Source organism: Streptomyces sp. NPDC058195, from assembly GCF_042883525.1.
Lineage (GTDB): Bacteria > Actinomycetota > Actinomycetes > Streptomycetales > Streptomycetaceae > Streptomyces.
In genome coordinates, this window is sequence record NZ_JBHVVM010000022.1 from 69,286 (window position 1) to 126,956 (window position 57,671).

The 57,671-nt window shown below is 71.4% G+C and carries 47 protein-coding genes and 4 pseudogenes; 26 read left to right on the forward strand and 25 right to left on the reverse strand.

Features of this window, described 5'->3' with window-relative positions:
- Positions 1–53 precede the first annotated feature (53 nt).
- The 4 genes and pseudogenes from ACFVWY_RS25200 to ACFVWY_RS25215 form a co-directional block, all read left to right on the forward strand.
- Positions 54–863 (forward strand): annotated as a pseudogene (locus ACFVWY_RS25200) (transposase family protein); the annotation flags it as partial.
- A gap of 149 nt (positions 864–1,012) precedes the next feature.
- Positions 1,013–1,174 (forward strand): hypothetical protein, encoded by a 162-nt coding sequence (locus tag ACFVWY_RS25205; RefSeq protein WP_389876485.1) that lies wholly within the window; start codon positions 1,013–1,015, stop codon positions 1,172–1,174.
- 106 nt (positions 1,175–1,280) lie between these two features.
- Positions 1,281–1,601, forward strand: a complete 321-nt coding sequence (locus ACFVWY_RS25210; RefSeq protein WP_389876487.1) for a hypothetical protein — start codon at positions 1,281–1,283, stop codon at positions 1,599–1,601.
- Between the two features lie 728 nt (positions 1,602–2,329).
- Positions 2,330–2,638: a hypothetical protein gene (locus ACFVWY_RS25215; RefSeq protein ID WP_389876488.1), complete on the forward strand. Its 309-nt coding sequence runs from the start codon at positions 2,330–2,332 to the stop codon at positions 2,636–2,638.
- A gap of 362 nt (positions 2,639–3,000) precedes the next feature.
- On the opposite strand, the gene ACFVWY_RS25220 is transcribed toward ACFVWY_RS25215, so the two are convergent.
- From ACFVWY_RS25220 to ACFVWY_RS25230, 3 genes are all read right to left on the reverse strand, one after another.
- Positions 3,001–3,513, reverse strand: coding sequence for a hypothetical protein (locus ACFVWY_RS25220; protein ID WP_389876490.1), 513 nt, complete (start codon positions 3,511–3,513; stop codon positions 3,001–3,003).
- Positions 3,514–3,531: 18 nt separating this feature from the next.
- Positions 3,532–4,746: a cupin domain-containing protein gene (locus ACFVWY_RS25225; RefSeq protein WP_389876491.1), complete on the reverse strand. Its 1,215-nt coding sequence runs from the start codon at positions 4,744–4,746 to the stop codon at positions 3,532–3,534.
- A gap of 1,363 nt (positions 4,747–6,109) precedes the next feature.
- Positions 6,110–6,433 (reverse strand): putative quinol monooxygenase, encoded by a 324-nt coding sequence (locus ACFVWY_RS25230; RefSeq protein WP_389876492.1) that lies wholly within the window; start codon positions 6,431–6,433, stop codon positions 6,110–6,112.
- Between the two features lie 1,955 nt (positions 6,434–8,388).
- Between ACFVWY_RS25230 and ACFVWY_RS25235 the strand changes: the two genes are divergently transcribed.
- The 3 genes and pseudogenes from ACFVWY_RS25235 to ACFVWY_RS25245 form a co-directional block, all read left to right on the forward strand.
- Entirely contained in the window at positions 8,389–9,699 is a 1,311-nt protein-coding gene (locus tag ACFVWY_RS25235) for a serine hydrolase domain-containing protein (protein ID WP_389876493.1), read from the forward strand.
- A gap of 108 nt (positions 9,700–9,807) precedes the next feature.
- On the forward strand, positions 9,808–10,128 hold the full coding sequence (locus ACFVWY_RS25240) for a hypothetical protein (protein WP_389876495.1): 321 nt from the start codon (positions 9,808–9,810) through the stop codon (positions 10,126–10,128).
- A gap of 103 nt (positions 10,129–10,231) precedes the next feature.
- Positions 10,232–10,363, forward strand: a pseudogene (locus ACFVWY_RS25245) (Imm21 family immunity protein); the annotation flags it as partial.
- A gap of 165 nt (positions 10,364–10,528) precedes the next feature.
- On the opposite strand, the pseudogene ACFVWY_RS25250 reads toward ACFVWY_RS25245, so the two are convergent.
- Positions 10,529–10,835, reverse strand: a pseudogene (locus tag ACFVWY_RS25250) (transposase family protein); the annotation flags it as partial.
- Positions 10,836–11,297: 462 nt separating this feature from the next.
- Between ACFVWY_RS25250 and ACFVWY_RS25255 the strand changes: the two are divergent.
- The 3 genes from ACFVWY_RS25255 to ACFVWY_RS25265 all read left to right on the forward strand — a co-directional run bounded on the left by ACFVWY_RS25255 (position 11,298) and on the right by ACFVWY_RS25265 (position 13,204).
- The gene (locus ACFVWY_RS25255) at positions 11,298–11,840 is read left to right on the forward strand and encodes a hypothetical protein (protein WP_389876497.1); all 543 of its coding nucleotides are present in this window, start codon (positions 11,298–11,300) and stop codon (positions 11,838–11,840) included.
- Entirely contained in the window at positions 11,827–12,435 is a 609-nt protein-coding gene (locus tag ACFVWY_RS25260; RefSeq protein ID WP_389876498.1) for a Fic family protein, read from the forward strand. Before ACFVWY_RS25255 ends, ACFVWY_RS25260 begins: the two co-directional genes overlap by 14 nt.
- Positions 12,436–12,568: 133 nt before the next feature.
- Entirely contained in the window at positions 12,569–13,204 is a 636-nt protein-coding gene (locus ACFVWY_RS25265; protein WP_389876499.1) for a Uma2 family endonuclease, read from the forward strand.
- Between the two features lie 2,252 nt (positions 13,205–15,456).
- Here ACFVWY_RS25265 and ACFVWY_RS25270 read toward each other — a convergent pair.
- Entirely contained in the window at positions 15,457–16,101 is a 645-nt protein-coding gene (locus tag ACFVWY_RS25270; protein WP_389876501.1) for a hypothetical protein, read from the reverse strand.
- Positions 16,102–16,415: 314 nt separating this feature from the next.
- Between ACFVWY_RS25270 and ACFVWY_RS25275 the strand changes: the two are divergent.
- Both ACFVWY_RS25275 and ACFVWY_RS25280 read left to right on the forward strand, forming a co-directional pair.
- Positions 16,416–16,574 (forward strand): annotated as a pseudogene (locus ACFVWY_RS25275) (TetR/AcrR family transcriptional regulator); the annotation flags it as partial.
- A 721-nt stretch (positions 16,575–17,295) separates the two neighbouring features.
- Entirely contained in the window at positions 17,296–17,466 is a 171-nt protein-coding gene (locus tag ACFVWY_RS25280) for a hypothetical protein (protein WP_389876503.1), read from the forward strand.
- Positions 17,467–18,029: 563 nt separating this feature from the next.
- On the opposite strand, the gene ACFVWY_RS25285 is transcribed toward ACFVWY_RS25280, so the two are convergent.
- The 3 genes from ACFVWY_RS25285 to ACFVWY_RS25295 all read right to left on the reverse strand — a co-directional run bounded on the left by ACFVWY_RS25285 (position 18,030) and on the right by ACFVWY_RS25295 (position 20,510).
- On the reverse strand, positions 18,030–18,611 hold the full coding sequence (locus ACFVWY_RS25285) for a rhodanese-like domain-containing protein (RefSeq protein WP_389876504.1): 582 nt from the start codon (positions 18,609–18,611) through the stop codon (positions 18,030–18,032).
- An 82-nt stretch (positions 18,612–18,693) separates the two neighbouring features.
- On the reverse strand, positions 18,694–20,082 hold the full coding sequence (locus ACFVWY_RS25290) for a rhodanese-like domain-containing protein (protein ID WP_389876505.1): 1,389 nt from the start codon (positions 20,080–20,082) through the stop codon (positions 18,694–18,696).
- Positions 20,083–20,195: 113 nt separating this feature from the next.
- The gene (locus ACFVWY_RS25295; protein WP_389876506.1) at positions 20,196–20,510 is read right to left on the reverse strand and encodes a rhodanese-like domain-containing protein; all 315 of its coding nucleotides are present in this window, start codon (positions 20,508–20,510) and stop codon (positions 20,196–20,198) included.
- A 303-nt stretch (positions 20,511–20,813) separates the two neighbouring features.
- On the opposite strand from ACFVWY_RS25295, the gene ACFVWY_RS25300 reads away from it, so the two are divergent.
- On the forward strand, positions 20,814–22,100 hold the full coding sequence (locus ACFVWY_RS25300) for an MFS transporter (RefSeq protein ID WP_389876508.1): 1,287 nt from the start codon (positions 20,814–20,816) through the stop codon (positions 22,098–22,100).
- A 39-nt stretch (positions 22,101–22,139) separates the two neighbouring features.
- On the opposite strand, the gene ACFVWY_RS25305 is transcribed toward ACFVWY_RS25300, so the two are convergent.
- From ACFVWY_RS25305 to ACFVWY_RS25315, 3 genes are all read right to left on the reverse strand, one after another.
- On the reverse strand, positions 22,140–23,219 hold the full coding sequence (locus ACFVWY_RS25305) for a response regulator (protein ID WP_389876510.1): 1,080 nt from the start codon (positions 23,217–23,219) through the stop codon (positions 22,140–22,142).
- Entirely contained in the window at positions 23,212–23,457 is a 246-nt protein-coding gene (locus ACFVWY_RS25310; RefSeq protein WP_389876511.1) for a hypothetical protein, read from the reverse strand. The genes ACFVWY_RS25305 and ACFVWY_RS25310 overlap by 8 nt, the downstream gene beginning before the upstream one ends.
- A 334-nt stretch (positions 23,458–23,791) precedes the next feature.
- Positions 23,792–24,805 carry a zinc-binding dehydrogenase gene (locus ACFVWY_RS25315; protein WP_389876512.1) on the reverse strand — a complete coding sequence of 338 codons (1,014 nt, stop codon included), beginning with the start codon at positions 24,803–24,805 and terminating at the stop codon, positions 23,792–23,794.
- Positions 24,806–24,927: 122 nt separating this feature from the next.
- Here ACFVWY_RS25315 and ACFVWY_RS25320 point away from each other — a divergent pair, with 122 nt between their 5' ends.
- On the forward strand, positions 24,928–25,527 hold the full coding sequence (locus ACFVWY_RS25320; RefSeq protein ID WP_389876514.1) for a TetR/AcrR family transcriptional regulator: 600 nt from the start codon (positions 24,928–24,930) through the stop codon (positions 25,525–25,527).
- A 143-nt stretch (positions 25,528–25,670) separates the two neighbouring features.
- A complete protein-coding gene (locus ACFVWY_RS25325; protein ID WP_389876515.1) occupies positions 25,671–26,369 on the forward strand; it encodes a DUF1326 domain-containing protein in 699 nt (232 codons plus the stop codon).
- A gap of 95 nt (positions 26,370–26,464) precedes the next feature.
- On the opposite strand, the gene ACFVWY_RS25330 is transcribed toward ACFVWY_RS25325, so the two are convergent.
- Positions 26,465–27,193, reverse strand: coding sequence for a response regulator (locus ACFVWY_RS25330; RefSeq protein WP_389876517.1), 729 nt, complete (start codon positions 27,191–27,193; stop codon positions 26,465–26,467).
- The gene (locus ACFVWY_RS25335) at positions 27,190–28,500 is read right to left on the reverse strand and encodes a sensor histidine kinase (RefSeq protein ID WP_389876569.1); all 1,311 of its coding nucleotides are present in this window, start codon (positions 28,498–28,500) and stop codon (positions 27,190–27,192) included. Before ACFVWY_RS25335 ends, ACFVWY_RS25330 begins: the two co-directional genes overlap by 4 nt.
- 217 nt (positions 28,501–28,717) lie before the next feature.
- On the opposite strand from ACFVWY_RS25335, the gene ACFVWY_RS25340 reads away from it, so the two are divergent.
- A complete protein-coding gene (locus tag ACFVWY_RS25340; RefSeq protein WP_389876518.1) occupies positions 28,718–29,425 on the forward strand; it encodes an ABC transporter ATP-binding protein in 708 nt (235 codons plus the stop codon).
- Complete coding sequence (locus ACFVWY_RS25345) at positions 29,422–31,755, forward strand: ABC transporter permease (RefSeq protein WP_389876520.1); 2,334 nt, start codon at positions 29,422–29,424, stop codon at positions 31,753–31,755. The genes ACFVWY_RS25340 and ACFVWY_RS25345 overlap by 4 nt, the downstream gene beginning before the upstream one ends.
- 642 nt (positions 31,756–32,397) lie before the next feature.
- Here the strand turns inward: ACFVWY_RS25345 and ACFVWY_RS25350 are convergent.
- Positions 32,398–33,231: a ribonuclease activity regulator RraA gene (locus tag ACFVWY_RS25350; protein WP_389876521.1), complete on the reverse strand. Its 834-nt coding sequence runs from the start codon at positions 33,229–33,231 to the stop codon at positions 32,398–32,400.
- 91 nt (positions 33,232–33,322) lie between these two features.
- Between ACFVWY_RS25350 and ACFVWY_RS25355 the strand changes: the two genes are divergently transcribed.
- The 6 genes from ACFVWY_RS25355 (at position 33,323) to ACFVWY_RS25380 (ending at position 41,984) form a co-directional block, all read left to right on the forward strand.
- Complete coding sequence (locus tag ACFVWY_RS25355; RefSeq protein WP_389876523.1) at positions 33,323–34,609, forward strand: alpha-L-fucosidase; 1,287 nt, start codon at positions 33,323–33,325, stop codon at positions 34,607–34,609.
- A complete protein-coding gene (locus tag ACFVWY_RS25360; protein WP_389876525.1) occupies positions 34,606–36,666 on the forward strand; it encodes a heparinase in 2,061 nt (686 codons plus the stop codon). Before ACFVWY_RS25355 ends, ACFVWY_RS25360 begins: the two co-directional genes overlap by 4 nt.
- 189 nt (positions 36,667–36,855) lie before the next feature.
- Positions 36,856–38,100 carry an ABC transporter substrate-binding protein gene (locus ACFVWY_RS25365; protein ID WP_389876526.1) on the forward strand — a complete coding sequence of 415 codons (1,245 nt, stop codon included), beginning with the start codon at positions 36,856–36,858 and terminating at the stop codon, positions 38,098–38,100.
- Positions 38,079–39,002 (forward strand): carbohydrate ABC transporter permease, encoded by a 924-nt coding sequence (locus ACFVWY_RS25370; protein WP_389876528.1) that lies wholly within the window; start codon positions 38,079–38,081, stop codon positions 39,000–39,002. Before ACFVWY_RS25365 ends, ACFVWY_RS25370 begins: the two co-directional genes overlap by 22 nt.
- Positions 39,003–39,012: 10 nt before the next feature.
- Positions 39,013–39,921 (forward strand): carbohydrate ABC transporter permease, encoded by a 909-nt coding sequence (locus tag ACFVWY_RS25375; RefSeq protein WP_389876530.1) that lies wholly within the window; start codon positions 39,013–39,015, stop codon positions 39,919–39,921.
- Positions 39,922–39,995: 74 nt separating this feature from the next.
- Complete coding sequence (locus tag ACFVWY_RS25380) at positions 39,996–41,984, forward strand: right-handed parallel beta-helix repeat-containing protein (protein WP_389876531.1); 1,989 nt, start codon at positions 39,996–39,998, stop codon at positions 41,982–41,984.
- 64 nt (positions 41,985–42,048) lie between these two features.
- On the opposite strand, the gene ACFVWY_RS25385 is transcribed toward ACFVWY_RS25380, so the two are convergent.
- Together ACFVWY_RS25385 and ACFVWY_RS25390 are read right to left on the reverse strand one after the other, a co-directional pair.
- The gene (locus ACFVWY_RS25385; RefSeq protein WP_389876533.1) at positions 42,049–42,924 is read right to left on the reverse strand and encodes an FCD domain-containing protein; all 876 of its coding nucleotides are present in this window, start codon (positions 42,922–42,924) and stop codon (positions 42,049–42,051) included.
- Between the two features lie 272 nt (positions 42,925–43,196).
- Positions 43,197–44,021, reverse strand: a complete 825-nt coding sequence (locus ACFVWY_RS25390; protein ID WP_389876535.1) for an amidohydrolase family protein — start codon at positions 44,019–44,021, stop codon at positions 43,197–43,199.
- Between the two features lie 134 nt (positions 44,022–44,155).
- Between ACFVWY_RS25390 and ACFVWY_RS25395 the strand changes: the two genes are divergently transcribed.
- A complete protein-coding gene (locus ACFVWY_RS25395; RefSeq protein WP_389876537.1) occupies positions 44,156–46,078 on the forward strand; it encodes a hypothetical protein in 1,923 nt (640 codons plus the stop codon).
- A complete protein-coding gene (locus tag ACFVWY_RS25400; protein WP_389876539.1) occupies positions 46,075–47,019 on the forward strand; it encodes an aldo/keto reductase in 945 nt (314 codons plus the stop codon). The genes ACFVWY_RS25395 and ACFVWY_RS25400 overlap by 4 nt, the downstream gene beginning before the upstream one ends.
- 77 nt (positions 47,020–47,096) lie before the next feature.
- Here the strand turns inward: ACFVWY_RS25400 and ACFVWY_RS25405 are convergent, their stop codons facing one another.
- The 9 genes from ACFVWY_RS25405 to ACFVWY_RS25445 form a co-directional block, all read right to left on the reverse strand.
- Positions 47,097–48,371, reverse strand: a complete 1,275-nt coding sequence (locus ACFVWY_RS25405; RefSeq protein ID WP_389876541.1) for an NADase-type glycan-binding domain-containing protein — start codon at positions 48,369–48,371, stop codon at positions 47,097–47,099.
- 4 nt (positions 48,372–48,375) lie between these two features.
- A complete protein-coding gene (locus ACFVWY_RS25410) occupies positions 48,376–48,939 on the reverse strand; it encodes a phage tail protein I (protein ID WP_389876543.1) in 564 nt (187 codons plus the stop codon).
- Positions 48,936–50,897: a putative baseplate assembly protein gene (locus ACFVWY_RS25415; RefSeq protein WP_389876545.1), complete on the reverse strand. Its 1,962-nt coding sequence runs from the start codon at positions 50,895–50,897 to the stop codon at positions 48,936–48,938. The genes ACFVWY_RS25410 and ACFVWY_RS25415 overlap by 4 nt, the downstream gene beginning before the upstream one ends.
- A complete protein-coding gene (locus tag ACFVWY_RS25420; RefSeq protein ID WP_389876546.1) occupies positions 50,897–51,322 on the reverse strand; it encodes a GPW/gp25 family protein in 426 nt (141 codons plus the stop codon). The genes ACFVWY_RS25415 and ACFVWY_RS25420 overlap by 1 nt, the downstream gene beginning before the upstream one ends.
- Entirely contained in the window at positions 51,319–51,636 is a 318-nt protein-coding gene (locus ACFVWY_RS25425; RefSeq protein WP_389876547.1) for a PAAR domain-containing protein, read from the reverse strand. Before ACFVWY_RS25425 ends, ACFVWY_RS25420 begins: the two co-directional genes overlap by 4 nt.
- 58 nt (positions 51,637–51,694) lie before the next feature.
- Positions 51,695–53,461 (reverse strand): VgrG-related protein, encoded by a 1,767-nt coding sequence (locus ACFVWY_RS25430; protein ID WP_389876548.1) that lies wholly within the window; start codon positions 53,459–53,461, stop codon positions 51,695–51,697.
- Positions 53,458–54,180, reverse strand: a complete 723-nt coding sequence (locus ACFVWY_RS25435; RefSeq protein ID WP_389876550.1) for a LysM peptidoglycan-binding domain-containing protein — start codon at positions 54,178–54,180, stop codon at positions 53,458–53,460. Before ACFVWY_RS25435 ends, ACFVWY_RS25430 begins: the two co-directional genes overlap by 4 nt.
- Positions 54,181–54,244: 64 nt before the next feature.
- On the reverse strand, positions 54,245–54,670 hold the full coding sequence (locus ACFVWY_RS25440; protein WP_072486909.1) for a phage tail protein: 426 nt from the start codon (positions 54,668–54,670) through the stop codon (positions 54,245–54,247).
- A gap of 62 nt (positions 54,671–54,732) precedes the next feature.
- Entirely contained in the window at positions 54,733–55,197 is a 465-nt protein-coding gene (locus ACFVWY_RS25445) for a hypothetical protein (RefSeq protein ID WP_389876552.1), read from the reverse strand.
- A gap of 562 nt (positions 55,198–55,759) precedes the next feature.
- On the opposite strand from ACFVWY_RS25445, the gene ACFVWY_RS25450 reads away from it, so the two are divergent.
- On the forward strand, positions 55,760–57,265 hold the full coding sequence (locus ACFVWY_RS25450) for a hypothetical protein (protein WP_389876553.1): 1,506 nt from the start codon (positions 55,760–55,762) through the stop codon (positions 57,263–57,265).
- The last annotated feature ends 406 nt before the right edge of the window (positions 57,266–57,671 follow it).

Here is a 57,671-nt window from a genome sequence, read left to right on the forward strand (position 1 = left end):
TGGTGCGTGATAGCAGGTGAGGTGTTCTTGCTGATGGGTGGCGTGACTCAGATGTGGCGATCACGCTCAGTGGGACGGCTCTCGCGCATCAGCTGTTCACGGGAGTTTCCCGCGGTCATCTTGCCTTCCTGGTTCGAGAGTTGGCTGATCCGTGACAGGCCGTGGTCGAGGGGCGTCGTCACGAAGCTCGCGGCGGGGCCAGGAAGTGCGAGGCCGGAGCCGGTGCCCGGCATCGGCTGGTGTTCATCGACCGGCTCGTGGCCACGCTGATCCACCTGCGGCACGATCTGCCGCATGCAGCGCTGGCGCTGCTGTTCGGCATCGACCGCTCCACCATCACCCGTGCGACCGGCGAGATACGAGGGCTGCTGGCCGAACGGGGATGCGTGGTCCCCGACCGGCCCGGTCTGCGGCTGCGGACCCTGGCGGATGTGTTCGCCTACGCGCAGGCCGAGGGCATTGAGCTGCGGCTGGACGCCACCAGGGTCCAGGTCCGTCGGCCCCCGGCCAGCCGCGGCAGGCGCCGTGCGTTCGTCTCGGGCAAGAAGAAACAGAACACGATGAAGACCACCGCCGTCACCGACCATCAGGGCCGCACACTCTGCACCGACGCCCTGCGACCAGGGCGGACGCACAACGCAACCGCCGCCCGCAACGAAGCCATCAGTACCCGTTCCCAGCACTTTCGCGACGTAGAGGTCCTCCTGGACGACGGCTGCCTCGGGCTCCGCCGCGATCATCCCGGCCAAGCAACGACTCCGCCCAGGAAGGGAAACAAGATCAGCCCGCCCGAGGACCTCGAAACCCGCCTACGCGCCCGACACCAGCACTCCTCAAAGCACATCACCGCGGAACGTGCCGTACGGGTTGATGTTCGACCAGAACAGCGTGGTCAGCCCACGCCGGTCCTCATCGCTCAGCTTCTTCGCCCAGGGCGGCTCGGCGAGTAGCGGCCTGTCCGGCTTCCTGGAACGTGGTCACGACGGGCCAGGATCCGCTGCTGCAAGAGGGTATGGGAATCTGGACCGACTCCTTCATCGCGCCCCCAGAGCCGAATCTCGCGCGTCCGGAGGCGTTCGGCCGACTCACGGTCGAGCTGGCACGCGACCCTGCGGTCCGGACCCCGTGGGCGCTCCTCTCCGGGCAGCTCTGCGTCAACGCGAGCCTCACCTGAGGCAGCGTCAGCGGGCAGGCCAACGGGGACCGGCCCCCGTGGGTTCGGTGCTGCGGCCCGAGGAGTACCTGTGGGACGAAGAGGCCGCGGACGACGATCCCCCGCCGTGGGGCCCTCACACGAGGAGGCTCGACTGCTCGCCTCCGGCGAGAAGGTGATCGACATACTTCCGGCGCTGCGGGCCGCCCCGTACGGCGACGAGGACATCGCGGTCGTCTTCGCCCACGTGGACTTCGGCAACCGGTCGATCACCGACTACTTCCCGTACGAAGACACACGCACGGCACTGGCCTGCTTCGCCCTGGCACGCCCGCAGAACCGGCCGCTGTCCGCCAACCACCGCGAGAACATGAACGGGGGCCGGCGCTCACGGTGCGGACCTGCGTGGTCCACACCTTCAAGCACGCGCTGGGCCACCTCAGCCTGAACGGCGGCCCGGTCCCGGCGCTCGCCTCTGTCACCTCCCGCTACGTCGGACCGGACCAGGTCGGCGGCAAGACCTGGGGCTGAACCCGCCCCGGGTCCAACGCCCCTCGGCCTGACGTCGAGATCCGCTGCCAGCACCGGCGCTTCCCAGGGAAGCAGGCCGTCGAGAGTTCCGCAGCTTCCTGCGCGGGCGGGCGTGGACACACGCTGAGGGGCGGATGGCGCTGTTCAACCACGCGATGACGCGGCTGCTGAAGAACCGGGTCGGCGAGGACCCGAATGTGAACAGTTCCCTGCTGCCGCCCCTGGGGGACGGGGCCGCCCACGCCGAGTCCCCTGCCCGCCGCGCCGAGACGAAACAGCTCCATGACCGGGCAGAGGCACTCCGCGTGGAGGCTGACGACGCGTACGGCGAGGTGCTGGGAACATCCGGCGCCGAAACGGCCGAGGAGAAGCGCGCACTGGGGCCGCCAAGCACTTCGCCCGCGCCGACACCCACGACCAACTGGCCACCGTCGAGAAGCCCATCGCCGAGCAGCACCGTCACCGAGCCGCCGCCGACCACAGGCTGCCGAGCACGTCCGCTCGCGTGGGACGCCTGCGCGGGGCGGACCATCCGCCGTCGCCCGACGCGTGCCACGGCTGCCAACGGCCGTCCTGGAGGTGCGCCAGCTGCGGCAAACCGTCAACTCCGTGGCGTGGAGCCGGTGTCAGGAGTGCGACAACACGATGCCGGCCGAGGCGCCCGGCGACCGGGAGGAGGGCTGCGAGGTGAATCGGGAGGAGTTCGTCGCCCTCCCGGTCGGCCCACGCAAGGGCGGAGGGCGCTACGACCACGGACACGCCGACAGCGAGTACGAGGTGGTCAACATCGACCGCGGCCCGCGTGAGCCGTCGCCGTCGCTGTTGCCGTCGCTGTCGCTGTCGCGGCAGATCACCATGCGCGGCAGCAACGGGCAGGTCCGCGAGCACTGCACCGGCCGGGACTCCCGACGGGACCGCTTCGGCGCCCGGCCGTCGGCGGACGTCGCACGCTGACGGGCCCCGGCCGATGGCTGGCGCCAGGCGCGTTCTTCGTCATCACCGGACGAGAGCCTGCTGCGCCGATGCCAGCCTCGCGCCAGGCCTGCTCGCCCAACACCTCACTGAGACGGGCTTCGGGGCTGCGGACTTGGGTGGCAAGCCGGGCGGCGCGGATATCGGCCACCAGGAGGCCGACGTCCGCGGAGGCCCTGCCGCCCACCATCCCGGCCTCCGGGGACGGTGGGCGGCTCGGCGGCTCGGCGGCTTGGGCATGCCCCGGCCGAGCAGGTCGCGGTGGCGGTGACGGTGGCAGCAGAGGAAGGTCGGTCGACGCATCCGGACGACACCGAGCAGGCCAGAGACCGGATCACGATCCTCTACGTATCGTAATAATCTTGCCCCTTGTCCCCAGTATTAAAAGCATCTCCGCAATCACCGAAGTTGTACCAGTCGTCCCTGCCGTGCGATTCACGAGCCAGTGAGGTGCGTGAGCGCAGCGTATCTTGCAAGCGTTCGGGAAGCATGCTCGCGTACCCAGCCTTTGGGGGCAGGACGACATGCAGAGTATCCGGGGTGTTCTCCCAGAATCTCACGGTCACGCTTTCGAGAGGATCTGCCCATGAAGTCTTCGATCGGTCATAATGCGATCTGACTTCTTGAACCAGGCTTTCTGGTTCATTGATGAGGCGCTGTCGCATCTCGTCGTTGTGCATCGCCAGTGCGGCCAGCTTGAGAAACACTTTGTCATTGTATCGAGGGTCCTGCCAAAGCAGACCATCGAACCAGCTCCGCAAAGCCAGCATGTCGCTTTCATCATCTTCAGTGTTCGCCGTGGGGTGCGGCTCTGACTTCGGCTCGGACGGTTCGCCCTCTTCGCGATGAGCATTCATGAACTGCCTCCTTGGTTCTCACGGTTGGATCTGGAGCAGGCCCTCACTGACAAGCCTACTGACAAGGTCGATCTTTTCCTGGGCACTCAGCACCTCAGGAATGTCACGTACTGTGAATTGGTGGTATTCGGCGATGAAGTTGAGTGCCGACTCCAAATGAGGCGGCCCGGAAACAAAGTTGGTCGAAAAGTCAATTCGAGCCTCACTGGAATTCGACCGCACCTTGCAGAAGAAACTTGGAGTACGGAAGACGAGTGAGTCCAAATTCAGGCCGCCAATGGAGTCCAGTGAGCGGAAATGCCTCGACCCGACTGCTTTTACGTCCCTGAAGAGCTTGTCACCGAGACGCGCCTTCGCTCGTTCCGCAAGCGGCCCATTCTGTATGGCGGCAACGAAGCTTTCGAGAACATCCGAAATGCGTCCTGCTTCGAATGGCTCATCCAGAAAACCAGGCGGAAGCGCCTCTCTGAACGTCACGCTGTCGTCGGCTGCCACAGCGATGGCTTCGGTCATGAAGTCAGCCCAACGATAGGCGTGAATGCCAACCGTCAAGTGAAGGGAGGAGGAGCGGGACGTCACTGCTTCATGAGGGAATCCGCGCGGCAAGTAGAGTGCATCGCCGGGGTTCAACGTGAACTCGGAGTAATCAAGGAACTCGAACGACTCCCGCTCCGCACCGGCAAGAGGAAGGCCCTTCGATGGCTTTCCTACATGCCAATGCTTTACGCCATGCAACTGCAGAATGAAGACATCATGAGTGTCGACGTGAGGGGCAAATCCCTGACCACGCTGCGGCGTGAGATACATGTTTACGCCGACTCGATGATGAAGGTTACCTTCGAGGTTACGGCTGAGATTCGCAACGGCGGCAGACCTCAGATGAATTCCATTGACAACAATGGAATACCCCTCTTGGTAGGCGCGATAAATATCCTGAATGTCAGGAGTTCCGTTACCGTGAAGGCGGGGTGCCAGCTCGGAGGAATTCCCCTTCTGGTCGTTGCGAATGATGCGCACATCACCCGAGGTTCGGGGGTCACCACCACACGTTGAGGTGATCAAGTCATCAACTGAATCCAGCCCCGGAATACCAGCGAAATAATCTACATTTCCCCTTTCAATCAGAAGGGGCCGCTTCTCCCAGTGGGCGCCGAAAAACTCCGGAGAGGCGATCGGATGCAAAATCCAATCAAGGTCGAACTGTTGCGATACGGAGACGTCGGTGACTGTCACGTAAAGACTTATATCGACTGAGTGCACAGATCGCAAAGACCTGCCAATTCAGCGGTTTGAAGCCCACTCGACTGGGCGTCCGTCCAGGGGGCGGAGTCCTTCGGTGTTGCACGGCCGCCAACCGCAGGCCAAGGTCGGACCTCGGCACTGGCGTAGAGCTGCTGTGACGGAAGGCTCCCTTGGCGTGTCCCGGCCCTGCCCGATCGGAAGGGGAGCTCCCGGGGAGAAACGGGCGTCAGTCTCGGCAGCAAGGCGCCGGAGATCGGTGGCTCAACAACCTCGCAGGTCTGGGCTGTTACCCGACACCCTTCCTCGAACAACAGGTTGTCGGTCTGAGGCTCAGGTTCCACGAGCAGGGCGACGAACCGCATACCGCCCGCACGATCATCGGGGGCTCATGGTCTACCTCAACAGCTATCCGGCCGACCACACTGAAAGTACAGTCAGGCGCTTTCCCGGGACTCTTGACGAGTGGATGGAGGCGTTGCGGGAGCGGGCCAACAGCACCGGGATGGAGGTGCCCCTCCGCGTCGTGCGTCAGGGCACTGCGCCATAGCCGGTGAGGCGTCCAGCCGTCCAGGTCCTTGATGTCGTCGGGTGAGGCGAGGAAGTTGGCCAGCAGCCGGGTGTTCTCCTCGGAGATCTCCTCAGCGCGGCGGCAGGAGAGCCGGACCCGGCCGGTCTCCGGTCCGGGCACACGTCGAGCGTCGGTATTCCGTCGGGTGTCCTGCGGCCGGTGAGGATCAGTGGGCCACAGGTACGGCGGGCGATGAGCCGGGGCAGCAGCTGGGCGGTGCCGGACCGCCAGTGAGTACCCATCCCCGCGCGGTAAGGGAGATCCGGTAGCTACGCCTGGAGGACTTCGCCCCGCCCGCGCCGTACGCAGCAGCGGTCGAGCGATGCGGCATACGGCGCGGGCGGGGCGGGGCAGGGGCGGGCAAGGGACGGTAGTCCGATAAGCCAACCTCGAAACGGGGCCATCGCTACCGCCAACCGCCGTACTGCTGGCCTTCACCGTGGCCCCGGCCCCGAGCACCACTCAGTGCTACACGTGCGTTTCGCCGTAGCTGCGCGCGAACAGGGCCGTCGCCTCGCCCGCGATCCCGGCATCCGGGGAAGCCGCGGCGAACAGGAACACAGCGGCGCCGAGCAGCGCGGAGGTGGCAGCCCGAGAGCGGCCGGAGTGGAGTCAGACCGCCCAGACCCAGCTGGATCGGGTCGGGCGTGCGGCTGACGCCGATCGCGCTCGCCGGTTCCGTCGCCCCACTCGCCGCCCCGCCGCCTCATCGGCTCTGACCCGATGGTCTTCGCCGAAGTCGTACGCACGGCACCCCGGACCCCTCTTATGGCCAGGCACCGCGGCTCAGTCGATGCCGAGCTCTCCCATCTTCTCCCAGCCGCTGGCGCCCTCGATCACGGTGCTGACGATCTGCGGCGCCCTCTGGACCAGTGGACGCATGGTTTCCATCGCGGCACGGAAGTGATCCGAGTTCACGTGGGCCTCGGCTGAGCCGTCCTGGAACGCCTCGACGAGCACATAGGTGTCGGGCTCCTCGACGCTGCGCGACCACTCGAACCACAGGTTCCCGGGCTCGGCGCGGGTCGCCTGGGTGAACGCGTCGACATGGGAGAGCCAGGAGTCGGTGAACTCGGGCCGGACCGGAAATTTGACGACAATAAAGATCATCCGGTCAGTTTAGTCCGACCGCACGGGTAGATCGGGACGGACACAAGCCCTGTACGCGATGCGCCACGCGGGACATCGGCGGTGCGGACGGTGTCACTGTGCTGGCTCAAGCGATTCCTGCGGGGCCACGCCGGAGCCCGGCGCAGGTGACGTGGCGGATTTCGCCGACGGTGTCCCCGGTCTTCGGGGTGCTGACGATGCGGGACCTCGACGTGTCGATCGCTGCGGTGCCCGGCGGTGCGGCGGCGGGCAGCCGTTCAGGCTGCGAGGGGCATCAGGAGCAGAGTCGGTGGTGGACTGGGGCGGTCCTCCGGCGGGTTTGGGAGTGAGTCCGACGGTGCTGGCGTCGGTGGGCGTAGTGGTGAGGATCACGGTGCCGTCGTGGTCGATGAGTCCGTCCGGGCGCATGGTGCCGTCGTGGTCAAGCCGCAGCTGACGTGTTTCTCGTCCATGCGGTCCGCAGCGAAGCGTTCCGGCACGGCACTGAGGCGGAGGTACATCGGAACTGAGGCGGAGGTGCATCGGGGGCTGGGGGCCACAAGTGGCGCCATCAGCGCTGCCGGACTCATCCTGACCGCCGCCTTCGCCGCCTTCGCCGCATTCGCCGTGACTCCCCTGATATGCCTCGCCCGGATCGGCCGGGCTGGCCGCCGGGCTGGTGCGTCCCGCTGCCGGGCTGGTGACGGTGGTGGGCGGTGCGGTGACCGACCGAGCTCCGGCCGTGGGCAAGGACGTCGCGATCCGCACGTTCGGCGAGAACGACAAGACCATCCCGCAGGCAGGGATCTTCGCGATTCCCGCCCTCATCGCCGTCGCCCCGGGCATGCTCTCCCGGTCTGATCGGCGTGCTGGCGCCGCAGGGGTGCTGCTGTCCGGGATCATCGGCGCCCCGCGGCCCTCAGCCGCCCCGGCCCCACCAGCACGGGTGACGCACTGCCCTCGATCGTCGGATCTGTCGTGGGAGCCCTCGCCGCATACATCCTGGTATCCACAGCCGTGCCCTTCCCGGCCGCGGCTGGTACGGGGAACGACGGCGGAAGCGGGGGTGGAGCAGGCAGGGCTTCCTCACCATGGCCAGCTTGTCCACCGCGGCGGCGACCTCAGCCGGTAGAGCCACCAGTCGGCCTGCCTGCGAGGCTGCCGGAGTTGTCGGCGAGCGTGTCGGCGTGAACAGCTTTGATCAGCTGGTTGAACGCGTCGCGGTCAAGGCGGCTGAGAGCCAGCGGATGCGGCCCCGGTCTCGGCGGAGGCGCTGGGCGAGGCCGAGCGGAACGGTTCTTCCCTTCGGTCCGAACGCGACCAGCGGACGGGACCTGTCCCGGGCGCGGTTCCTGGATGTGAGCAGCCTCGCGGAGTGACTTGGTATCTGGCTGGCGGGCCAGGGATGGCACGAGGAGGACGTCCCGGACGCAGGCTTCGGCGTGGCCCGCTGGCCTGAGGTGTCCACGCGGTGGCAGCCGTTCGCCGGTCGGGTCTTCAAAGGTGACGGATCTCCGCCCTCCGGGCGGACGCCACGACACGTGGTGCTTGCGCGTGCTCCCCCGCGTCTTCATGGCGTTTCATGCCGTCGCGATGGTCGCACCGGATCGTTCCCGCAATGCCGTACGGGCTCTCGCCGGTGCTCTCTGCCTCACCCGTCTCCTCCACGGGCTCCGCGGCGGACCCTGGACGGCGTACCCCGCCGGTCCGCGAATGCGGCGCCGGACGGCTCCTCCGCCGTGCCGCACGAGCGGAGCCTGTAAGCCGACGTGAACCGCTTCAGGTGCCGCGCCCTGACGTACCACCACCGGGCCGCCACCGGCCCGCGCCCGGCCGCGTCTCCCGATACGGCCGGAACGCACTTCTGAGAGCACGGAGGAGATCCGGCGACGACTCGTCCCCAGGAAGGACGCCATCACGGACATGATCGATCAGGCTGATCTGAATACATTCGGACACGAAGGAAGGGGCTTCCCTTGCGTATCCTCCGGACAGCCGGAACCGTCATCGCCGCCAGCCTGTTACTGACCGCCGCGCCTGTGACCTCAGCCGGTGCCGCCCCCCGTGCGGCGGCCACTTCCGCGCCGACGTCCTCATCCGGGGCGGCTCTGGACCCGACAGCGCTCAGCGACTCCCTGCTCGCCGTCCATGAGGCGGGCATGTACGGCGTCTATTCCACCGTGAGTGACGGCGCCCGGAGCTGGGCAGGTGCCTCAGGGCTCGCCGACGTGAAGACGGGCCGCCCGGTGACGTCGGGGATGCGGCACCGGGCGGGCAGCATCAGCAAGACCTTCGCCGCGGTTGCCGTACTCCAGCAGGTCGAACGCGGCCGGATCCATCTCGACACACCCATCGGCGACTACCTGCCGGACCTGATACCCGGGGAGCGCGGCCGCCAGATCACCGTCCGGATGCTGCTGAACCACACCAGCGGCATCGGCGACTACATCACCGGCGCCTTCCCGTCCCTGGCGCACGGCTCACCGGCCAGCCTCGATGAGGAGCGCTACCGTTCCATCAGCCCGCGGGAGCTGGTCCGTCTGGGACTGACGGCCCCGGCCACCGGAGCGCCCGGGGCCGAGCCCGGCCACTACTCCAACACCAACTACGTCATCATCGGCCTGCTCCTCGCCAAGGTCACCGGCCAGGCCCCGGAGACGTACATCACCCAGCACGTCATCGACCGCGCCGGACTGCACCGCACCTCCTACCCGGACAGCACCGGCATCCAGGGCCCGCACGCCCGGATGTACGAGAACTTCTACGGCCTGATCGACCCGCCCCGCGACTACAGCGTCTACGACATGTCCTGGGCCTACACAGCGGGCACAGTCGTCTCCACCACCGACGACCTGAACCGCTTCTACCGCGCTCTGCTGACCGGCCGGCTGATCGGCCCGGCGGCACTCAAGGAGATGCAGCGCACGGTGTCAGTGAACGGCACGGACTACGGCCTCGGCCTGTTCGCCGTCGACGTCCCCGGCTGCGGCCGCTTCTGGGGCCACGACGGCGCGGTGTTCGGTGCCGGCACCATCGCTCTGTCCAGTCCCGACGGCAGGCGCCAGGTAGCCACGGGCTGGAACCTGACGAAGTACGAACGAATCAACGCGGACGGCACCGGTTTCGAGCCAAGCCCGATCAACGACGCCCTCAATCGCTACGTCATAGGCGCCCTGTGCCCGGCGTACGCCACAGGCCCGTCGCCCACGAACTCGGCCACACCCGCCCCCACGGTGCTCACCGGCCCTGATCTCTCCCTCGAGTCCTGGGCAGTGGGTCCGCACTGAAGCGAGCAGCCAGGTGAGACTCAGACGGCCGGGCTGGACCGGAAGCGTGCCAGGTAGGCTCCGTGGACGAGCGGTGGGTGGTGGTCGCTCCACCGGGCGCGCGGAGTGATGGCCTGGTCCGGGGCTTCGGCTCTGCCGCTCGCGGCGGCCTTCCGGTCCGGGCCGGGTCGGCCACGCGTCCGCCCCGACCGGGTGCGGGCGGACACGGCGTACGCCTCCCGCGAGCACCGCGCCCGCCTGCGCCGCCGACGCGGAATCCGCTGCACCGTCCCGGACAAGGCCGACCAGGCACACAGCCGCCAGGAACTCGGCTCCCGCGGCGGCCGACCGCCGCGCTTCGACCTGGCCGGACACCGCGAGCGTCACGCGGCCGAGCGCGGAACCAACCGGCTCAAGAGACACCGCGCGGTCGCCACGCGCTACGGCTAACTCGCCGTCTGCTTCGAGCCGGCCTTCCTCGTCGCCGCCGTCACGCGGTGGGGTCCATGTTCCACGCCGCGGGCAGATCGCTGCCGCAGAAAGCAAGGCCGGACTGAGAGCCGCGGCAGATGCTGTCCTCGCAGACCCGGCCACAGTATGGGAGGAGTGCGGCACTTGGGTCTCGGACGGTCCGGCGGTGCTCATGGACTCCGCCGAAACGGGTTCCGACTTGGGCATCGAGTATCCCGACGGCGGGATGCCTGCCGAGGCAGCGGTCCCGCCGGCCGCTGGCCGCTGGCCGCTGGCGGGTCCGCGCCACGCAGACCTGGGTGGATGGGGGGAACTGGGTCGGCATGGTCCAGCTCCTGCCAGCCGAATCCTGATCGGGCAGTACTTCGGTCGGGAGCGGTCAGCCACGGCGCGCAAGATTGTGCGGATGAGCGATGCCGAGCATCGCGTGGTGGACGCCATCGCCCTTGAGACGGCAGTCGCGCAGGATCTTCCAGGTCTTCATCCGGGGCGAAGGCATGCTCGACCTGAGCGCGGACCTTGCGGTGGGAGGTGTTGTGCTCTTCTTTCCAGGCGGGCAGTTCGCTCTGCCCGGGATCACAGCGGTGCGGGACGCCGAGCCCGGTTCCTCGATAGCCACCGTCCGCGATCACTGCGGTCTTCCCGACGGCGGCCTTCGCACCGGATGACTCCCATGCCTTGCAGTCTCCCGGGACGGGCGCCCGACCCCGCTCGGGGACGCGATCGCGCACTACGGGCAGATCGCGAACGGTGCGCACGGCCTCGTCCTCAACGCCCTGGTCCTCTTCCACACCCGGTACATGGACACCGCCGTCACCCAGCTCCGCGCGGACGGCTTCGACGGGGTCCGGAAACCATTCGCGATGGCAGGGGATTCGAGCCGAGACTGGTAGGCCGATCCCATCGAACAGGAAGAGTGGCCAGCCCTGACGTACAACCGTGACACCCTGCCCTTCCCCGACAACCGCGTGCCTCCCGTCACCTACGCGGGCATTCGGGACTGGGATGAATTCGACCCGGCTCGTCACCCGTTCGCCTGGGATGAGGCCGAAGACGCTCGTCTCCGCTCGCTGGTCCGCGCGTGGGTGCCGCCCGTGCTCTCCGGCATGGCCGGCCGGTGGCAGGGTGAACATTGGTGTGAGCGCCAGGTGGATGCAGTCCTTCGGGAGCGGTACGGCACCTGGGCCTGGGGATGGAGCTGGTGCTATCGCGACGGCGGGCCCATCGGCAGCTGGGTCAGCGGGCCGAACTCGGTGACGACCCCCGACGAGACCGCAGAACGTATCGTGGCCGCGCTGCTGGAGTGGCGGGAGTGGCTGGAGCGGACCGCCCAGCGCTTCGCCGAGCTGGCTCCGCCGCCGGACGCCTCACCCGAGGACCGCAGCTGGCACCTGGAACGGGCCTGCGTCCGGCTCGTGACCCATGCGCTGGACTCGGGCGCGGACAACGCCTGGCGCGGCCAGGCCTCCATCGTCCTGGGCTGGTTCCTCACCAGCACCGGCATGGACCGGGCCGAGGCCGAGCTAGCGGTAAAGCGCGCGATCGGTGGCCGGTTCGAGAGCTGGGTCTACCCGGAGCGGACGCTGATCGAATCCGTCGGCGAGGACCTCGCAGTCGGCCTCACCGGCCACACCCCGTACCAGGACCACCGTGAGAGGGCGGCGCTGGAGGATCTCCATGACCGTCACTGACAGCCTTTCGGTCTGGCTGCGCGTGCGCCGCGAGGTCGACTGGCCATATGCACCGGCCCTGCAACGGATCCCACCCGGCTGCGACGGGTTCCGGTCCTGGTGCGAGGGACCGGTCCGTCTGCGCGACCCGATTCGCGCCGAACGTCTGCTCGCCGCACACGCCTTGTCCCTGGAAGATGCCGCACGCCGTGCCCCGCTGGACTTCGCCCTGCTGGCCAGTTGGCAGCGCGAAGTCCTTGCTGTAACAGAGGCACCGTTCCGCGTGAGCGACGCCTACGCGAAAGCGGGCCGCGAGCGCTACGGCCTGACCCGGCGCACCCAAGCCGATTTCAGTTCCTGCCTGCACGAGACAAACGACTCGGACATCCCGCTGGCGGCCCGCGCGGCCCGCGCCTACCTCGATGTGGCGTTCTTCCACCCCTTCACCGATGGCAATGCCCGCGCCGCGCTGTTGACTTTGGTCCACGTGCTGGCCCGGGAAGGCATCGTCCTTCCCGAGGTCGGTCCCCTCCAGACCACTCGTTACGCGGATGACCCGGCCGGTGCCGCCGACCTTGCCGCTCTCATCGGGGTGCTCAACCGCCGCCGACGATGAAGCGTTCGGGCGGGCGTGGTGACAGCTTCGCCAGGTTTGTCGAGTACCGGCAGGCCGTGGCACTTCCCGCAGCATCCGCCCATGCTCTCGACGATCCGTCACGGCTGCGCCCCGCACGGAGGGGTCAGGTGGGGTGCACCAGCGCGAACGCGCCGCGGAAGCGGTCCGCCGGCAGATCGAGGACCGGGGCGTCGAACTCGGCTGCGTCGCAGGCTCCGGGAACCTCGGCCTTCCCGGAACACCGAACTGGTACATCCCCGGCACTGCCGTCGTCCGCGAAGACCTCGCGAGGGGGAGGCGCACTCCTCCCCCACCAGACACTCTCGTCGTCGAGGTCACCTCGGAGTCGAACACCGAAACGGACCGGGTCGTAGAGTCCCGCCGGTACGCCGAGTACGGGGCGCCGCCCTACCTCCTCGTCGACCGCGTCGAGGGAAGCATCACCCTGTACTCCGAACCCGGCCGCCTCGGCTACGCCCGCCTCGACGGCCCCCACCCCTTCGGCACGGCCATGTACCTGCCCGCACCGTTGGAGCTGGGCCTCGACGCCACGGGAAGACGTACACGCGGGCCGAGGCGGGGCTTGCGGGTTCGACCTGGTGTTCGCGGCCAGGTCACGGGGACGCGATGCATCCGTGAACCCCCAGGGAAGTTGCGGCATCCGAGAGCTTCTGCTCCTCCTCCGCCTCTTCGACCACGATCCGGTCATCGGACCGCACGGAGCGGTCCGGTCCGTCCGGCAGGTCCGCAGATGTCGGCGTCCCGGTAGTTCACTGTCGCCCGGCGGCTGCCGCCCCGCCGACGCCGGTTCGACCGCAGGCTGTTCCACCGACGTCTCGCGCACGCCGGTGTCTCCGTCTCCAAACACCTCGGCGTCGGTGGCCTGCACGCCTGCCGTCGGTTCCGACTCGGGGACGTCGCCGTCCTCTACGCCGCCCGCCGTCACCTCTCCCGCACTCTGTACATCGGCACCCGCATCGCTCTCCTCCAGGACGTCCCCGTCGTCGGGCACCAGGGCGTCTGGCGGAGGCGGCGGAGGTCGAGGAGGCGGAGGTACGTCGGAGACGTCGCTGACCTCACCCATGAAATGTCCCTCTCCCGTCGGTGCGTGCCTTCACTTCCGTGCTGCCGCCATCCGCGTCGTCTCGCGCGGTTGCTGCGCTTGCCCGTACACCAGCCCACGGGCGTCCGCCCTTCACCCCAGACCCATGTCCTTCCCGAGATCCGTGTCCCGTCCGAGGTCCGGCTCCCGGCCCCTTGCACGGCGCCTGGCTCGCCGATCGTGACATCCGACACCCGTGCGGCAGTGGCCTGGGACGCATCGCGGAAGCCCAGTGCGGAACTGTTGAACCACGCCCGCTGTTCTGTCGCGTTCGAGTTTCCCGGTAGGTCACGCTCCTGGTCCCTGCCTTCCTGGGACCGGTCCGCTCCCTCCGGTTCCTGGAGCTCCTGCGAAACTTCGTACGCCTGTCGTGCCTCGCTGGCACGGGCCATGTTGGCCCCGCGCATGCGCTCGACATCCGGTTCGAGTTCGAGGTCCTGCGGCGTGAGCTCCTGCGTCTCGGCATCGGGCCCGTCCTCGTCGTTCCCGTCCTTGTCGTTCCGGGGCGGGGCACTGAGGCGGGATGGGATGTCGTGGGCGTCGGACTCTCCGGGCACGTCTGATCCTGCGGGCTCGGGGCCGCCCGGTGCTTCGTCGTCGTCGGAATCGTCACCGAGGCCGTCCGGACCGCCCGGACCATCCGGAGGTACTGTGGCTCCCCCGCCGTCCCCCGCCGCGTGCGTCGTCGGTCGCCCAGTGGTGAGCCACGGATTGGGATGCTGCCCGCTGACCGAACCAGCCCGCTCGGGCTCCTCCCTACCTTCGTCCGCAGGGTCACCGTCGTCCCACGTGCCGTCCGGCGTCGTGTTCCGCTCGGGCATAGCGGCGTCCGGTCGCCGTTCCGGCATCCCCTCGGCAGCCGCCTTCGCACGCGTGTCGAAGGAGGCACTGGCGCCGACCTGGTCCAAGGCGTTCGCTGCTTGCCCGACGAGGCCCGCAGCAGTGTCGACCATGATGTCGGCCACCTTGGCCGCTCCATCGGCCGTCGCCCCCATGGCTTCTTCGGCCTCGGAGAGTGAGCCCGAAGGGGGCTGGCCGTCCCGGGCCTCGGGTTCCGGCCGCTCCTGGCCATGCCGGGCCGGATCCCGGTTCGTGCCCTCAGTCGTGCCTTCCGTGTCCGCGTACGACGGCTGCGGGGCGTCCTGGCCGGGGGCGTCCGGCTGCTCGGCGCGGGGACGACCGGGCGACGCGTGGCCCGATCCATCTCGTTCGGTGTCCGCGGCCCCGGTTGCGTCAGCAGTACCGGCCCCGGCCCCGGTCTGATCAGGCACCTCAGAACGCGGCTCGGACGGAATCCCGGAAGGGGCCTCGGGCGAGGATTTCGCCAAGTCGTCCGGCCGGGCGCCGTCCGGCGCGTCCTCCGTTGCCCGGCTTTCGGCTCCGGGCTCCTGTACCGGCCTCTCTTCCGCAGTGGATTCGGGCTCGGGCCGGGGCTCGGGAGCCTGCGGGCCGGGCTCAGGATCTTCCGGCTGTGCTTGCTGCCCGGGGTCTGATTCCCACGAAGGCTTCGGATCCGGTTCAGGTTTTACGTTCGCCTTCTGGTCGGACTCCGGGCCCGGCGGATCCTTTCCCGTCGGAGGCTCGCCCGGGGCTTCCGCGGGGCCGGGCTTGTCCGTTGGGGAACCACCGTCCACGCAAAGTCATGATCCGCCGGGGAGTCACCGTCTACCGAAGAGTCACTGTCTGCCTGAGGGTCACCGTCGCGGTGTCGGCCGAGCACAGCGTGGGCCGCTGTCACCGCCGCGGCGAGCTGGCCGGCTGTACGGTCCTTCGTCCGGGGGCGTTCGGCGTCGGCCTGGCCCGGGTCGCGCTCCGGCCACCGCACCGTGCTCCTCGCCGTGAAGCTGTAGAGCGTGGGCCGCGGGCCGGGCATGCCGTCAGGGACGGGATGTCCAGCCCGCGGACACGGGAACGGCTGATCAGCTGGTCCAGAGGACCGGGCTGTCGCTGTACGCGTCACCCTCCTCGAACGAGGCAACCGCGATGGGATCGGTTTTCGTGGCGCTGAGCGAGCAGGTCTCGTACGACGCGCCCTTGGTGGTGAAGTCGCGGGGTGCCGTCTCGCTGTCGCACTTGCCCGGGAGGTCGCCGATCAGAATGACGCCCGTGGGGCCTCCGCCTTCCAGTTTGCCGCGCAGCCTCAGCGACGCGTACGACAGGTCGGTGCCGCCGACGTTCTCCACCTTCATCCGGATGTAATAGGGCGTCATGCCCTTCGCCTTGTCACCGAAGGAGGCCATGTCGGCCTCGGCACCCTTCTCGATCGCCGTGACGGTCACGGCGACGGTGCCCTTCTTGTCGGTTCCGTACTTGAACGGCAGGACCGCTCGGTCACCTATCTTGAACTTCGTGCCCGGTGCGGCGACGTCACCACTGGCCGGAGCGGCAGCGTCGTCGCTGGGATCCGCGGACGGGCTCTTGCTGCCCGGGTCGGACGACGCTGGGGCGGAGGCCGACGGCGAGTCCCGCGCCGATGCCGCGTCCTCGCCGTCGTTGCAGGCCGTGAGCCCGAGCATCAAGGTGGTGAGGGCAACTGCGGAGGCAATACGTCCCTTATTAATCATTTTGACCTCACTGGCAGCGAGGGCTGCTGATACAGCAGCCGGAGCGTTCAACTGGGCGAAGCGCCCGGCCATGTGACCGGACGCGCCGACGCGGCACGACGACGGCGGTGCGTCAACGAGGCGCGCCGCGAAGCCATCTCAGACTGAGGCGGGAATGACACAGACTCGCCACAGGCACGGCACAGGCACGACACAGGGCGCGCGGCGGGTGTGAAACAGGTGCGTAACGGGCGTGGCACGGCTCGGAGGGCGTGGCTCCTGCGGCCTGCCTCGTCGAACACGACTGGGCGGGCTCCGCCGTCCCCGTCGTCGCGATGCGCGCCGACGTCTCGCGCGGGGGCGCCCAGCGCCACTTCCCGACCTGCGAGGACCTGTTCACCGGAACCGTCGAGTGCGTCGCCGAGAAACGCTCCGCCACCATGCGTGCCGTCCACGGCCAGGACCGTGCCGCCGCCGTAGCCGCCCTCAGCGACCCCGGGGACGAACCATGGCGCAATGGACGGCAATGGTCGACCGGCGCCCCGCGTTGCCGCGGCGCTGCTGTGCCGGGCCGTGGTCGCGTCGCTCAGCCTTCGCCGCGCCCGCCATCGCGCAGGACCGTCCGTCGGAAGCCGGACCCTGTGCCCGGTTCACCGCACCTGCTGCCCGGCCCGCGGTCCCGTACTCCGTAAGCGCGCCCCGAGACGCCCGGCCCGGCCGCCGACCCGCCGCGTGCCACCGTCGCCCGCCCGCCCGTTGTCGCCGCCTCACCGTGTCGTCACCCGCGCGGTGGACGACATGCCCCCGTCGTGGTGGATATCCGGATCAGCCTGGTTCAGGAGCCGTTCCACACCGCGTACGAAGCGGACCACGCGTCCGGAGAACCGGGAGACGCGCGACAACCGGGTGAGACACTCGATGGCGGAGGGGTCGCTGACGTTCGTTTCGCTCCAGCGCCATCTCCAGCTTCTCCGCGGCGAGACCGTCCACCCAGGAGGCGTCTCCCCGCCACATCGACCGCCCGCACACGTCACACTCCTCAGGCGGATCCTCACACGCCAGCACGGGCCGCCCGAAGCGGCCGGCATCGCGCCGGTTACCAAACACCCTTGCCAGGCCAAAACGCTCTTCAAGACGGTGTCCTATGCGGCCTTGCTCACGTCAGCCAACCTAGAGCACTTCCGGCACACGCCCCGGGCAGCGTCCGCCTCTCTGGTGACCGATGACGACGAGGACCGGCGGTTTCCGCGGACAGTCCGCGAAGGCGCGGGCTCCGTGGTGACCTGGCGGCGCGCGTGGATGGTGCTGCTGTCCGCCCGGGGCATGCCGGTCGCGAGGACCGCCAAGGCGTCGGTGACCGGGGGAGCGACCGGGTCCGCGACGTGATCCACGGCTTCGACGCCGACGGCTTCGACTCGCTCTGCCCGAGTATCCCGGTGGTCGGCCGAAGTCCTTCACTCTGGACGAGCACCGCGGGACCAGGAAGGTCGCCGAGCCCGGGTCGACCGCGCGTGATCTGCCGTTCTCTGCCTGGAGCCTGGCCAGACCTGCTGGCTTCCTGGGCGGCGGAGAACAGGGTTGAGCTCGCCCGCACGCCCACCGGCTCCTCCTGGCTGAACCGCGTGGACGCCCAGTTCACCGCCCTGCGCTGGATCGCCCTCGACGGCACCGGCCACGCCGTCCACATGGAACAGGGACGTGCGATCCGCCGCCGCGCCGTCCGGCGAAACCGCCACGCCGACGAGTGGTGTCCGCGTGCCGTCATCGACAGGGCGGACGTCGCCCGACGTGGCACCAGGTTCTTCGGTCCACCGGAGATCGCGGGTCCGGGCCTTCACGGTGGGGATGCGCGTCGCCGCTGTCCGCGAGCGGGCGCGGCCCGGCGTCGGCCGGATGGCCGATGCCGGGCTGCGTGAAGGAGGGTCGGCGGTCCGGGCCGTCGCCGGGCGTCAGGACTTGTCGCGCAGCTGCGCGATCACCGTGCCGACGTCGGTGCGGGGGCCCCGGTTGTAGGGGAGCTTGGACAGGAGGACGCCCATGGCGCAGGAGTTGCTGAGCGCCGCGTAGGTCAGGCCCGCGCCGACGGCCGTTCCGATGAGGTGGACGCCGGGTACGAGGATGCCGACGAGGCCGGTGGTGAGGACGATCGATCCGGCGACGAGGCGGACCTGGCGTTCCATGTCCCAGCGCTCGGCGCCCCGCAGCACGGGCGCGTCGGCCGCCTCCCAGGCGGTCATGCCGCCGTCGAGAACGCGCAGACCGGGCAGTCCGGCCTCGGCGAGTGCCTGCTCGGCCCGGGAGGCGCGGGCTCCCGAACGGCAGACGAGCACGATGTCCTCGTCGAGGTGGGAGCGCAGTTCCGCGCGGTGCTCGCGCAGGGTGTGGAGCGGAACGTTGTACGCGCCCGGGATGTGGGCGGTGCGGAACTCGGCGGGGGTGCGTACGTCAAGCAGGCGCGGTGCGCGGCCTTCCTCGGTGAGTCTGCGCAGGGCGGCGGGGGAGATGGTGTGGACGGTGCGCTCGGCGCTCATGTACGGCTCCGGTGGTGTGCCCGTGCGGGCATGGGTGGGTACGGGGGTGGGGTGCGAGGGGTGGTCGGCGGTTCGCCGAGCGTCAGGCGTCGGTGGGTTCCGTGGCCAGGGCCCAGGCCGCGTAGCCGCCGAGGATGTCGGAGACGTCCTTGACGCCCCGGTGGCGCAGGAGGCTGGCCGCGATGGACGAGCGGTGGCCACCGGCGCAGTGCAGGACGAGCGGGCGGTCCGCGGGCAGTTCGTCCGTACGCGCGGGGAGTTCGCTCAGCGGGATGTGCAGGGCCTCGGGGATGAAGCCGTTGGCCTGGCGCTCTCCGCAGGTGCGGACGTCCACGACGACCGGCGGGTTGTCGCCCGCGAGGGCGGCCTTGAGGTATGCGGCGGTGACGCGGCTGGCGGGGGTGACCTCGTCACTCAGCTCCTTGAGGGCGTCCTCGGGGTTGCGGAGATAGCCCACCACCCGGTCGAAGCCGATGCGGGCGAGGCGGGTGACGACCTCTTCCTCACGGTTCTGCGGGGCCATGACGAGCAGTTCGTCGGCCGGGTCGAGAACGGTTCCGGCCTGTTCGGCGAACCGTCCGTCGGCGGGCACGTTGACCGCGCCTCGGAGGTGCCCGGCGGCGAACTCCTGAGGGTCGCGCGTGTCGACGACGACCGCTCCCCCGGTGCGCAGCGTGGTGAAGTCGGCGAGGGCCAGCGGGCGGGCCGCGGCCGTCGCGTCGTAGCGGACACGGTCCTTGCGGTTGAGGTCGGCGTCGTAGGCGAAGTAGCCGGGGGCGGCGGGCTGGCCGGCGGCCACGAGTGCGACGAAGTCCTCGCGGCTCATCGGGGCGCAGGCGTAGTTGGTGGCGCGCTGCTCGCCGATGGTCGACTGCTTCTCCGTCGAGAGGTTCTTGCCGCAGGCGGAACCGGCGCCGTGGGCGGGGAAGACCCGGACCTCGTCGGGCAGGGCCATCAGCTTGTTCTGGACACTGTCGTGGAGCATCCCGCCCAGCTCTTCGGCGGTCACGCCCACGGAGGCCAGCAGGTCCGGACGGCCGACGTCGCCGATGAAGAGCGCGTCGCCGGTCAGGACGCCGTACGCGACGGTGTCGTCGGCCTGCTCGTAGACGAGGACGCTGATCGACTCGGGCGTGTGTCCGGGGGTCTCCATGATCTCCAGGACGACGTCGCCGAGGGAGATCCGCTCGCCCTCGGCGAGCTTGCGGATGGGGTACTCGGTCTCGGCGTGGCGGCCGTAGCCGATCCAGGCACCCGTGGCGTCCGCCATCTCCAGGTGTCCGGCGACGAAGTCCGCGTGGAAGTGGGTGTTGATGACGCCGACGACGGTGAGGCCGTGCGCGCGGGCGTCGGCCAGGTACTCGGAGACGTCGCGGCGCGGGTCGATGACCACCGCCTGTCCGGTCTTCTCGTCCGCGATCATGTACGACGCCTGGGAGAGGCAGTCGAGGTAGTACTGGGTGAAGAACACGGCGCATTCCCTCCTGAGAAACGCTCACCCGCAGTGGGTGCGAAAGTCTGAGTTACGGGGCGTACGGGGCAGGGCGTGCCCGGCGGACCGGGGCCCGCCCTCGTCGCCGGTGGTCAGGCGGCCGCGCCGGTCGCCAGCGGCCGGCCGGTGCGGGCCCAGCCCTTGGTGCCGCCCGCGACGGAGAGCGCGTCCGCCCCGTGGGCCGCGAGCCGGTCCGCGGCCCGCAGGCTCCGGTTGCCGCTCGCGCAGATCACGTACACCGTCCGGCCGGCGGGCAGCATGTCGAGGACGGAGTCCAGCGCGGACAGCGGTGCGCTGTGGACGCCCGGGACATGCCCGGCCACGTACTCGTCGGGTTCGCGGACATCGATGACGAACGCACCGGCGGCCATGGCCGTGGCGAAGCTCTCCAGGTCTACTTCACGCATCGAGGCATCCCTCGCTCTCGGGTACCCCGGGGGGTATTTACATGGCCGACCGTAAGCCGACTCCCCACGAGAAGTCAAATACCCCCATGGGTATCTGCCCGCCCCTGCGGCACCTCGGCGCCATCTTCAGTCAAATATACGGGTAGGGGTATATTGAGCTATGCGTACGCGTATCTTCTGCCCGGAATTCCGCCGCTCGCCGCCACCGCGCGTACGCCTGACGGCCCCCTTGGCGCACCCGGTCCTCCGGCCCCGCGGGGCCCGTGCCCGCTCCCCCGCCTCAGGCCCTAAGGACTTCCGCCTGTGAATACCGCCACCACCGCGCCCGCCCCGTCGGCCGACGGCTCCGCCCGCCCGGTGCGGCTGGGGCTGCGCGAGAACGCGCTCCAGTTCACCCTGCTGATCATCGTGAACGTGGCCGTGGGCGGTCTGGTGGGCCTGGAGCGCACCACCGTCCCGTTGATCGGCTCCGAGACATTCGGCCTGACCAGCGATATGGCCGTCTTCTCCTTCATCATCGCCTTCGGGCTCACCAAGGCGTTCACCAATCTCGCCGCCGGGGCGCTCACCGCCCGCTTCCGCCGCAAGCAGCTGCTCGTGGCGGGCTGGCTGATCGGTGTCCCCGTCCCCTTCGCCCTCGCGTACGCGCCCTCGTGGGGGTGGATCGTCGCCGCCAACGTCCTGCTCGGCCTCAACCAGGGCCTGACCTGGTCGATGACGGTCAACATGAAGATCGATCTCGTCGGCCCGGCCCGGCGCGGGCTCGCCACCGGCCTGAACGAGGCCGCCGGATACACCGCCGTCGGCGTCACCGCCCTGGTCAGCGGCTACCTCGCCACCGGCTACGGCCTGCGCCCCGTTCCCGAGCTCATCGGTGTCGTCTTCGTGGTCGCGGGTCTCGCCCTGACACTGGTGGTCCGTGACACCGCCGCCCACGCCTCCCTCGAACTGGCCCGCCACGCCGCACCCCTGCCCACCGGCGAGGACGCCGGGCTGAAGGCGGCGTTCGCCCGCACGTCGTGGCGCGACCGCTCGCTGCGCGGCGCCAGCCAGGCCGGGCTGATCAACAACCTCAACGACGGCCTCACCTGGGGTGTCTTCCCCCTGCTCTTCACCGACCACGGGCTCGGGCTCGCCGCCGTCGGCCTCGTCAAGGGCCTCTACCCCATCCTGTGGGGCCTCGGGCAGATCCCCACCGGCCACCTCGCCGACCGCGTCGGCCGCAAACCCCTCATCGTGACCGGCATGCTCGTCCAGTCGGGCGGCCTCGTCCTCGCCCTCGTCCTCCTCGACCGGCCGCTGCTCGCCGGAATCCTGTCGGCCGTCGCCCTCGGGCTCGGTACCGCCATGGTCTACCCGGCCCTCATCGCGTCCGTCTCCGACCACGCCCACCCGGCATGGCGCGCCAACGCCCTCGGCACCTACCGCTTCTGGCGCGACATCGGCTACGCCGCCGGAGCCCTGGTGGCCGGGCTCCTCGCCGACTGGATCGGCCTCGACGCCACCGTCGTCGCCGCGGCCGCCCTCACCGCCGCCTCCGGGCTCCTCGCCGCCCGCTGGATCACCGAGCACCGGCCCGGCGCCCGATGACGAGGGCGGCCGGGCGGGTGTCCGCTCGTGGTGCGGGGGTCACTGCTGGGCGCGGCGCTCCAGGTAGATGGAGGTGAAGACGGCGACCTTGGCCCGCAGCGCCCAGGGGTCGAAGGGTTTGCTGATGTAGTCGACGGCACCGGCCGCGTACCCGCGGGCGGAGTGATCGGGATCCACGCCCATCGCGGTGAGGAAGATGATGGGGACGTCACGGTTGCGGGGGCGGCGTTTGATGTGCGCGCACGTTTCGTAGCCGTCCATCTCCGGCATCTGCACGTCCATGATGATGACGGCGAAGTCGTCGTGGTCGAGCAGGGCCTTGAGCGCTTCGCGCCCGGAGGAGACGGTGACGAGTTCCTGGTTGAGGGAGGCCAGCACCGCGGTCATCGCGAGCAGGTTGCCCGGCTGGTCATCCACGATGAGGATCTTGGGCATGTCACAGGCCACGGCGGCGGGCAGCGGGGCCGTCGATTCCTCGACGGCGTCCAGCTGACGTTCGAGCAGGTCGCAGCGGTCCTCGGCCGCGATCCGCAGGGCGCGTGCCTCGCGGAGTTCCTCGCTCAGCCGCTGCACATCGAGCCGTAGCGCGTTGCGTTCCTGGAGGAGGCCGGAGACGTCGGGGTGGGCCGCCGCCAGCTCGTCGGCCCGCCGCCGTTCGGCGATCCGGTCGGCCTCCAGCTGGCTGAGGCGTACCTCCAGGTCCGCGATGCGGTGCGTGCGGTCCAGCAGCGCGTCACCCAGAACGTCGCCGCGGACGCTCGACCTCCGGGAGACCCGGTCGGCGTCGGCCAGCTGCTGTTCCAGGATCTCCACCGCGTGCCTGGGAGAGGCCCCGGCGTCGACGGCCGCCCCGTACAGCCCGCGTACGAACTCGATGGCCTCGGTGGTGATCGCGGCGCCGCGGTGTTCGGCGAGATCGGTGAAGAGGTCCGTGATCACCTGCCAGGGGGGTAAACGGGTGCCGTTCAGGTAGCGCGAGAACGTTCCCGGATCACGCTGGCGCCGGGCCGCGTACCGGCGTACCGACACGTTCATCCCCTCGAACAGCCCCCGCAGGGCCTGGGCGAGGGCGCGGGAGGTGTCGGTGAGCTCCTCTCCCAGCGGTCGCAGCTCACCCACGTCGCTCACCCCGCCCGCCGTCGGCGCCCGAGTGATCGCGCCGTCGGCCCTGGCCGCCTTCGGCGTCGACGAGGTGGTTGAAGAAGGGAACGGCCAGTGCCGCGGCGCCCAGGCCCGCGAGCAGGCTGCGCGGGGCTCCTTCCCCCGCGAGCGCGGTCAGCCCGCCTGCCGTCGCACCGACGAGCAGAGCGAGCAGGAACACCAAGGTCGTTCTCAGGGAGAGCAGCGGCCGGTCCACCCGGGCCTCCATTCGTACGCCCCACCAGACGGAGGGGAGCCTGTCACCCGTCCGGTGGATCGCGGAAGGGGAATCACAGCATGGAGGACGAGGAACCCGTTGCGCTCCGCAACTGAACGGCAGACGCAACGGTGGACTCGTTGCCACCCCTCGTCACCGGTACGGCGGCCGGTGTCCGGGCTGGTCGAAGGGGTGGCGTCGGCGCGCGGTGCGCGACTGTTGCGCCGCAACACCGCGGGTGGGCCGCAACGCGTGTTCGGCCCGTTTCCGTACGAGAGATGACGAGAGAGGAGGAGAGGTACCGAATCGTCTTGCCGCGAGGGCCGGGGGCCGGTCAGGGGCGCAGGATCAGCCGGATCGGATCGCCGGTCTTGTTCTCCAGCCGCTCCACCGCCTCGGCGGCCCCGGCCAGCGGGAGCTCGCCGCTGATCGACGCGGAGAAGTCCAGTCGGCCGCCCTGGAGCAGGGTCAGCAGCTGGGGCAGGGCGACCGGCATGTCCGAGCCGTAGTGGCCGAGGATCCGCTGCTGGAGGTAGCTGAAGCGGGTGCCGTCGGCGACGGTCAGCGGCTGGTCGGTCAGGCCCACGAGCACCAGTCGGCCCTTGGGCGCGAGGACCGACAGCGCTTGTTCGCGGACGGCCGGCACACCGGCGAAGTCGAAGGCGGCGGCGAGTCCGGCGCCGCCGGTGGCGGCGGCGATCCGCTCGCGCAGCGCCGGGTCACCGGAGTCGAGCACCAGGTCCGCGCCCTGGGCGAGGGCGCGTTCGCGGGCGGTGGGGTTGGGGTCGACCGCGATGACGGGGCACGCGCCGACGGCCCGCAGCAGCTGGACGGCGTGGACGCCGAGTCCGCCGACGCCCCAGACGCCCACGGCTTCGGCGGGCTTCACGGCAGCCGTGACGGTGATCGCGCCCCAGGGCGTGGAGACCGCGTCCGGGATGATCGCGCCCTGGTCGAAGGGGATGGCGTCGGGGAGTTCCGTGAGGGCGTCCTCGGCACAGAGCGCGTACTCGGCCCAGCCGCCGTCGTAGTCCACGCCACGGGTGTACGTGACGCCGTCGCGGACCTCGCCCGCGTACAGCACGACCCGTCGGCCGGGGGTCCAGCGGGTGACGCCGGGCCCGGTCTCCGCGATGGTGCCGGACACCTCGTGGCCCAGGGTGACCGTGTCACCGCTCAGCAGCAGCGGTGTGAGGGTGCCGTCGATGAGGTGGACGTCCGACAGGCAGACACCCGCGGCCTCCACCTTCACCAGGACCTGGCCGGGACCGGGGGCGGGCTTCGCGACTTCCTCGATCCGCAGCGTACGGCTGGGTACGTGCAGCCGGGCGGCAAGCATCTGCTCCATGACAAGGCCTCCTTGGCGTGGCGGCGACCCCGGGACCTCAAGGCCCGTAACGCAAGTCGCCTTGCGATGAAACGTACGTCCGCATTCCGGGTAAAGCAAGTGGACCTGCGTTAGGGTGGAGCATGAATCCGCCCGACCCGAACACACCGCCCTTGCGCCGCCGCGGGGCCCGGATGCGCTCCGCCGTCCTCTCGGCCACCGTGGACGTCCTGACGGAGCACGGGCTCGCCGGCACCACCGTCGGCGCCGTCGCCCGCGCGGCAGGCGTCCACGAGACCTCCGTCTACCGGCGGTGGGGATCGCGCGAGAAGCTGATCCTGGAAGCGCTGACCGAGCAGCTCGACGCGGCGATGCCGGTGCCGGACACCGGTCACGTCCAGGACGACCTCACCCTCTACTTCGGCGCGCTGGCCCGGCTGCTCGCGACGGCGCAGGGCGAGGCCCTGCTGCGGCTGAGTGCCGAACGCGACGGCACCCTGCCCGGCCATCGCCTCGGCTACTGGACCGAGCGCCTCGAACGCGGCGCCGTCATGGTCCGCCGGGGCGTCGAGCGCGGTGAACTCGCGCCGGGCACGGACCCGGGCCTCGTCATCGAGGCGATCAGCGGCGCCTTGTTCACCCGCGCCCTCATCAGCGGAGCACCTCTCGACGAACACTTCGCCGGACGACTCGTCGCCCTGGCGCTCACCGGCGCGCTCCCCCGCCCCCCGGCCGGCCTCTGAACCGGCACCGGCCCACTCCGGCAGAAGGACACCACAGAGCCAACAAGATACCCTCGGGGGGTACTTGACGCACGAACCGCCCGCACCCTAACCTGATCCCACGATACCCCCTAGGGGTATAAGCGATCCAGGAGGAGACCACTATGTGCACCACTTCCGCCGTATCGCAGAGCACCCCCGCCGTCGTCCGCGCGGGCACGGGTGACGGCACGCTGCCCGACTGGCACCTGCGGGGCGAGTGGTTCGACGTGTGCAGCTGCGCGCTGCCCTGCCCCTGCACGTTCGCCCAGGCGCCGACCCACGGGGACTGCCTCTTCACGCTCGTCTGGCAGGTTCACGAGGGGCACTTCGGGGATGTACGCCTGGACGGTCTGGGCGTGGTGGCGCTGGGTGAGTTCGCCGGGAACATGTGGGTCGGCGACCCGGACGCCACGATGAAGGTGATGCTCTACATCGACGCCAAGGGCGACCAGGCCCAGCGTGACGCGCTGGAGCAGATATTCGCCGGTCATGTCGGTGGCTGGCCGGGGCAGTTCGGCTCGCTCATCAGCGAGCTGCGCGAGGTGCGGTACGCGCCGGTCCACTTCGACGCCGCGGAGGACCTCTCGTACTGGCGGGCCCGTGTCGCCGACTCGGTCTCCGTCGGCGCGACCGCCCTCACCGGCCCCACCGCCGACCCCTCCCGCCGTGTCCAGCTGGTCAACGCTCCGGGCGCCGAGGTCGGCCCCGGCCAGATCGCCACCTGGGGTGTCGTCGAGAGCGACCACGCGGAAGGGTTCGACTTCTCCCACGAGTACCGCGGGGGGTCCAGCAAGCACTTCCCGTTCGACTGGCGCCCCTGACCACGGGGCACTTCCCCGGCGCGGCGGTCCGGCTCCACTCCCGGGGCCGGACCGCCGCGCTTCCCCGGCCGGGCACGGCGGCGGCCTCCCTCGGTCTACGGCTGCTCGGCGGCCTCCCGCTCACCGGCGCTGACCAGTCCGGTCTCATAGGCGACGATGACGGCCTGAACACGGTCACGGAGCCTGAGCTTGGCGAGGATGCGGGCGACGTGCGTCTTGACCGTAGCCTCGGCCAGGTGGAGGCGGGCCGCGAGTTCGGTGTTGCTCAGCCCTCGGGCCAGCAGGCCGAGGACCTCCAGTTCGCGCGGGGTGAGCGAGGCGAGGTCGCGGTGGAGGCCGGCGGTGTCGCTGCCGTGCCGGGTGAACCGCTGTACGAGGCGCCGGGTGATGGCGGGGGCGAGGAGCGCGTCGCCGGTGCGGACCGTGCGGACGGCCGAGACCAGCTGCTCGGGAGTGACGTCCTTGAGGAGGAAGCCGCTGGCTCCGGCGGACAGGGCGGCGTAGACGTACCGGTCGAGGTCGAAGGTGGTCAGGATGATGACGCGGGGCCGGCCGGGGAGCGGGGGCTCTTCCGTCCGGACGGAGTGGTCGGCCCGTGGATCGGTGAGGATGCGGCGGGTGGCTTCCAGGCCGTCCATCTCCGGCATCCTGACATCCATGAGGACCACGTCGGGGCGGGTGCGGCGGACCGCCGCGACCGCTTCGGCCCCGTTGGCCGCCTCGGCGACGACCTCGATGCCGCCGGCACCGAGGATCATGCGGAATCCGGTGCGCACCAGGGTCTGGTCGTCGGCCAGGAGCACCCGCGTCTGCTGCTCGGTCACGGCGCCTCCAGGGGGATCAGGGCTTCCACACGGTAGCCGCCGGTCATCCGGCGGCCGCTGCTCAGGGTTCCGCCGTAGACGGCGAGGCGCTCGCGCAGGCCGATCAGGCCCCGGCCGCTCCCGGCCGCCGCACCCTGACCCGGGCGTCCGCCGGTGTCGGTGACCTCCACCCGGAGGCGTTCGGGGCCCTGTTCGACGGTCACCGAGGCGGTGGCGCCGGACGCGTGCTTCACGGTGTTGGTCAGCGCCTCCTGGACCACGCGGTAGACGGCCAGTCCGACACCGGGCGGGATCGCCCGGGACGCACCGGTCATGGTCAGTCCGACCGGCAGGCCCGCGTCCCGCACGCCCGCGACGAGCGTGGCCAGCTGGTCGAGGCCGGGCTGCGGGGCCAGTTCCGCGCCCGCTTCGGCCACAGCCCCGGCCCCGCACGCCGGTTCGCCCTCGTCGGTCATGGTGAGCAGCCCCATGACGTGCCGCAGTTCGGTCATGGCCGCCCTCCCTCCGGCCTCGACGGCCAGCAACGCCTCACCGGCCTGCTCGGGGGAGGTCCGCATCACGGTGCGGGCCGCGCCCGCCTGGATGACCATCACGCTGACGTTGTGGGTGACGACGTCGTGCAGTTCACGGGCGATCCTCGCGCGCTCGTACGCCACCGCCCGGCGCAGCGCCCCGGCCTGTTCGCGTTCCAGCGCGGCGAGCCGACTCCGCCCTTCGTCGGTCCGGTGCTTCCAGGTCCGCAGCCCGAGGGCGGCACCCGCCATCGGGACCAGGATGAGCAGGACGATGTACTCATTGGGGACGATCGGCGTGACCGAGTCCCCCGACAGGCCGACCAGGAGGACCGACACCGGCAGGGCCGCCAGGGTCGCCGTCCGGTAGGGGCTGTGGACGGCGGCGCTGTAGACGGCGATCACGAATGCGTAGAGCGTCAGCCTCAGCACGCTCTGCGGTGTGACCAGGACCGCGGCCGTTACGACGCACAGCACGGCGAGCGGAAAGCGCCGCCGCAGGGCCACCGCGCCCGACGCGACGACCGCGAGCGCCACCATGAGGGCCATGCCGCCGGGACCGGCCGGGCGCGGTACGACGTACTCGACACCGGGTGCGATCTCGCGCACCACGGTGACGTTGACGTTGTCGATGCCGTAATGGACCGTGGCGACACCGAGCACCAGCGCCAGCAGAAGGTCGAACTGCCAGGCGCGGCGGCCGAGCCGGGGCGGCGGGCCGGTCGGGAACCTGGCACCGCGCACGGTGTCGCGGGCCAGGGTCCACAGCCGCTCCAGCTCCGCACGCGTGTTCATCACCGGTTCATTGTCGCCGCCCTCTCCCCTGCCGGGAGTCCGCCCCGGCGGCTGTTCCCTGCGCTTCGTCTGCACCGGGCGACTACGTCGCGGGGATGACGTCTCGGCGGCTGGTCCCGGCGCGGTACGGCAAGGGGTCCGGGCGGGCGACGCGCGCCGGGCGCGCGCGCTCCTAGCGTCCGGGAGGTCCGGCCGCACGTGTCGAAGGAGTCCATGAATGAACCTGCCGCTGATCGAACTGCGCGAAGTGAGCCGACGGTACGACGACGGCCCGCCCGCCCTGAGCGACGCGTCGCTGACCGTGCGGTCCGGCGAGGCCGTCGCGATCCTCGGCCCTTCCGGCAGCGGCAAGTCCACGCTGCTCAACCTGATCGCGGGGCTGGACCGGCCGGACACGGGAACCGTCACCGTGGACGGAGTCCGGGTGGACCGGCTGGGCGAGGCCGGGTCGGCCCGCTACCGGCGGTCGCGGATCGGCATGGTCTTCCAGTTCTTCAACCTGCTCGACGATCTGACCGTCACCGACAACGTCGTCCTGCCCGCCCAGCTCGCGGGCATGGCACGCGGCGAGGCCGCCCGCCGGGCCACGGAGCTCCTGGAGAGCCTCGGCATCGACCGGCACGCCCGCGCCCGCCCCGGGCGGTTGTCCGGCGGCGAACGGCAACGCGTCGCGGTGGCGAGGGCGTTGATGAACCGGCCGCCGCTGCTCCTGGCCGACGAGCCGACCGGAGCCCTGGACACGGCCGCGGGACGGGACGTCAGCAGACTGCTCGCCGAACTCAACGCCGAGGGCCAGACCATCGTCGTCGTCACCCACGACCTGGCCCTGGCCCGCTCCTGCACCCACCGTACGGTCAGGATCGCCGACGGCCGGATCATCGAGGACGTCCGGTCGCACACCGCCGCCGAGGAGTCTGTCCGATGAGCGCGCTCGGCACGGTGGTGCGCGCGGGGGTGGGGCGGCGCCGGGTGCAGATGCTGGTGATCGGGCTCACCACGCTGATGGCGGTGGCCGCCTCCGTCCTGGGCGGATCGCTGCTGGTGGTCTCCGGCGCGCCCTTCGACGACGCCTTCGAGGGGCAGCGCGGAGCGCATCTGTCCGTCCAGTTCGACGCGGGCGGGGTGAGCGCCGGACGGCTGGAGGAGTCCGGGTACGCGAAAGGCGTCAGCGCCGCGGCCGGGCCGTTCCGCACGGCGACGGTCACACCGCGGGCGGACGGGGCGGGTCCGGGGTGGCCGATGACCGTGGTCGGCCGGGGCGGTCCTGGCCGGGAGGTGGACGCGGTGGCGCTGCTCGACGGGCGGTGGGCGGTCCGCACCGGTGAGATCGTGCTCTCCGCGGACTCCCCGGTGATCCCGACCCTGGGCAGGAAGCTCGCCCTCGCCCGTCCGCCGGGCGGCCCGGCGCTGACGGTGGTGGGGGTGGCCCGCTCGGTCACGGGCACTGCCGACGCCTGGGTCGCACCGTCGCAGATGCCCGCGCTCACCGCGCCCGGCAGCGGCGGCTACCAGATGCTCTACCGCTTCACGGCCGCGGACACCGACGCACGGATCGACGCGGGCACCAGGACCGTGACGGCGTCCCTGCCCGAAGGCGCGGCCGTCGGCGAGCGGTCCTGGCTCACCGTCAGGAGGAGTGCCGAGCGCGACACCGCTCTCTACGTGCCGTTCCTCATGGCGTTCGGTGTCCTCGGCCTGGTCATGTCGGTCCTCATCGTCGGCAATGTCGTCGCCTCGGCCGTGGGGACCGGGAGGCGCCGGATCGGCATCCTCAAGGCCGTCGGCCTCACTCCGGCCCAGGTCGTACGGGCCTATGTGGGCCAGGCGCTGATCCCGGCCGCGGCCGGCACGGGGCTCGGTGTGCTCGTCGGCCACCTGCTCGCGGTGCCGGTGCTGGCCGAGACCGGGGACGTCTACGGCACTACGCCCCTGGCCATCACGCCCTGGGTCGACCTGGCGGTGGCCGCCGGGGTGCTGTGCCTGGTGGCGGGGACCGCGTGGGCGAGTGCCGGGCGGGCCGGACGGCTGCGCACGGTCGACGCGCTCGCCGTGGGGCGTACGGCTTCGGCGGAGCGGGGGCGGTGGGCGGCCCGGACCGCCGCACGGCTGCCGCTGCCGCGGCCGGTCGCCCTGGGGCTGGCCCGGCCCTTCGCGCGGCCGGCCCGCGCGCTGGCCATGGGCACGGCGGTTCTGTTCGGCGCCGCCGCCGTCACCTTCACCGTCGGGCTGGGTGCTTCGCTCGGCCAGGTGATGAAGGCCAAGGCCCACGATGCCGCCGATGTCACTGTGCCCGCGCCTGACTTCGTCCCCGGGGCCAGGCAGCGGCCCCAGGCCGATCCCGCGGCGGTCGCCGCGGCCGTCGAAGCCGCCGCCGGGACCGCGAAGCACTACAGCGCCGCGACGACAGCGGCGTCCGTGTCCGGCCTCACCGGCACCGTCCATGTGGTCGCCTTCACCGGCGACGCCTCCTGGGGCGGGTACACCATGGTCTCGGGCCGCTGGATCGGCGGACCCGGAGAAGCCGCTGTTCCGAGCGGGCTCCTCTCCGCCGCCGGAGTCCGGATCGGCGACACCATCACCCTGAGCGGCCTGGCCGCTCCGGTCGCGGTGCGGATCGTCGGGGAGGTCCTGGACCCCCGCAACGACGGGATGCAGGTCTTCACCGATGCCTCGGCCCTGGCGGCCGCACGTCCCGGCCCGACGCGGACGAGCCATCACATCGCGGTCAGACCGGGCACCGACGTCGCCCGCTACGTCGACGCGCTGAACGAGGACCTGGCGCCGCTGGGAGCCACCGCCCAGGCCGGCGGACCCGGTGCGGACAGCGACATGGTCGTCACGCTCAACGCGCTGTCCGCGCTCCTCACCCTGATGCTCGTCGCCGTCGCGGCGCTCGGTGTGCTCAATGGCGTCCTGCTCGACACCCGCGAGCGGGTCCGGGAGATCGGGATCCACAAGGCGCTCGGCATGACGCCCCGGCAGACCCTCACCATGGTCGTGACCTCGGTCGTCGTGACCGGGCTGGCCGCCGGTGCGCTGGGCGTGCCGCTCGGCGTGGCGCTGCACCACTGGGTCATGCCCGCGATGGGTGACGGCGCCGGGCTGCGCCTCCCCCGCTCCGTCCTCGCCGTCTACCACACCGCCGAGCTCCTCCCCCTCACGCTCGGCGGCCTGCTCATCGCCGTCCTCGGCGCGCTCCTGCCCGGCACCTGGGCCGCCCGGTCCCGGACCGCCACGGCCCTGCGCACCGAGTAGGGGCCGGGCGCGTCTTGCCGGGGACGGGGCCGGGACCACGGCGGGACGCGCGCGCCCGGGTCATCCCGAGGAGCCGGAGCCGCCACCCGGGGACGGTCCGCCGAGCGCGCGCTCCAGGGTGCGTGCCTCGTCGGCGGGCGGAACGCAGCCGGCTCGCGGGCGCAGCCGTCCGCGTCGAGACGGAGCGGAATCTCCGCCAGGAGCGAGGCGCGTGGGCGTACGTGGTCGCGGGCCGCGATCGCCGCTCCAGGCTGCCCAACCGGGTCCTGGCGCACCTGGGCGCGGGGCCTGGCCGGCGGACCCGCGCTTTCGTTCGGGAGCCCGGTGCGGTCGCCGACGTTCCCGCGGAGACCGGCGCGCACCGTGGCCAAGCGCGGGTTGAAGGTGCCGCGGCGCATCCGCCAGCCGCCGTGCTCGAACGGGACGGACAGCTGACGCGGGAAGGGGAGCCCGGCGCTGTGCTCACGGGCCGCGCCACCGGGCTTCAGCCGGGGGAAGTCCCGGGCGGCGGTCAGGACATCGTGCGCGTAGAGCACCGGATGACCCGCGCTGCCGGGCGGCGGCGCGGCACCGTGCCGACGCGCCGGGGAAGGCGCGACCCGGGGACCGCCCACCGGCGTCGCGCCCGCTCCCGGGCGGGGATCAGGTGGCGGGGCGGCTCGCCAGGTACTCGGTCAGGCCCTCGCCGGTGAGCGGGTAGTAGTCGGAGAGGCGTCCGCCCTCGTCGAGGCGGCGGCGGGCGAACTCCTCGCGGTCCTGGTGCAGCAGGGAGTCCTCGGCGAGCGGGATCGCGTTCTGCTGCGGGACGACCACGGCGCCGTCCTCGTCGGCGACGATCAGGTCGCCGGGCGTCACCAGGGAGCCGCCGACCCCGACGGGCACATTGAACGCGGACGGGAACAGGTCGGTCTGCGAGGCGTAGTGCGGGGTGACCCCGGTGCACCAGACGGGCACGCCGAGGGCACGGATCCGGGCGGCGTCCCGCACCCGGCCGTCCACCACGATTCCCGCGCCGCCGCGCAGCTTGAAGTACCGCACCAGCATGTCGCCGAGGCAGCCGGTGAAATGGCTGCCGTAGGCGGAGACGACCAGCACGTCCCCGGGCTGGATGGATTCGAGGACGCCCCACAGCGCGGTCTTGCGCTCGATGTCCTCCTGCTCCGCGCCGTTGAAGACGTCCTCGCGCTGCGGCAGGAACTGGAGGGTCACGGCGCCGCCAGTGATCTTGACATCCGGATCGCGGTGCAGCGGCACCGGGCCGTCGATGAAGGTCCGGGTGATCCCCGCCTGATGCAGCTTCGCGCAGGCCGTCGCGGCGCTCACGTTCTTGAGCGCGTCCACCATCTGTGCGGTGGGCCGTACGTAGTCCGAGGTGTGGACCGGCGCTCGCATCGACTCGTAACTACGGGTCCGTTCCTTCCCGTTGCTGCGGGTCTCCCCCGCCGACGGCGCTTCCTGGTCCCGAATCGGGTGCATGCCCGTGCCCTTCCGCGTGCTCGCCGCACGCAACGCCAGTGACATCATCGCCTATCGATGGTAGATAACAGCCAATCGATTAGTGATGTCAATGCGTGAGGAGCCTTCCGTGACCGGTGCTTCCCCTCATATCCCCGACTCCGACGGCTGGTTCGAGGCGGCACGCTTCGGGCTGTTCGTCCATTTCGGCCTGTACAGCCTCGCCGCCCGGCACGAGTGGGTGCGCAGCCGGGAGGCCATGTCGCAGCAGGAGTACGACCGTTATCTGCACCGCTTCGATCCCGACCTCTTCGACGCCCGGCAACTCGCCCGTACGACCCGGGAGTCGGGCATGCGGTACGCGGTGCTGACCACCAAGCACCACGACGGTTTCTGCCTGTTCGACTCGGCGCTCACCGACTACACCTCGGTCCGGGCGACCGGCCGCGACCTGGTGCGCGAGTTCGTCGACGCGATGCGCGCCGAGGGGCTGCGGGTCGGTCTGTACTACTCGCTGCTCGACTGGCACCACCCCGGCTTCCCGGTGGACGAGCACCATCCGCTGCGCGGCACCGAGGCGCGGGACGAACCCCGCGACATGGCCGGCTACCGGACGTACATGGAGGGGCAGATCCGTGAACTCCTCACCGGGTACGGCGAGATCGACCTGCTGTTCTTCGACTTCAGCTATCCGGAGAAGGGGCCCGCGGAATGGGGTGCGGAGCGGCTGATGGCGCTGGCGAAGGAGCTGCGGCCGGGCATCCTCGTCAACGACCGGCTGGGCATCCCCGGTGACTATGTGACGCCCGAGCAGTACCAGCCGGACCGGCCGCTGGAGCGCGGCGGCGAGCGGGTGCGGTGGGAGGCCTGCCACACGCTGAACGGTTCGTGGGGATACGACCGGGACAACCAGGACTACAAGGACCCCGCGCTGCTGGTCCGGATGCTGGTGGAATCCGTCGCCTGCGGCGGCAATCTGATCCTGAACGTCGGTCCGACCGGCCGCGGCGCCCTGGACCCCCGGGCCCGCGCCACGCTCGGGACGATCGGCGAGTGGACCGCGCTGCACGCGCGCTCCGTGCACGGCGCGGGGCCGAGCGCGTTCCGGCCGCCCGCGAACGCCCTGTACACACAGTCCGGCAACCGGCTCTACCTGCATCTGCTGGCCTGGCCGCTCAAGCACCTCCATCTGCCGGGGCTGGCCGGGCGGGTGCGGTACGCCCAGCTCCTGCACGACGGGTCGGAGATCCGCTTCCAGGAGCTGGACGGTGCGCGGCACGAGCACAACAACCTCGCGCCGCCGGACCAGCCCGCCGGGACGCTGACCCTGACCCTGCCGATCACCCGGCCCGATGTGCTGCTTCCGGTGATCGAGCTGGAGCTGGACGGGGAGCGGTGAGCCCCGCCACGGGGCCGCTGGGCACCTGCCTCGCGGCGGTGCTCGGAGCCGCGGACGAGGCCGGGCTGGCACGGCTGCTCGGTACCCCGGCCGCCCGGACGGGGGTGCCGGACATCACCCGCCGCGAGGTGTGGGACGCGGTTCCGCGGGAGATACGGGAGCGGGTGCTGGCCGACGCGGAGACGGAGCTCGGGCGGCCGGAACCACGGCTGCCCGCCGGAGCGTGGGCCCGCGCCCTGCGGGACGGGGACCGCGGCACGTACGAGGACGCCGCGTGGGCGCTGCAGGAACGGGTGTCGCTGCTGGTGCTGGCGGCGGTGCTGGCCGACGAGTCGGCCGGGGCCGCCGAGGCCCCCGGGGCCTGCCCGTTCCTGGATGCCGCGATCGACGGGCTGGTGTCCTTCGCCGAGGCCAGTACGTGGTGCTGGGCGCCGCACGACCGCTTCGCGGCACAGCGCGGTGAGCTGGTGCCCGATCCGGACGATCCCTTTCTCGACCTGGGGGCCGCCGAGGCCGGCTCGCTCCTCGCCTGGGCGGACCACGTCCTGGGCCCCCGTCTCGACCGCCGGATGCCGGGGCTCCGGCGGCGGCTGCGCCGCGAGGTGGAGCACCGGGTGCTGGCGCCCTTCGAACGCCGCCGGGACTGGCGCTGGATCGGCACCGAGGGCAACGCCAACAACTGGAATCCATGGATTCACGGCGCCGTGCTCTGCGCCGCGCTGCTGCTCTGCGAGGACGACGCCCGGCGGGCCCGGCTGGTACGCCTGATCGTGGCGGGCCTGGACCACTACGTCCTCACGCTCCCCGACGACGGCGGGATCGACGAGGGAATCGCCTACTGGTGGGCGGGGGCCTGCCGGCTGCTGGAGATCCTCGACCTGCTGGCCGGGGTGGGCGGGCCCGCCCTGGACGCCCGGCGGCTGCCGCTCCTGGGCGAACTGCTGAAGTACCCGCAGCGCATGCACTTCGGCGATGACTGGTACGTGAACGTGGGCGACGCCCCGGCCCGGCTCGCCGCCGGACAGCCCTGGCAGGTCCCCTTCCGCTGGGGACTGCGGCTCGGGCAGCCGGCCACGGCGGCCCACGCCCTGGCCGGGGCCCGCCGGCAGCGCGACGCCGCGCCGCCGCGCGCCGGGCTCGGCCGGGCCCTGACCGCACTGGCCGACGCGCGCTGGTGCCGCGCGGTCGTGGCCGACGTACCGGCCTGTGACGCGCCGGGCCTCCACGCGGCCGGGCCCGCAACGCCCTGGCTGGCCGCGCACACCTGGCTCCCCCGGCTCCAGATCCTGCTGGCCCGGGAGAAGGCGGCGAGCACCGAGGGGATCGCGGTCGCCGTGAAGGCCGGGCACAACGACGAGCACCACAATCACCTGGACGTCGGCAGCTACTGGGTGGCAGTGGACGGGCGGCCCCTGGTCGTGGACGTCGGCCGTCCCACGTACACCGCCCGGACCTTCGGGCCGGACCGCTACGCCGACTGGCCGTTCCAGAGCTCCTGGCACAACGTCCCCGAGCCGGGCGCCCCGCAGCAGCCGGGCCCCGCCCACCGGGCCGGGGACGTACGCGTCGAACTCGGCCCAGACGGAGCCGGGATGACCGCGGAGATCGGCGGGGCCTATCCGCCCGGCGCGCTCACCCGCTGGCACCGCACGGTCCGCCTGCTGCGGGCCGACGGGGAGGCGGACGCGCAGGTGAGCGTCGAGGACCGGTGGGAGGGCGTCGGCACCGACGTGGCGCTCCATCACGTGCTGGCCGGTGAGGTCACGTACGGGGACGGCTGGGCCACCGTCACCGCGTCCGGGGACCACGGCCTGATGCTGCGCTGGAACCCGCTCCACGCGGACGTCCGCGTCGTACGCAGGGCACTCGACGACCCGCTGCTGAAACAGAGTTGGGGTGATCATCTGAGCCGGCTGACGCTCATGGTGCGCGCCCCCGCACCCCAAGGCCGTTTCGCCGTGCGGTGGTTGCCGTACGGCCCCGGTCGGCCGGAGTATCAAAAACCGACCGCAGAGGTTTGCGGCAGCACTCTTGAAGAAGCGGAGTGCCACCCCTAGCATCAGCAATCGATAGACGATAGACACAGAGGCGAGGGCCTCACCCGCCTCCATCTCATCGCATCGCACCACCCCCGCCGGGCGTTCCACCTCCAGGAACGCCCGCGGACCCCGCCGCCGCTCCACCAGGGGCTCCGCGGCTGAATATCACCTATCGATTATTCACGACTACGCAACGGAGCGTGTCCCATGAAAACAGTGTGGCGCCGTACCTGCGGACTCGCCTTGGCTCCCTTGGTGATGGTCTCCGCCGTCGCCTGCGGCGGCGGATCCGACCAGGCCTCGGAGGGCACGACCCTCCGCGTCATCGTGAACATCACGCCGAACCTGACCGAGAAGTACTGGAACGACCTTTTCGCCAGGTACGAGAAGACCCACTCCGGCGTGAAGATCAAGCTCGAACTCACCGGCACGATCTCGGCCGACGCCAAGCTCCGGCAGGACCTGGCCGCGGGAGACCCGCCGGACGTCGCCCAGCAGATCATTCCCAGTGCCGAGACCGCGCAGCTCTTCGCGGACCTGTCCGACCAGGACTGGGCCGCCAAGACCCCGCTGGCCGAGCAGTACGCCCTGGACGGCAAGCGCTATGTGGCCGGTGTCGGCGAGCAGATCCAGTCCCTCGTCTTCTACAACAAGGCCGCGTTCGAGAAGGCGGGCGTGGATGCCGCCGGGATCCGGACGATGGCGCAGTTCACCACGGCCATGAGTGATCTGAAGAAGGCCGGCTACAAGCCCCTGCAGACCTCCGGTCAGTGGGTCACCGGATCGCAGTTCACCATGATGGCCGACGCGGGTGTGCTCACCGGCGACCCGGACTGGACCGCCAAGCGCAACGACGGCAAGAACTCCTTCGCCAAGAGCGGCTACCTGGCCTACTTCCAGCAGTACAAGAACTGGATCGACAAGGGCTACCTGGAGAAGAGCGCGCTCGGCCTCACCTACGCGGACGGCCAGACGAACTTCCTGAACGGCAAGTCCGCGATGTACATCATGGGGTCGTACTTCGTGCCGGCCGCGGACGCCGCGAAGAAGAGCGACGAGATCGGTGTGTTCACCATGCCGACCGACGGCGCCTACCCGTCCGGCCAGTTCGGCAACATGTCCAACCCGTACGTCGTGGTGAACAAGTCCCGCCACAAGGCCGAGGCCATCGAGTTCGTGAAGTGGGCGACCACCGACCCGGAGGCCATCAAGAGCCAGCTCGCCTCGGACGGCAACCTGCGCAGCGGCTTCACGTACAAGATGTCCAGCCTCGGCACCTCCGTACAGCAGATCCTGGACAAGGCACCCTCGGTGTTCGTGAAGTCCGGTGACCGCCAGCCCGTCGCCGGGTTCAGCGACGAGCTCAACAAGCAGGTCCAGTCCCTGTACACGGGATCGTCCCCCGAGGACGCCGCCAATGGATTGGACAAGTGGTGGAACTCGCAGGGCTGAACTCAGGCCTCAAGCAGCAACGCCGGGCGCGGCTGCGGGAGTCGGCCGTCTCCCTGGGGATGATCGGTCCCGCCGTCCTGCTCTACACGGTGATGACCGTCGTACCGGTGGGCGTCGCGGTCTACCTCAGCCTCACCGACTGGGACGGCTTCTCCACCGCGGCGTTCATCGGGATCGACAACTACAAGCACCTGTTCGACGACCCGAGTTCCTCGGACGCCTGGTACGTGACCGGGCTGATCGCGGTGGCGGGCACCGTGCTCATGGTGGGCCTGGGCCTGGTGTACGCGCTCGCGCTCAAGGGCCGCTCACGCGCCAACTCGTTCTTCCGGGCCGTCGCGTACTTCCCGCACGTCATCAGCGCACTGATCCTGGGCTATCTGTGGGCGGCGATCCTCGGCACCAACGGCGCCATCAACAACACCCTGGCGAAGTTCGGGATCGAGCCGATCGGCTTCCTGTTCGACGAGAAGTTCGCGCTGATCTCGCTGATCGCCGTGATCGTGTGGGCCGGGTTCGGCTTCAACGTGGTGCTGTTCGTGGCCGCCCTGCAGACGGTGCCCGCCGAGCTGCTGGAGGCCGCGGCGCTCGACGGGGCGTCCAGGCGGCAGATCAACACCCGGGTCGTGATCCCCATGATCGCGCCCGTGGTGACCGTGGCGACGGTACTGAACCTGGTGGGCCTCATCCGGGCGTACGACATCGTGGTCAGCCTCACCGGCGGCGGACCGGCCGGCTCGACGCAGACGTTCACGTACCTCATTCTCGCCCGGTCCTTCGAGGGCACCAAGGTCGGGTACGCGACCGCGCAGGCGGTGTTCCTGATGGTGGTGTCCGCCGCGCTCGCCCTCCTCGTGACGGCGCTGCGCAACCGTCAAGACCAAGCCGCGACAGGCCAGTGAGGAGCCGGTGGTGATACTAGAGGCAGAGGTCCGCGAGAGGACCAAGGCCCGGCCGGCCAAGGGTGACGACACCGGGCAGACGAAGGACAAGGAGCCGCGCTCACCGGTGCGGTGGGTCCTGCTCGGTGTGCTGCTCGTCGTCATGATCGTGCCGATCTACCTGCTGGTGGTGAACGCGTTCAAGTCCCAGCAGGACATTCTCGACAACCCGTTCTCGGTTCCGCTGGGCGGGCTGACCTTCGAGCACATGTCGGCCGCGATCAACAGCCCGCAGTTCAACGTGATCGGCGGATACGGCTTCACCCTGTTCCTCGTGGTGGTCGTGGACATCCTGTGCATCCTGCTCGCGGGCCCCGCCGCGTACGCGATCGCACGCAGTCTCAAACGGCGTACGCAGCTGGTGCTGCTGTACTTCCTGGCGGGCACGTTCATCCCGGGCGCCGCCGTGATCATTCCGGTGATCTACGTGCTGCGGGAGATCGGCCTGGCGAACACCGTGACCGGTCTGGTCGCCCACGACGTGGCGTCCACACTTCCGGTGAGCATCTTCCTGTTCGTCGGCTTCATCCGCACCATTCCGGTGGACATCGACCACGCGGCGACGATCGACGGGGCGGGCCGGTACCGGACGTTCTGGTCCATCATCTTCCCGCTGATGCGTCCCGCGGTGGTCACGGTGCTCATCCTCAACTCGATCGGGATCTGGAACGACTTCGTCTCCCCCCAGATCCTGCTCAGCCCGTCTTCCGGGCACTACACGGTCACGACGGCGGTCTACGCCGGCATCAGTCAGTACTCGACCGACCTGACGAAGGTGTTTCCCAACCTTCTGCTCGCCGTCGCGCCCGTCGTCATCTTCTTCATCTACATGCAGCGCCACATCATCAGCGGTCTCACCGTCGGTGCTGTGAAGGGATGAACCGGGAAGGGACGACCGGGTTCGACGTTCCCCGTCCGAATGAGAGCCGAGAGAAGAGAAAGGACCACAGCGTGATGAGGAGTTGGAGGACACGGTCCCGCACCGGGGCCTGGTCCGCAGCCGCCCTGCTCACATCCCTGATGGTGGTGGCGGCCGGTCAGCCGGCCGCCGCCCAGCCGGACAGGGCCCGGTCGGGGCAGACGTACTACGTCTCGCCCACGGGCCGGGACCACGCCGGGGGCAAGACCGGGGGTTCCGCGTTCCAGCACATCCAGCGGTGTGCGGACGTGATGGTGCCGGGCGACACCTGTCTGATCCTGTCCGGCACGTACGAGGAGACCGTCGTGCCGGCCCGTTCCGGCACCGCCGCGGAGCCGATCACCTACCGCGCCGCCCCCGGTGCCAAGGTGACCGTGAGCGGTGCGTCGAAGGTCGGCGGCTTCCGGCCGGTCACCGCCGCCGACGTCTCCGAGATCGCCACGTCCGACCCGTTCGCGGCGGACTCGCCGTTCAGCGAGGCGGTGGCGGCCGGGAACGTCTACAGCACCGACGTCGACCTCGGCCAGGACGTGACCACCGTGCAGGTGTTCACCGACAAGAAGATGGGCATCGAGGCCCAATGGCCCTACCCGGGGCTCGACCTGCTCTCCCCCACGCTCCAGTACGCCGGGGCGGGCAGCGCCGAGGCCACCATCACCGACACGGCCCTGACCCGTCCGGCGGGGTACTGGAACGGTGCCCGCGCCCTCACCGGGTACTGGTACATCTCGGCCACCACCACGGTGAAGGAATCCGCCGTGGGCTCGGTGACGCTGAACGAGGCACCGCCCTGCGTCCACAAGGTCGTGCCCAAGGAGACCCGCTACGCGCTCTCCGGCAAGATCGGCGAACTCGCCCGCCCCGGTGAGTGGTTCTACGACCCGGCCGCCAAGCGCCTGTTCGTGTACTCCACCGACAACCCCGGCGGCCACACGATCGAGGCCAAGCGCCGCACCTACGGCTTCGACCTGGAGAACGCCAGTCACACCACGGTCCAGGGCGTCGGACTGTTCGCCACCACCGTGCGCACCGGCGCCACCAGCACCGGTGTCACTCTGGACGGCATCACCGGCCGCTATCTGTCGCACTACACGGACATCACCCGGGGCGCGACGGACTGCGGCAGCACGGTCACCCGGGGCGTCGGCGACACCGGCATCATCCTCAACGGCACCTTCAACAAGATCGTGAACAGCGATCTGGCGCTGAGCGCCGGGAACGGCATCGCGCTGCGCGGGCAGAACAACACCGCGACGGACAACGTGATCCGCGACGTCGACTACATGGGCACCTACGCGGCGGGCATCGCCGTGCAGGGCAACAGCCAGACCGTCACCCACAACACCATCGCCGACGTCGGCCGCAGCGGCATCAACCTCCAGTGGAACGAGGTCGAGGGGCTCACCCCCGGCAAGGACCTGATCGCGTACAACGACATCTCCGGGTACGCCCGGCTCAGCCTCGACGTCGCCGCGATCTACACCTGCTGCAGCGCGTGGATGATGGGCACCTCCATCGACCACAACGTACTGCACGACCCGAAGCCCGCCACGACCCTCACCACCTTCGGGATCTCGGGGGTCTACGCGGACAACGGCCAGAGCGATCTGGTGATCGCGAACAACGTGGGCTGGGGCAACCGCGAGGGCACGGTGATGCTCAACGGTCTGGGAACCGGCTCGCACAACAACGGTGTGTACAACAACACCGGCGGCATGACGCTGTTCTACGTGAAGGAGCCGGGGCAGTCGACCGGCACCAAGATCTACAACAACGTCGGTACGATCCGGGGTCTGGCGGGCGCGACCGACGGCGGGCTGGTGCTCTCCAACAACCTTCCGGCCGAGACCGATCCGCTGTTCGTCGATGCCGCGCAGCACGACTTCCGGCTGAGTGCGGCATCCCCCGCACGCAACCAGGCGATTCCGCTCCCGGGCATCAACGACGGCTCGACGGACGCCACGCCGAGTCTGGGTGCCTACCAGTACGGGGCTCCCCAGTGGACCGCGGGCGCCCGTAGGTAACCGCGTACCGCACACGGCTGTGGGCCCGGTCCGGAGATCCCGGACCGGGCCCACAGCCGTTCGGTCAGTCCGACGCCGCCGCCGACGCCGTGGCCGCTCCGGCCGCGGTCGTGCGGGCCGCCGTCTTCTTGACCGCTGACTTCTTGGCCGCCGACTTCGTGACCGCTGACTTCTTGGCCGCCGTCCTGGCCGCCGGCTTCCTGGCCGCCGTCTTCTTCGTCACGGCAGGCTTGCGGGATTCCTTGGCCTCCCGCGCGTCCGGCACCGGCCCGCGGCCCGCCGCGTGGTCGGCGAAGGCCTCGGCCGCCCTGGCGGGGTCCTTGGCCCGCAGCAGGCCGACGAGGCGGCCGTGCTCGTCGGCCATCGCGCACCAGTCCCCGTCGAAGAGCGGATCGGAAATGGCCCGCAGGGTACGCAGGCTCGGCTCGATGACCTCCCACATCCGGGCCAGGAAGGGATTTCCGGCGTACTCGCTGACCAGGGTGTGGAACTCTATGTCGGCGTCCCGGAAGCCGCTGACGTCGTTCGCCGCCACCGCCTGGTGCATCCGCTCGACCAGGGCGTCGAGCACCGCGAGCTGGTCCTCGGTGATCTGCTCCGCGGCGAGCCGTGCGGCGAGGCCCTCCAGCGGCTCACGCACCTGCCGCGCGTACTCCGCGTCCTGCGAGGAGATCTCGACGACGAAATGGCCGCGGCGCGGGACATGCGTCAGCAGGCCCTCTCGGGCGAGCCGCTTGACCGCCTCGCGCACCGGGGCCTGGCTCACCCCGAGCCGCCGCGCGATCTCCGACTCGACCACGCGGTCGTTCGGCGCGAGGTCACCCTCGACCACGGCCTGACGGAGCAGCTCGTACACCTGGTCCGAAATCAGGGTCTTGCGGAAACGGTCCTTGTTGGTGGCCAGTGTGGAGACGAACCCACCCGACGCGTTAGATGCCATGAATTCCCAATCCAGCACAGGGGCACGTCAGTTGCGACATAATACGCACCCATCTTCTCTCGATGGAATCACATCGAGAGCTACGGCCCGCCCGGCCGGTCCCGGCCGTTCGACGCCCTCAGGACAGCCCTGGTCCGTGCCGCGGAGCGGCTCCACGGATCTCGGGGCCGACTCTCGACGGGCGGATCGGACCGTATTCATCGCCTATCGATCATCGAGAGAATCGAAGCAGGGCCCTTCGAGCACTGTCAACCACGCCCCCGGCCCGTCAGTCACCCGGCGAGTCCGTACACCCGGACCGCCGTGGTGTGCAGCACGCTTCGGCGCTGCTCCTGTGTCAGATGGGCCAGTCCGGGGCGGGACGCCGCCAGCGAGTCGGCCCGGGTGCCGCGCGGCAGGCAGATCGGCCAGTCGGAGCCGACGAGGCAGCGGTCCGGGCCGAGCGTGTCCACCACGTGCCGCACCATGGCGGCGACGCGCTCCGGCGGGACGCCGTGCTGCTGGGTGAGCAGCCCGGAGATCTTCACCACCACGTCCGGGCTCGCGGCGGCGCGCTCGACGTCGCGGTGCCACTGCGCCGCCTCCGGGGTGCGCGGGTCCGGGGCGTTGCCCAGGTGGTCGACGACGACGGTCAGGCCGGGATGCCGGGCGGTGACCTCGGCCGCGGCCGTCAAGGCTCCCCGGTACAGGTTGAGTTCGAGCACCGTGCCGCTCTCCGCGAGCAGCGGGACCAGTGCGCGGGCCTCTTCCGGGGTTCCGCTCCACTCGGCGCCGCCGAGCCGCATCCCGTTCGGGCGGCCGGGGCCCGGCTCCCGGAGCAGCGCCCGGAGCGCGTCAGGGCCCGCCGGTCCGTGGACGTGCAGGTTGGCCACGTATCCGGCGACCAGGTCCGGTCGGCGCAGGCATAGTTCACGCAGGGCGAGGGTCTCCCCCGCATCGCCGCGGGAGGCCTCCACCAGGACCGCCCCGGTCAGGCCGAGACCGGAACCAGAGCGCTCCAGGTCGCCCTGGCCGAAGGCGCGGTGGTGTGCGTCACCGGGTCTGATCCACGGAAATCCGTCGGCCGGATTCCACAGGTGGACATGGCAGTCGATCACGGTGTGCCTCCTCGTCGGGGCTCGCGGGGCCGCTCCGGAGTATTGACACGTCGGCTCCCTGCCAGTGAGTCTAACCATCGGCTATCGATGGGCGATTGTTAAATCCGAATGTGACGAGGGAGCGGGTGTACTCGATGCTCAGGCCTGAGCGGACCGACGGCACGCACACGACGGGCGAGCCGCACGGACCTCTACTGAAGGCGACCCGGCGCGTCACCGATGTGCCCGCGTGGGCGCGCCTGGAGAGGGAGCTGTTCGCCTTCCAGGACAAGGCGTGGCGGCTGTTCGCCGACCGCTACACCGAGGGTGACGGCCGGCTGGTCTTCCGGGACACCCTCGGGCGGGGGCTGGACGGCCGGGACGGCGTGGACGATTTCTACGAGCCGTTCTTCAACTGGCCGACGCTCTACCTGCTGGGCGGCAGCGCGGAGTTGCTGACCGCCTCGCGGCGCCACTGGCACGGGGTCACCGCCCAGCTCTCCGAGATGGGCATGCTGGTGGACGGCCTGGAGCGCGGCTACGACTGGTTCCACCAGGGCGAGGGGCTGCTGCTGTTCTACGGGCTGTGCCTCGCCGACCCGGACGATCGGGAGCTGCGCGAACTCGCCGTGCGTTTCGCCGACTTCTATCTCCCGGGCGGCCCCAACTACGACTCCGCGCACCGGCTGCTGCGCGCACCGCACAACGGCGCGGCGGGTCCGCGGTACGGCTTCAGTGACGAGGAGCCGTACTTCCCGTGGAGCCTGGCGCTGCACCCGTACGGCCTGCCGCTGGACGGGTTCGAGGGCGTCACGTCCTTCGAGCAGCTGGCCGCCTCGCCCGAGCTGGCTCGCGCCTACGGCCGCGCGATGTGGGACCGGATGGGGCGCGGCGACACCATCGCCAATCTGGGCGCCACCGGCCTCGCCGCCAACGCCTTCCTGCTCAGCGGGGAGCGGCGGTACGCCGACTGGGTGGCCGAGTACGTGGCGGTCTGGCAGGAGCGGCTCGCGGGCCGCGAGGTGGTGCCCGACAACGTGGGCCTGGACGGTGAGGTCGGCCAGTACCTGGAGGGCCGCTGGTACGGCGGCCACTACGGCTGGTCCTGGCCGCACGGGCTGTCCCCGGTCGGCAGTTCCACGGTGGTCGGCGCGGCCAACGCGACGCTCCTCACCGGGGACCGCGGCTTTCTGGACCTGGCCCGCAACCCGCTCGACTCGGTGCTGCGCCACGCCGAGCAGCGCGGGCCCGGCCAGATGGGCACGCTGGGCGAGCGCTGGGAGCCGCATCTGCGGTCGATGGCGGCCGAGCACACCCTGATGGTGCCCCAGCGGCACAACGACTCCGGCTGGTTCGACTTCACCGTGATGCCCGGTCAGCTGCCGCTCTCGCTGTGGCACTTCAGCCGCGAGGAGGCCGACCGGGAGCGGATCGAGCGGCTGCGCGCGGGCTCGAACTGGGACTGGACGGCCGTGCACACCCAGCGCATCAAGGACGAGGCCGGTCATGAGGAGCCGTGGTACGAGTTCCTGCACGGCCGGAACCCGGACTTCCCGGAGCGGATGCTGCGCAGCGCGCTGGCGAGCTGCGCCGAGCGGGTGGCGGCCATCGAGAGCGACCCGGTCGACCCGGCGGTCGGTCCGGACGCCCTGGACATCCACCACTGGCAGCACCTCAACCCGGTGGTGACCGAGGCCCTGTTGCAGCTGACCACCGGCTCACCGCAGGTGCTGTACAACGGCGGGCTGACCCATCTGCATGTGCGCTACCACGACGCGCAGGCCCGCCGTCCCGGGCTGCCGCAGGACGTCGCCGCGCTGGTCACGGACATCCGCCCGGACCACACGGTGGTGGAGCTGGTCAATCTCGGCGGCGAGGCCCGCTCCCTGCTGGTGCAGGCGGGTTCGTTCGCCGAGCACCATGTCGCCACGGTGCGCGTGGACGACGGTCCCGAACAGCCGGTCGGCGGACCGTACTGCCGGGTCGGCCTCGCCGGGAACGCGCGCGTCCGGCTGACCCTGACCATGACGCTGCGCGCGGGCCGCGCGGCCTGTACTTCCCCGTGGGAGACGGCATGACTGACACCACCGCCACCGGGCGGCTCCCCTTCGCCCTGCCTCGCCTCGGCATCGGCACCGCCCCGCTGGGCGGCCTGTTCGAGGAGGTCGGCGATGCGGACGCCGCCGCGACCCTGAGGGCCGCGGCCGAGGCCGGTATCAGCTACTTCGACACCGCGCCGCGCTACGGGCACGGGCTCGCCGAGGAGCGCCTGGGCCGTCTGCTCGGTCCGTCCGGGATCAGCGACCCGGTGATCTCCACCAAGACGGGCTGGCTGCTGCGCCCCCGGCCGGACGGCTCCCCGGGCGAGGTGATCACCGACTGGACGGAACGCGGCATCCGCGAATCCCTGGAGTCGAGCCTGACCCGGCTGGGCCGTTCCAGCGTCGACATCCTGTATCTCCACGATCCGGACGCGTTTCCCGACGAGATCCGCCGCACCGCCTACCCCGCGGTGCGCAAGCTGCGGGAGGAAGGGCTGATCCGGGCGATCGGCTTCGGGATGAACCACAGCGGCCCGCTCGCCTCGTACGTGGCGGAGTTCGAGGTGGACGTCGTGCTGATCGCGGGCCGCTTCTCGCTCCTCGACCATGAGGCGCTCGGCACGCTGCTGCCGCTGTGTGCCCGTACGGGCACGGCGGTGGTCGTCGGCGGGGTCTTCAACACCGGCCTGCTGGCCGATCCGTCGCCCGGCGCCATGTTCAACTACCGGCCGGTCCCCGCCGGGACGCTGGAGCGGGCCAGGCGGTGCCGGAAGCTGTGCGAGGAGTACGGGGTGCCGCTGCCGGCGGCGGCGATCCAGTTCCCGCTGCTGCACGGAGCCGTCAGTTCGGTGGTGCTCGGCTGCCGTTCGGCCTCCGAGGTCACGGCGAACGCGGCCGCGGCCCGCTTCCCGGTCCCGGACGAGCTGTGGCAGCGGCTCGCGGAAGCCGGTTTCGTGCCGGAGGAGCTGCTCAGGTGACCACGCCGGGCGGGCCGGGGGACGGGGTACTCGTCCCCCGGCCCGCCCGGCCGGCTCGGTCCCGCGCGGGGGCGGGTTCAGGCGCGCCGGTAGAACTCCACCTCGCCCACGGCGATCGGGCCCTCGTCCTGGCCCGCCGCGGCCTTCAGCACCAGCCGCACGGAGACGACGTCGCTGATGCCGGTCCGCACCGTGAACTGGCCCGGCTTGTCGTTGAGCTTCACCTTCTTCGTCGTGGTGTCGCCGTCCGCGTTCGTGATGACGAGTTCGGCCTCGGTGGGCCTGCCGCTTCGCCGGAATTCCGCCGCCTTGGTGGACACTCCCGGGTAGATCACCACGCCGACCAGCCGGAACGGTTCGGCGAAGGTACAGGTGAGGGACGAGCCCAGGGCGGGTGCCGCCCAGTATTGGTTGGTCATCCCGTCGATGGCGGCCGAGGCCGGGTGGCCGGGGGTGTCCGCACTCGCGGTGGCCTTGCGCGGGCTGATCTCCGCCGTCTTGCCGAGTTTGTCCCGTACGTCCTCGTAGACATAGCGCCCGGCCGGGACGAGCAGGAAGCCCGCGCACAGCAGCCCGACGACGACCAGCGCCAGCACGGTGCGGCGCAGCAACCGCCCCGATCCGCTCCTGACCCGGCGGCGGAACGGCCACACGGTCCGCCACCACGGCAGCGGCGCCGCCTCCTCCCTGACCTGGAGGGGCGCCGCGCAGCGGCGGCAGAACCGGCGGTCCGGCAGGTTGGGCGTGCCACAGGCCGGGCATGGCGGACCGTCGGGGACTTCGTCGGCCGCCACCGGGCGCACCACGGGCCGCCGGGCGACCGGCCGGGCGGGCTGCACCGCGCCCACCGGCTCCTGCGGCGCGGCGGGTCGCGGGGCGGGCGGCTCCGGCGGCCCGGCGACGGGCCGGGCGGGGCGCACCGGGGCGGGCGGGGCGGCTTCCGGAGCGGGCGCGGCGGGTTCCGGAGCCGGAGCGGGGGGCGGCGCGGAGGCCGGGGGCGACGGCTCGGCCGGTTCGGGCGCACGGGTGCGCGCCGGTGCGGCCGGTGGCTCAGGGACCGGTGGCGGCGGCTCGGGGGCGCGCTCGGGCACGGACCCGGTCACCGCCCCGGAGACCGGACCACCCGCCCGGCCAGTGGCCGGACCGGTCGCCGGACCGGGAGCCGGACCGGGAGCCGGACCGGAGGGCGGACCGGTCTCCGGTGCCGTGGGCTCGGTGGGCTCGGTGGGCTCCGGTGCAGCGGCGGGAGTGCTGTCCGGCTGCCGGGAGGACCAGCCCAGGTAGGAACCGCAGTTCCCGCAGAATTCGTCGTCCTCGCGGTTGGCCGCACCGCACGCCGGACACGAGCGCATCGCGTCAGCCTCCTGTCTCGTCCGGTGGACCGGGCAGGATGTCCACCCGGTGGGTGAGGTGTACGGGGCATGAGGCGGCGACGACGTCCCGGACACGGTTCGCGTCCACCGGTCTGCCGTCCGGCGCCCATACCCGTACCAGCAGCTCTCCGGTGGGTGCCGGAGGCAGCGGGGTGCCCGGTTCGTTCGACCAGGCGGCGCCCCCGCCGTCCTGGATGTCGGCCTCGACACCGAAGCAGAGCCGGAGGTGTTCGAGCAGGCCCCGGCGGGTGCCGCGCCACCGGTGCAGTTCGACGGCGCGGCCGATCACGGCCCGGCGCAGTTCCTCGGGCCAGGCCGGGTCGACGTCCGCCGCCACCCAGGAAGACAGCCAGGGCAGGAAGTCGGACGGGGTGAGCGAAGGATCGAAGTAGGCGGGAAGGTTGTCCAGCGTGGACAGGACCGGCGCCAGCACCGTGTCGAGACCCGCAGTGAAGCGCTGCGCCAGGTCGTCGTCCGCGTACAGCGCGGGCAGCAGTGCGCCGATCGGGTAGCGGCTGGGGAGCCCGGGTACCGCGGCTCGGGTCATGCGCCGTCACCCGCCCCGCTCGTGGTGACCTCCACCTGGTGCTGGTGGGAGAAGACCAGGGCCCCCGGCGCGACGTCGATCCGCTGCACCGCCGCCCCCCGCCTGCCGGTGATCGGGTCCGCGGGGAACATGCGCACCTCCTCCACCAGGGCGACCCCCGGCACGTTCTGGAGCACCGCGAAGATCTCGCCGTACTGCACGGGTCTGCCGAAGGGCCATCCGGTGCCGTCCGCGCCACCCCGCAGCGGGTCGATGTGGCGGAACAGCGCGGCGACCGCCTCGGCCCGGACCCGGTCCGCGTCGCCGCCGGCGGTCACCAGCCGGGCGACCACGGTGACGCCCTGGTAGGCGGGCGGTTCCACCACCAGGCGGGTGCCGACCAGCCGCCGTTCGTCGAGCCGTTCGGTGACCGCGGCGAGCACGGAGTCGGACGGGATCAGCTGCTCGAACCGGAGCTGGCCGCCCCGGTCGGGCACCGCGTCGGGCACCACCAGGACGCGGACCGCCCCGGCCTCGCCCGCGACGGCGGGCAGGCACCGGACCCGGCGCAGCGAGGGCGCGGCCTCACGGGCGACGGACTCGTAGTCCCCGGCCGTGACGGCGCGCTCCTGGACCCGCAGGATGTGGGGCGCCCGGGTCTTCGCGTTCTCCACGGTCTCGCCGTCGACGCCGCCCCGGGCCGCCTCGCGGTTGCCCACCCCGGCCACGTACGGCACGGAGCTGCGCAGCACGCTGATGGCGCCGCGTGCGACGTTGCCCGCCGAGCCGCCGCCCGTGCGGTAGCGGGGCACCCTCAGCTGCGCGCCCTTCTCTGGCACCGCCCCGTAGGAGCGCATCGTGCCGTCCGGGTCGCGCACCTCCGGCGGGAAGGCGAACTCGCCGGACACGGCGTCGATCCGCACGTGCCGGTCGTCGGGGGCGGAGGCGCCGAAGTGCTCCACCGCGGTCCACACCTGCCAGCCCTCCGCGGAGGACACCTGGACGACCGGGGGCTCCCCGTCCATCAGCAGTGGTGCCCGGCTCACCGTGAACCGCTGTCCGGCGACGCCCTCGGAGGTACCGAGCGGGACGTCGAGGACGGTCTCGGCGTGCTCGACGTCCATGGTGCCGCCGACGGTGAAGACCTCCGCCTCCCGGATCGTCGGCGACTCGGAGTAGAACGGCTGGCCCGGCTCCGGTGCGGTGACCCGGCAGCGCAGCCATCCCGCGCGTACGCCCGCGGTGACCGAGGCGGTGTGCCCGGCCGGGACGAACACGGTGATCTCGCCGGGCCGGTTGAGCCCGCCGGTGCTGTCGGTGCCGGTCTGGCAGACCACCCAGCGGGCCCCGTCCCACGCCTCCCACACCAGCGGCGGCTGGCGGGGGTCGACGCCCACGCCCTCCACCCTGCTGTCCAGCCGTACGGCGACGATGCACCGGGGTACGGCGGTGGGCAGCCCGAAGAGCAGGGCGTCACCCGGCTCCGGCCGGGGCTGGAAGCAGGGGATGTCCTTGCCCGCGCCGAGCGGTGCGGTGCGGTCGGTCTGGTCGCCCGAGGCGGGAGCGGTGACCAGCCGGACCAGCGAACTCGGCACGATGGCCAGTTCGCCGGCGGTGGAGAAGACCACGGCCTCCTCCGTCTCGCCGCGTGCGGTGGCGACCTCGGTGCCCGGCGGGAGGCGCACGGTCTCCGGCTGCGGTGCGGAGAGCCAGAAGTCGACCTCGGCCCGTGCCACGGTCGGCGGGAACAGCGTGATGCCGAGCAGGTCGAGGAAGGCCGCGTAGTTCTTGTCCGGCACCCGGTTCAGCCGGTAGAGCAGCTGGTCGACCATGTACGCGAAGGTCTCGATGAGGGTGACCCCGGGGTCGGACACGTTGTGGTCGGTCCACTCCGGGGAGCGCTGCTGGACGTAGCGCTTGGCCTCGTCGACGAGCTGCTGGAAGCGCCGGTCGTCCAGGTTGGGTGAGGGCAGGGCCATCAGCGTGCTCCCGCTTCGTCAAGGCCCTCGGAGGACGGGATGGTGTAGAAGGGGAAGACGAGGTTGCGCAGGTCGTTGGTGGCCCGCACGGTGTAGTGCACGTCGATGTACAGGGTGCCCTCCTCGATGGCGTCGAACGCGATCACCACGTCGGTCACCTCGATGCGCGGCTCCCACCGTTCCAGCGAGGTACGGACCTCGTGGGCGATGCGCCCGGCGGTGGCGCCGTCACCGGGGGCGAAGACGTATTCGTGGATGCCGCAGCCGAACTCGGGGCGCATCGGCCGTTCTCCGGGCGCCGTGCCGAGGATGAGCCCGATGGCCTCCTCGATCTCCCGGTCCCGTTCCACCATGCCGATGCCGCCCGTGGCGCCGACCCGCAGCGGGAAGCCCCAGCCACGTCCGATGAATCCGCTGCCGCTCACATCGGGCCCCCGATCAGGACGTTCAGCGCGCCGCTGATGATGGGGGCGCCGCAGGTGGTGTTGTCCCGCATCCGGGCGGCGGGCAGCCCGCCGATCAGGACCTGCCCGCCGAGCGCGGCGGCCGGATTGGGCATGATCACGTTTCCCGGTCCGAGTGCGGCGTGCGGGGGGACGACGCACACGTGCAGGCTCCCGGTGACGGCCGCGGGCCGCCCGCCGATCAGCACGGTGGCGACGGCCACCGCGCCCGGGGGCGGGGTGCCGATGACGCCGCCGTGGGCGGTGCTGTCGCCCGTGCGGGCTGCGGGGGGCATGGTCGGGGTTCTCCTCGCCGGTAAAAGGGGCTGACGGAGCCGTCGGACTGACGGCAGGTCAGTTGATTCTGATGAGCTTCGCCTTGAGTACGCCGAGCAGTCCGCCGTCGATCGTGACACCGGTCTTGCCGTTGACGGTCACCGAGCTGCCCTTGATGTTCACGTCGCCCGTTCCCGCGTCGAGGGTGATGCCGGACGAGGTGAGCGTCACGGAGCTGAGGGCCCGGCTTCCGCCGCGGGCGTACACCGTCAGCGCGATCTCGCCCTTGCGCTCGTCGAGCCGGACGTCGAGCCGCTTGTCACCGGTGGCGATGCGGACGCCGGAGGGGCCGCGCGGTGTGTCCAGCAGCTCCAGCCGGTTGCCCGAACGGGACACCAGGGAGCGGCGGTTGACCTTGCCGCTGGTCGCGTCGACCAGCGGGACGTCGTGCGGGGAGGGTTTGTCGACCCCGTTGTAGAGGCCGCCGATCACGTACGGGCTGTCCAGCAGGCCCTGTTCGAATCCGACCAGCACCTCGTCGTTGACCTCGGGGCTGAACACCCCGCCGCCGCCCTGTCCGCCCCACTGCACGGTGCGGACCCAGTCGGTCACATAGGTGTCGTCGAGCCAGGGGAACTTCAGCTTGACCCAGCCGCGTTCGGTCTTCCCCTCGCGGATGTCGGTGACCACACCGATCGCCAGGCCGGGCATCCGCGGGCCGCGCGAGGGCGCGTTCGCGCCGTTGGCCAGCCCGGTCAGCGAGCGGTCGGGGGCCGCGCTGACCAGGACGGTCGTCCGGTAGCCGCCGTTCGGTTCGAGTACGTGGTGCGCGGCGGTCGCGGTGTAGCGTCCGGCGAACGCCGGGCCGACGTTGCCGAGGGCCACCGGTTCGCCCGCCCGCAGGTGCGGGTTGCCCTCCGCGACCGCTTCGATCTCCCCGAATCCGGAGCTCACCGAGGCGGCCACCGATCCGGCCACGGCCGTGGCCTCGGCCTGGGTGCGGTACGGGGTGTCGGTGACCGTCATCCGGGCGCCCGCGCCGAACGCCCCGGCCACCACCGACGGGCTCATCCCGGGGACCACCGTGTCGCTGCGGACGGACGGTTCGCGGGCCACCAGCCGGGTCTTGGTGTCGACGTTCCAGCCCCGCACCTCCACGCTGTCCGCCCCGTCCGCGCCGGTCAGGACCGCGCGCAGGGCGAGCAGGTTGCGCCCGTATTCCAGGACCATCGGGTGACGGCTCGCCGGGGTGGCGGGCGCGGGGGCGGACGAGGCCGGCTTCGGCTTCACGAACTGGAGCAGACCCTGATCGTCCACCCGCACCCGCGCGCCGCTCTCCCCCGCGAGGAACTGGAGGAACTCCCAGTCCGAGACGTTGGGCTGGGTCAGCTGCTTGTACGTGATCGGCGCGGCCTCGATCTTCCCGCAGGCCAGCCCGGCGCCCGCGGCGACCTTGCGGACGATGTCGGCTGTCTTCATGTTGCGGAAGGCCACCACCTTCCGGCCCCGCTGGAGCCGGTGGGCCTTGGAGAACGCCCGGACCACGGTGAACGACCCGGTGGTGTCACTGTCCAGCTCGATCGCCGTGACCTCGCCGGTGAACAGCCGTTCGCGCGCCCTCTCCTGCACGGTGACCACGGAGATCTTCAGCGGGTTGCCGATGGTGATGCCGGTGGCGGTGAGCAGCTTGTGGTCGGGGTCGCGGTACGTCAGCACGGCGGTGTCCGGCAGGCCGACGTTCTCGTCCACCACACAGCTCACCAGCTGGGCGGCCCAGGCCGCCGGAAGTTCGGCGGGGGCCTCGACGATGGGGTCGGCGGCGAAGGAACGGCCGGGGGCGGTCATCGGCTGCCCTCCGGAGCGTGGTCCTCCAGTCCGGGCACGACCAGTTCGGTGCCGGGGGTCAACTGCATCGGGTCGTCCACGTCGTTGGCCTCCGCTATGGTGCGCCACGCGGTGGCGTCACCGTACTCCCGCCAGGCGAGCAGCGGGAGGCTGTCCCCGGCGACGACCCGGTGGGTGCGCCGCGCCTCCCGCGAGCCGGAGGTGGGGTTCTGGCCGGCCGGGTCGACGCTCGCCTCCTCGATCGACAGGGAGCAGGTGGCGCGCAGCGGCTTCCCGTCGACATCGAACAGGGTGTACGTGACCGACAGGTTGGAGAGGACCCCGTCGAAGGAGGTGGACTTCGACGTACCCCAGTCGAAGCGGACCCAGGGGCTCGCGGGTGTCTTGCGGGCCAGGCTGCTCGGGGTGGGCACACAGGCCAGCATCAGCTGCTCCACGGCCTTCTCGACCGAGTTGTCGTGCGTGGCGGTGGAGTCCAGGAAGACCTCCAGGGACAGGGCCCTGGGGCCGCTGCCCACGAACTCGGGCAGCGCGGACTGCCCGGCCATCCGGGACGGGGTGCGCCGCCACTCGGTGCTCTTGCTCAACGACAGCTTCGCGGGGTTGAACTGCAGGGTGATCCGGGCGAGGTTCCCGCCCGGTTTGGCGCCGACGGTCGACGGCGGTTCCATGATGGTCAGCTGGGCGCGAGCACGGCTCGCACGGACAGCGGGTGACATGGCGCTCCTCCTCCCGGTTCTCGCCGGTGTCTGTTTCCGGTGCCGTCTTCTGACATGACGGCCATCAGGACGGTTCCAGTCCCTCGTGCGCGATCTCCAGCGTCTCGATCGCGGCCTGGGAGTTGGCGGGGTCGAAGGACGGCCCCTGCCAGCGGACCGGCACGATGCCGTGCACCTGCCAGCTGATGATGCGGCTGAGGTCCGGGCGGAGTGCGACGATCTCGCCGTCCTTGGGCTCGACGCGCTGGATCGTCTCGTTGAGCCAGCGCGCGATCTTGAGCGTATCGGCCGTGACGGGACGGGTCAGTGTGATGTTGGTCCAGGTGATCCGCCCCGGCAGCTGCCAGGTGAAGCCGTTGTTGCCGCCCTCGGCGTACTGCTCCATCTCCACCTCGGCGCCCAGTCCCGAGCAGGTGTGGAATGCTCCCAGGTCGCTGCCCCCGATGACGAGTTTGAAGAACACGCTCGTCGCGAAGATGTTGTCCGTCATGTGCTTCTCTTCTTCCCGGCTTCTTCCAAGTTCCTTGCTGTGTCCGGCCGTTCGTGGGCCGGTCAGCGGCGGCCGTCGTACAGCCGCCCGGTGCGCTCCCGTCCTCTGCGCAGGTCCGCGCGGATCAGGCGGCTCACCGGGTCGATCAGCCGGCGGGCCAGTTCCTCGATGTCCGCCCCGGTGATCCGGTGGGCGGGGGTGTCCGCGGTGGCGGCTTCGGCGGGGGCCGCCGGGCCGGTGTGTCCTGGTGCGGCGGCGGGTTTCGCCTGGACCGCCCGCACCGGAACGCCGGTGATTCCGGCGTCGGCCGCGGCGCGCTGGAGCACGTCGGCGGTGTGGGCGGAGGCGCGGGTGCCGGGACGCGGTGCCGGAGCGGGCGTGGTGGCGGGGAGGGTGGCCGGTGTTCGCCGCGGGACGCGTACCGCGAGGGCCGACGGCCCCGGCGGCACAGAACCGGGCGCGGCCTCCGGCCCGAGGGGCGCGGCGGTGGCGGACTCGGGCACCACCGGCAGCGGTGCGCGCTGCACGGGGGTGATGAGCGCCCCTGGTCCGTCCGGGGCGGGTGGGTGCGGACGCACCACCGGAACGGCCGGCCGGGGCGGTCCGGAGGGCGCCGCCGCCCCCCGGACCGGTGGAGCCGGCCGCGCCGCCGCGGGCGGTAGCGGGGACGGCTGCCCGGGGCGGTGTGCGGTGTCGGGGCCCTTCGCCGGGGGCGCCGTCCGCGGGCGGGCCAGGGCGGTTCCCGCGTCCGGCCCGTGCGTCGCCCCGCCACCGCGTACCGACCGCTGCACGAGTCGCAGCAGTGAGCCGCCGCCCGCCCCGCGCTCCCCCCGGCCGGGCCGCACACGCGGGCCCGGAGCGGCATCCGGCGCCGGTCCGGTGCTCGGACGCGATGCGGAAGGGGCGTCGGGCGCGGAGGCGGAGGCGGAGGCGGGGGTGCGTACGACGGTGTCGCCGGGGGCCGCTGCTCGCGGTGCCGGGCTGGGTGCGGTCGTCGGGGGGCGGTGCGTGCCAGGGCCGGGGTTCCCGGCCCGGGGGCCGCCGGGGTTCCCGGCCCCCGGCGACGGTGCGGCGGGCACCGGCTGGGGCGTGTCGCGACGCCAGGTGGCCGGTACGACCGGGCGGGCCGTGCTCCGCGCCGCCGGTCCGGAGAAGCCCTCGCCGGAACCGGTGTTCACCTTCAGGGTGCGGCTGGTCAGCAGGGGGCGTGACCGCTGGACCGCGGGCGGCGTCGGCATCGCGCGGGCCGCCGCTGCGGATGCCCGTCCCGGGGCCCGGTCCGGGGTGATCCGCCGGATGCGTACCGGCCGGGTGGGAGCGGAGGCCGCAGGGGCGGGCTTCGAGGGCGTGGCGTTCGCGGGCGTGCCGCCCGGGGCCGTGGCGCTCCCGGGCGTGGAGTTCGAGGGGGTGGTGTGCGACGGGGCGCTGCGCGCCGTGCGCTGCACCGGCGCGGGGCCCGGGGCCGCGGCATGCGGGCTCGCGGGTGCGGCGGGGGCGCGCAGCGGCAGGTCGCCGGGGGCGTTCGGGGACACCGGCGTCGGGGTGCCCAGGGGCAGCGGTGCCCCGGGGCCCTGCGCCTGCGTGGTGCCCGGCCGCGGGCGCGTGGTTCCGGCCCGGGTCCGCTCGCGGTCGCCGAGCAGCGGTGCGTCGTTGCCCAGCCGGGCGGTCGGCGGGAGTGACGGGAGCGGGGTACCGATCCCGCCACGGGCACGGGCCCGCGCACCCGAGCCGCCGGGCTGCGAGTCCGGTGCGGACCTGGGCACCGGGCTGCCGCCTCGCGAGGGTGCTGTTCCCGGAACCGTCGAAGACCGGGAAGAAGAAGACGGGGAAGCCGACGAGGAGCGGTCTGCCGTCCTGCCCGCCGGGCCCCGTGAGGCAGCGGGCGAAGGCGCGCTGGCGGACGGGGAAGCGGACGTCTCCGCCGGGCCCGTGGTGTCCGCCGCCTGGCGCTGGACCACGGGCATGCCCGCGGTCTGCTGCCCTTCCGGGGCGGGTGACGCGGGCGCGCTCAGCGGGGCCCGGCCCGCGGGTATCGCCCCCGCGGGCAGTTCCCGCAGCGGGCGGCCCAGGGCGGGACGCACCGCCTCGACGGCGGAGCCGTCAGCGCTGGGGCGGCTGGCCGCCGGGGCGGCGTCCGGCGCAGAGGTCCGGGGGCTCCCCGAAGGAGCGGGCCGGTCCGGCTGCGCCGCACGGGGGCCTGCCGCTCGCGGTGCTGCCTGTGGTCCCGTTCCCACGGACGCCGAGGGGGCCGGGGCGGCGGGGGTGGAGGCGGCCAGCGGTATGCCGACGATCTGCCGCAGCGGTATCGCGGGGCGCCGGGCGATGATGAGGGGCGGCGCGGTCCGCTGCGGGCGTACCGCCGCGGGCCGGGACCGGGGAGCCTGGGCAGGGCTCGTGACGGGGTCCGCCGGACGCCCCGGGGCCGACACGGCGATCGGGTCCGCGGCCGGTGCGGCCGGGGCCGTCCCCGTACGCCGCTGCGGAGCCGTTCGCGGCGCGGGGGTGCCGCCGGAGCGCCGCTCAGGTGCCCTGCTGGAGCGCTGGACGGTGGCAGGGGCAGGCTTCCCGGTCGCCCTGCCCCTGCCGGTCGTGTGATCCGCCGCCGGTGCCGGGCGGACCTCCCCGGTGTCGGGCCCTTCCTCGGGCGCGGTCCTCGCGGCACGCAGCAGCAGCGGTCCGCCAGGGGTCTCGGAGCGCGCGGCTCCGGGGCGGGTCACGCCGTGGATGAGCCCCACGGGCGCGGACGGCAGCACGGCGTGGCCGAGTTCGCTCCCGAAGGCGAGGTCCTGCCAGGAGGCGAGACCGTCCCTGAAGCGCAGTCCGTCGCTGACCCCGATCGACGACCGGGCGACGGTCACCGCCGGGGGTGCGACCCGCCGCCAGCCGCCGTCCCAGTCACCGGCCGTCCGCGCGGCCCCGCCGTCGCCCCGGCCGGATTCCGCTGCCGGTTCCGGCTCCTGGGTGTGGCCGGTGCCGGCCCCGTCCCGGGGCGGCGCCCCGG

Coding starts and splice junctions, on each gene's coding strand:
- ACFVWY_RS25270 (WP_389876501.1), bottom strand. CDS start 16,101: ATGATTAATAAGGGACGTATTGCCTCCGCAGTTGCCCTCACCACCTTG.
- ACFVWY_RS25415 (WP_389876545.1), bottom strand. CDS start 50,897: ATGGCCCTGCCCTCACCCAACCTGGACGACCGGCGCTTCCAGCAGCTC.
- ACFVWY_RS25215 (WP_389876488.1), top strand. CDS start 2,330: ATGCCGGCCGAGGCGCCCGGCGACCGGGAGGAGGGCTGCGAGGTGAAT.
- ACFVWY_RS25295 (WP_389876506.1), bottom strand. CDS start 20,510: ATGCGTGAAGTAGACCTGGAGAGCTTCGCCACGGCCATGGCCGCCGGT.
- ACFVWY_RS25425 (WP_389876547.1), bottom strand. CDS start 51,636: ATGCCCCCCGCAGCCCGCACGGGCGACAGCACCGCCCACGGCGGCGTC.
- ACFVWY_RS25355 (WP_389876523.1), top strand. CDS start 33,323: ATGCGTGAGGAGCCTTCCGTGACCGGTGCTTCCCCTCATATCCCCGAC.
- ACFVWY_RS25220 (WP_389876490.1), bottom strand. CDS start 3,513: ATGAATGCTCATCGCGAAGAGGGCGAACCGTCCGAGCCGAAGTCAGAG.
- ACFVWY_RS25440 (WP_072486909.1), bottom strand. CDS start 54,670: ATGACGGACAACATCTTCGCGACGAGCGTGTTCTTCAAACTCGTCATC.
- ACFVWY_RS25400 (WP_389876539.1), top strand. CDS start 46,075: ATGACTGACACCACCGCCACCGGGCGGCTCCCCTTCGCCCTGCCTCGC.
- ACFVWY_RS25430 (WP_389876548.1), bottom strand. CDS start 53,461: ATGACCGCCCCCGGCCGTTCCTTCGCCGCCGACCCCATCGTCGAGGCC.
- ACFVWY_RS25410 (WP_389876543.1), bottom strand. CDS start 48,939: ATGACCCGAGCCGCGGTACCCGGGCTCCCCAGCCGCTACCCGATCGGC.
- ACFVWY_RS25260 (WP_389876498.1), top strand. CDS start 11,827: ATGACCGTCACTGACAGCCTTTCGGTCTGGCTGCGCGTGCGCCGCGAG.
- ACFVWY_RS25340 (WP_389876518.1), top strand. CDS start 28,718: ATGAACCTGCCGCTGATCGAACTGCGCGAAGTGAGCCGACGGTACGAC.
- ACFVWY_RS25230 (WP_389876492.1), bottom strand. CDS start 6,433: ATGATCTTTATTGTCGTCAAATTTCCGGTCCGGCCCGAGTTCACCGAC.
- ACFVWY_RS25320 (WP_389876514.1), top strand. CDS start 24,928: ATGAATCCGCCCGACCCGAACACACCGCCCTTGCGCCGCCGCGGGGCC.
- ACFVWY_RS25315 (WP_389876512.1), bottom strand. CDS start 24,805: ATGGAGCAGATGCTTGCCGCCCGGCTGCACGTACCCAGCCGTACGCTG.
- ACFVWY_RS25325 (WP_389876515.1), top strand. CDS start 25,671: ATGTGCACCACTTCCGCCGTATCGCAGAGCACCCCCGCCGTCGTCCGC.
- ACFVWY_RS25285 (WP_389876504.1), bottom strand. CDS start 18,611: ATGAGCGCCGAGCGCACCGTCCACACCATCTCCCCCGCCGCCCTGCGC.
- ACFVWY_RS25205 (WP_389876485.1), top strand. CDS start 1,013: ATGGGAATCTGGACCGACTCCTTCATCGCGCCCCCAGAGCCGAATCTC.
- ACFVWY_RS25365 (WP_389876526.1), top strand. CDS start 36,856: ATGAAAACAGTGTGGCGCCGTACCTGCGGACTCGCCTTGGCTCCCTTG.
- ACFVWY_RS25395 (WP_389876537.1), top strand. CDS start 44,156: ATGCTCAGGCCTGAGCGGACCGACGGCACGCACACGACGGGCGAGCCG.
- ACFVWY_RS25350 (WP_389876521.1), bottom strand. CDS start 33,231: ATGCACCCGATTCGGGACCAGGAAGCGCCGTCGGCGGGGGAGACCCGC.
- ACFVWY_RS25335 (WP_389876569.1), bottom strand. CDS start 28,500: ATGAACACGCGTGCGGAGCTGGAGCGGCTGTGGACCCTGGCCCGCGAC.
- ACFVWY_RS25380 (WP_389876531.1), top strand. CDS start 39,996: ATGAGGAGTTGGAGGACACGGTCCCGCACCGGGGCCTGGTCCGCAGCC.
- ACFVWY_RS25385 (WP_389876533.1), bottom strand. CDS start 42,924: ATGGCATCTAACGCGTCGGGTGGGTTCGTCTCCACACTGGCCACCAAC.
- ACFVWY_RS25405 (WP_389876541.1), bottom strand. CDS start 48,371: ATGCGCTCGTGTCCGGCGTGCGGTGCGGCCAACCGCGAGGACGACGAA.
- ACFVWY_RS25240 (WP_389876495.1), top strand. CDS start 9,808: ATGGCCTGGTCCGGGGCTTCGGCTCTGCCGCTCGCGGCGGCCTTCCGG.
- ACFVWY_RS25345 (WP_389876520.1), top strand. CDS start 29,422: ATGAGCGCGCTCGGCACGGTGGTGCGCGCGGGGGTGGGGCGGCGCCGG.
- ACFVWY_RS25435 (WP_389876550.1), bottom strand. CDS start 54,180: ATGTCACCCGCTGTCCGTGCGAGCCGTGCTCGCGCCCAGCTGACCATC.